A 56,788-nucleotide genomic window follows, 5' to 3' on the forward strand; every position below is an offset into this window, starting at 1 on the left:
ACAGCCTCCATTGGACAACAAACTAGGAGTTCCGACCATCGGATATCGCCCTAATATCCAGTGTTTATGCGGGCTGCGGGGATTATTCAGGGACGACCAAGTAACTCCGCCGCCCAACCCCGCTCCGGTTCCCGAAGCGCCACCCAGACAGGCCGAGGAAGCACCGTCTGCCTCAATTGTTCCACCGCCATCCAAATCAAAGAGCGACGGCTCATCAGACGCGGCCACCGGTAAATGGATGGTCGGTATCGGCTTGGGCATCGGGCTTCTGCTCATTGTCTTCGTCAACTCGACCAAGAACGAGCCCACCCGCTCGGCGACGGCACCAGTTGCTCAAGCCCCCGTCACCGCGGCCCCCTCCTATCCACCGCCAACTGTCGCGCCAGTCACGCAGAATCGGCAGGCTGCCCTGGAGACAGTTATCCAGCAACGCGCGGCTGCGGAGTCGGTGAACGTGCTTGGTCAGCAGGTCCTGTTCTCCAATCCAAGTGGCTATTGCACGCCGGGTAAGTCGGCGCGCGAAGTCGAGCTCATGGACTTGGCTAAGCGTTCCCTCGCAGAAGGTTCGCGCCTCGTGCACGCAGCAGTCCGTTGCTCCGAACTGGAGGACTACCGAGCGGGCCGCAGGGACATGCTGGATCACTGGCTGCAAATCCAACTTATCGGCCCGAAGGGGAATTTCCAGCGAATCGAGATGCCGCGAGAGGCGTTCCTTTCCGGCCTTTCCAAGTCGACTCCCCGGGTGAATTCCGCCGAGCTCAATCGACGGCTGAAAGCGTCGTTCGAGAATAGCGACGTCGCCCTAACAGACATGAAGTTTGAACCGATTGGGCGGGACGGGAACGCGGTCTATTTTTCCATGCGGATGAACATGAGCGTTGGGGAAAGCAGCCGACCAATTTCGGGAATCAGCGCAATAACGCTCCTGAACTCCCTGCCGCTCTCGATCAACGTTTATGAGGGAACCGGTTCACCACAGAGCCGTGGCCAACTGCAAGCTGTCCAGCAGGAGTTGCTGAACAGCCTCCTCACCGAGAACTGATGATGAACAATTCCAGAACAATATTCTTCGCCCTGTGCTTCTGCTTGTTGGCTGCGGTCGCCATGCCGGTGGCCGCGCAGTCAGCCGGTTACACCAAGCTCAACGTCAAAGGGCGGGTCCAGCTTGAAGTGCCGGGCGACTGGACGATCAGTGATGCCGAACAGCGCAGGCGTGTCAAGGAATTCAGCGAAAAGATGACTGGCGTGGCTATTGATCATGTGGCCTCGCTATCGGTGCAGTCCTATCCAGCACCCTCCCGGGTGTTTGTCCGGGTGTCGTTCATTCCAATGGAACCGCCACTTACTCAAGCAGACGTTAGGCAGGAGGTTCAGGCCAATAAGCAGCAGGTGTTGAGAGATTTGGCGGAAGTCTGGCGCGAAGAGTCTCCAACGATGTGGGCGGGGATGGCGAAGTATGGAATGAAGGAGGTCGGACGCCCCAGCTTTGCCGTTGAACCCATTGGAGGCCAGACCGCCCTGATCATTCGCTATGGACGCACATCATCCGTCAACTCGGCAGAGACGATGAGAGTAGCCCAGTACCACGTGCCGCTGGGCGCCGAAAAGGCATTGATCACTCTTTCGTACATTGAAGGTGATCAGCAGGCAATCGCTGCCCACAATCGATTGAAGAACAGCATCGTAATTCGATAAGAAGAACAGGAACAGCCAATGGCCTACGAAGACCCCAACGCACCGTCGCCTGTCTCCGCTAACTACGTCCAGGAATCAAGTTCACCCGTTGATCAAAGCAAGAGTTTTCTTGGAGGGAAGCATCACCCATGGAGAAGGCTGTTTGCTCGCACGGTTGACATCTGCACGGCTGGATTTGTGTTGTTTCTTCTCTTGATATTCGCTTTCAGCGCGGCGATGCCCGTACAGGCGGCGGGCTTCGCAAAGGCAGTAGAGAACCCAATTGTCGCCAGTATCGTGCTGTATCTGGTTTGGTTGCCTGCCGAGGCTTTGTTGCTATCGTTGTTTGGGACCACCCCGGCAAAGTGGCTGTTCGGCATCAAGATCGCACACCCAGGTGGCAACTTGCTGTCGTTTTCTGAGGCGCTGAATCGCTCATTTCTGGTCTTTGTTCAGGGCGTGGGCTTTGGCATTCCATTCGTCGCACTTTTCACCCAACTGTTCGCGTATCGGCGGCTCACGAAAACGGGCACGACGTTGTGGGATACATCTGCCGGCGCAGTGGTACTCCACAAAAAATGGGGGGTGGTTCGCGCGCTTGTGTGTACCGCCGCCGTCTTTGCTGTGCTGATTTTGATGAGCGCATTGAACGCCGTAGGAAATCGATAACCACAACAGGAGAAGACAATGGCTTACGAAGATCCGAACGCACCGTCATCTGCGCCGGCGTCCACAACGACGCCAGCGGCTACGCCAGCACCAGCTACGACCGAGAAGAAGTCTGGTTCATGGGACTGGCTTTGGCCGTCCATTCTGGCCGTTATCATCGTCAAGCTGTTTGGCCTTGTCGGCGGGTTGGTTGCCTTTGGCAGCTATTACTGGCTGAAACCAAAGCTGGGAACATGGGGGGCTGTTGCCGCTTCCGGTGTCATTGGCGTTGTTGTCGCAATTGGCCTCTTGGCGATGATTCGATGACCCCTGTCTTCCGTCCATGTGAGAAAGAGCGTTGCCCTGCCTCCCACCGAGCTGCCAGCCCCGGCAGCACTTTCCAGCCTCTATAGATCCATCGTCGCAGTTCCGGCCCAGCAGCGAGCCAGTCACGCTGGCTGATTGATATGTGCCCCTCCCTTGGGAAATGGGGCGCCGCGCGTTTCGGATTTTCGGCATCCCGCGCAGCACGTTTCTGCAAAGGTGAAGGCATCCCGTCACAGTGGGGTGCCACATGCTGCCGTCTCTGCCTCGTTTCCTCTGCATCTTCGCCGTGCTCAGCGGCCTACTGCCCGGTTGCACGACGACACCGGCCACCCCTGATCAGTTAGAAGCGCCACCCGACGAGATAGCTTCGGTGGTGGACCAGGGGCTGGTTCCGGTGGCCCGCTACGGCCGCTACACCCTGGTCGAGCTGGTACCGGAACCTGCGCAGCGTGATCTCTTGCAGCAGGCGGTGGAAGTCTCGATTCCGCCCATGCTCGATGCCAGCGTGGGCGATGCCATGCGCCACGTCTTGCTGCGCTCCGGCTATCGGCTCTGCGATGCGGCCGAGGCCGCCACCCTCTACGCGCTGCCGCTGCCTGCCGCACACCTGCGCCTGGGCCCGCTGATGCTGCGCGATGCCTTGCTGACCCTTGCCGGCCCCGCCTGGGAGCTCTCGGTCGATGACTTGACCCGCCAGGTCTGCTTCAGCCGGCACGGTGCTCCCACCTTCCTTTCCGCCAACCCGCCCGGCACCGCCACGCCCGTGCCGGACGCCGACCGGCCCGAGGAGCTGCAGCCATGACCTTTCCCCAAGCGCCATCCGAGCGCAATTCCCGCACGCGCTGGCTCAAGGTCGCCGCGGCCTTCTGGCTGCTGCTCATCAGTGCCGTGGCACTCATCAACAGCGTCGGCCTGTCGCGGCTCACCGAACAGACCCAGAGCAGCGCACAGGATGCGCAGGTCAACGCGCTGGGCCTGCGCGTGGCCGATCTCGAACGACAGGCCGATGCGGACAAGCGCCGGCCGGTGCCGATCAGCCAGGCAGAATTCGCCACCGCGCGGCAGGCGCTGGACGAGCGGATGGCGCGCCTCGAAGAGGCCGACGAGACGAGGGCCCTGGCCGTCGACCTGCAGACGCTGCAGGCGCGCGTGAACGGAATCGAGACCCGCCTGGAGAGGACCCGGCAGGTGGCATCCGCCGCTCGCCCGCGCGCTCCGGTTGCGACGAAGCCCAAGGTGCCGGAGCCGCCGTTCCGGGTGCTCGGCGTGGAGCTGCGTGGAGGCGAGCGCTTTCTGTCGATCACCTCCACCGCCGCGGCCTCGCTTGCGGGCGCCCGGCTGCTGCGCGAGGGCGATGCCGAGGGCGGCTGGCAACTGCAGTCCATCGAGGCGCAGGCGGGCGTGTTCCAGGTGAACGGCCAGACGCAGCGCGTCGCGGTGCCGTAGGAGGTCGCCATGATCCTGCGGTCGTTGCTCGCTGCCGTCGTCCTGTTCGCCGCTTTCGGCGCATCCGCCCAGCCGGCCCCGGTGACGAACTCGCGCATGGTGCCCGCCCAGGTGCAGCCGGGCACTGATGCCGCGCTCGACGAGAGGCAGGCGCGGGAATGGGGGCTTCAGCCCGAGGAGTGGGCGCGTTACCGGCAACTGATGCAGGGGCCGCTCGGGGTCTATTCGCCCCTGCTCGATCCGCTCACGGCGCTGGGCATCGAGGCCCGCAGCGAGGAGGAGCGCAGGCGCTACGCCGAGTTGCAGGTGCAGGCCGAGGCCCGGCGCGTCGGCAAGACGCTGGCCTACCAGCGGGCCTACGACGCGGCGTGGCAGCGCCTGTTTCCCGGCCAGCCGCGCGTGAGCCTGCCCGGCGCCAAGGCGCAGGGTGCCGGCAACACCGGCTCCGGGCGCCTGGCGGTCTTCGTCAAGGCCGACTGCGCACCGTGCGCGCAGCGCGTGCGGCAGTTGCAGGCGGCCGGCACGGCCTTCGATCTCTACATGGTCGGCAGCCGTCAGGACGACGCGCGCATCCGGCAGTGGGCCACCCAGGCGGGCATCGACCCGGCCAGGGTGCGCGCCCGCACCATCACGCTCAACCACGATGCCGGGCGCTGGCTGTCGCTCGGCCTGCCCGGCGAGCTGCCGGCCGTGGTGCGCGAGGTGAACGGCCAATGGCAGCGGCAATAGGCACTACGGGCCGGGAGCGTCGGCCATCCCGCGTCACCATCCGCTGCGCCTGCGCCGTGCTGCTGCTCGCCACCGGCACCGCGACCTTCGCAACGCCGGCGCGGGAAGTGCCGCCGCCGGCCTATCAACTGGCGGCGCATCGTGCAGACGTGCCGGCGGCGGTGCTGTACGCGGTGGCCTTGCAGGAGAGCGGCGCCATGCTGCGCGGGCGCCTGATCCCCTGGCCGTGGACGCTCAACGTCGCCGGCTCGCCGCAGCGCTATGCCACCCGCGCCGCGGCCTGCGCGGGGCTGCACCGTGCGCTCGCCCACACGCCGGCCAATCGCATCGACGCCGGCCTCGGCCAGGTCAATCTCGGCTACCACACGCATCGCTACACGCAGCCCTGCGAGCTGCTGGACCCGTACCGCAACCTCGCCATTGCTGCGGAAATCCTGCGCGAACAGCACACGCCGGGCGAGGACTGGCTGCTTGCCATCGGCCGCTACCACCGGCCCGCCGGCGGGGCACCCGCGGCGCGCTACCGGCGCAGCGTGCATCGGCACCTGACCCGCGTGCTCGACCCCGACGTTCCCGTTCCAACCCTCCAGGCTACCACGCCATGAACCACATCGTCCTCATCGCCGCCATCGGGCTGCTGTCCACGACCACCGTCTTCGCCCAGACCGCCTCCGCGCCCCTGATCGTCGTCGAAGACCGCGGCGGCACCTCCGCGCTGCCGTACTACCGGTCCCTGAATCCCCAGCCGGATCAGGCCACGCCGCCGGCCCCGATGCCGGCCCCGCGCGTGCGCAATGCGGCCGACGCCGAAGCCGCCATGCTGCCGGTGCGCTCGACGCAACTGTCGCCGGGCGAGGTGCAGCGCCGCGTCATCCGGGCGCCGGGCCTGACGGCACTGTTCCTGATCGGCGACGACGAGCGTTCGCGCGCCTGGCTGCGGCAGCGGCAGGCCGCGCTGCGCGAGCTGGGGGCCGTGGGCCTGGTGGTCAACGTGGAGTCGATGGCCGCACTGACGGCGCTGCGCAGGCTGGCTCCCGGCCTGACCCTCTCGCCGGCCTCCGGCGACGACCTGGCCCAGCGCCTGGGCCTGCGCCACTACCCGGTGCTCATCACGTCCACCGGTGTCGAGCAGTAGGTGCGCAAATGGCCCAACCGCATGCGGTCGAGGTCTTGCTGCGGCCAGCGGTGGAGCTTTATACCGTGGCGGTCTGCACCGGCGCCGCGATTCTGTGCCTGGTGGCACCGTGGTCGCTCGCGCTGAACCCGCTGCTCGGCCTGGGCTCGGCGCTGGCCTTCCTGACCTTCGGCGCGATTCGCCTGCGCGATGCCTGGGCGATCCTGCGCTATCGCCGCAACATCCGCCGCCTGCCGCGCTACGTGATGACCAGCCGCGACGTGCCGGTGAGTCAGCAACGGCTGTTCGTCGGCCAGGGCTTTCGCTGGGAACAGCGGCACACGCACCGGCTGATGCAGACCTATCGGCCGGAGTTCCGCCGCTACGTCGAGCCGACGGCGATCTACCGGGCCGCCCGGCGGCTGGAGGAGCGGCTTGAGTTCGCGCCGTTTCCCGTCTCGACGCTGGCGCGCGCGTTGGCCTGGGACAGCCCGCTCAACCCGGCGCGACCACTGCCGTCGGTCGGCGGACTGCCACGCCTGCATGGCATCGAACCTGCCGAGGTCGACGTCACCCTGCCGCTGGGCGAGCGCGTCGGCCACACCCTGGTGCTGGGCACCACGCGCGTGGGCAAGACGCGGCTGGCCGAGCTGTTCATCACCCAGGACATCCGCCGCAAGGTCCGCGGCGAGCACGAGGTGGTGATCGTCTTCGACCCCAAGGGCGATGCGGACCTGTTGAAGCGCATGTACGTCGAGGCCAAGCGCGCCGGGCGCGAAGGCGAGTTCTACGTCTTCCATCTGGGCTGGCCGGACATCTCGGCGCGCTACAACGCCGTGGGCCGGTTCGGGCGGATCTCCGAGGTGGCCACGCGGATCGCCGGGCAGCTCTCCGGCGAAGGCAACAGCGCCGCGTTCCGCGAATTCGCCTGGCGCTTCGTCAACATCATCGCGCGCGCCCTGGTCGAGCTGGGGCAGCGGCCGGACTACCTGCTGATCCAGCGCCACGTCATCAACATCGACGCGCTGTTCATCGAGTACGCCCAGCACTACTTCGCCAAGAACGAGCCGAAGGCCTGGGAGGTCATCGTCCAGCTCGAAGCGAAGCTGAACGAGAAGAACATCCCGCGCAACATGATCGGGCGCGAGAAGCGCGTGGTGGCCCTCGAACAGTACCTGTCCCAAGTGCGCATCTATGACCCGGTGCTCGACGGCCTGCGCAGCGCCGTGCGCTACGACCGGACCTACTTCGACAAGATCGTCGCTTCGCTGCTGCCGCTGCTGGAGAAGCTCACCACCGGCAAGATCGCGCAACTGCTCGCACCGAACTATTCCGACCTGTCCGACCCGCGGCCGATCTTCGACTGGATGCAGGTCATCCGCAAACGCGCGGTGGTCTACGTGGGGCTGGATGCGCTGTCCGACGCCGAAGTCGCGGCGGCGGTGGGCAACTCGATGTTCAGCGATCTGGTCTCGGTCGCCGGCCACATCTACAAGTTCGGCGTCGACGACGGGCTGCCCGGCGCCGCGGCGGGCGCCAAGATTCCGATCAACGTCCACGCCGACGAATTCAATGAACTCATGGGCGACGAGTTCATCCCGATGGTCAACAAGGGCGGCGGTGCCGGCGTGCAGGTGACGGCCTACACGCAGACCTTGAGCGACATCGAGGCGCGCATCGGCAATCGTGCCAAGGCCGGTCAGGTGGTCGGCAACTTCAACAACCTGTTCATGCTGCGCGTGCGCGAGACCGCCACCGCCGAGCTGCTGACGCGACAACTGCCCAAGGTCGAGGTGTACGCCACGGCACTGATGAGCGGCGCCACCGACAGCTCCGACCCGCACGGCAATACCGCGTTCACGTCCAACACGCAGGACCGCATCAGCACGACCAGCGTGCCGTTGATCGAGCCCGCGCATGTGGTGGCGCTACCGAAGGGGCAGTGCTTCGCGCTGATCGAGGGCGGCAACCTCTGGAAAGTCCGCATGCCGCTGCCGGCACCCGACCCCGACGAAGCCATGCCGAAGGATCTGCAGGAGCTGGCCGGCTACATGCGGCAGCACTACGTCGAGGCAGGAGACTGGTGGGAGAACCAAGGCATCCCCGGCCTGCAGGACAAGGCGCTGCCCGACGACCTGCTGGACGACTTCAGGCAGATGGCCGCCGCTGAAGAGGCCGAAGCATGAGCGATCCGGCCGTCGCTGCCCAGCGCCAGCAGCAACGACAGCAGGGGCTGATCGCCGGCCTGGTCACGCTGCCGTTCCGCTTCTTCGGCGTGCTGTGCGGCGCGCTGCTGCTGTGCATCCTGATCGAATGCGTCGGCATGCACTTCTTCTGGCCCGAGCAGGGCTGGCGCCACGCGCAGGGCATGCTGCACTACGAGCTGGATCAGCTCTCCACGCATTTCACGCGCAGCGCGCTGGTGCAGGAGCCGGGGCGCACCGCGCACCGGCTGGTCGAGCAAGGCTACGACTGGTTGTTCGTGAAGAGCGGCCTGCTGGACTGGATACGCGACGCCGCGGCGCAGGCCAGCGCCGGCAGCCATCGCCCGACCAAGGACTTCCGCTACTACATCGGCTTGGTCTACGTGAACGTGGAGAGCTACCTGATCGCGGCGGCCTACACGACGCTGGTCTTCCTCGTGCGGCTGCTGGTGCTGTGCCTGACCCTGCCGCTGTTCCTGATGGCCGCCTTCGTCGGATTGGTCGACGGCCTGGTACGCCGGGACATCCGCCGCTTCGGCGCGGGACGCGAATCGGGGTTCATCTATCACCGCGCCAGGGCCAGCCTGATCCCATTGGCCGTGCTGCCGTGGGTGACTTACCTGGCACTGCCGGTCAGCGTGAACCCGCTGCTGATCCTGCTGCCCAGTGCCGCATTGCTCGGCGTGGCGGTGTGCATTGCGGCGGCGACGTTCAAGAAGTATCTGTAGCTGCCCTGCACCAGGTCAGGTGAACGAAGCCATAGCAAATACGTTTCAAGCAATCTTCTTTTGCCTGTCTCGCAGAGACGCGGCCCAGTCCTTCAAAGCCTGAATGTCCTGAAAGAGATCAGTAGGTGGTGGCGGCGCGGCATTCCTACCGCTGGATGGATCGTGTGCGTCAACAATGTCGCAGCACTTCTTGAATCCGGCGGCGAAAGCATCGCAGTCAGCCTCGGTGAGCGCACTGACCTTCTTCAGGTCCTTGGCGTTGATGTAGTCCCTGTGGCGTTGAATAACGCGGACGAAAGCGATGTCCTCCAGGCCGCGCTCCCATGTGGCGCGCAGCGCGTTGTAGAGCTTTGCCACCTCAACGGCGTACTCGTCTTCCTGGTTGTTGTCATGCAGCAGCTTTGCCGCACGTGCCGCCTTCTCCAGCTTGTCGATGCGATCTTCGACGCTCTGGGCCTTCCAGGGCAGGCCGTCGGCCACCATACCGGCTCCCGCGGCGCCACGACTGAGCGTCGTGAGTCGCACTGCCCGCCCGGTCTTCGTCGCGTGGTCATTCAGATCGTTCACGAACACCAAATCATGCGTGAAGACGATGACCTGACGGTTTTCCGCTTCTTCCACGAGACGCTTGGCCACCTGCCTACGCCAGCGATGGTCCAACGAGGACACCGGGTCATCGAAGACCAGAGCAGAGCGGTGCATCGCGGTGGCAAGCTCGGTCATGAAGGCGGCCAGCGCCACGCAGGTCTTTTCCCCTTCGCTCAGGATTTCGTGGACCTTGGCATCCGGCTTGGCGAAGAGGCGCACCTGATACTGCGGTGAGCCGTACTTGCCGCCGGAGCGCACGATTTCGACGCGAACCTTCGACGCCGCAAGCCTGACAATCTCTTCCTGAAATCTGTCGCGCAGCCGAGGCGTAATCACGGTGTCGGCAATGTCATTGCCCATCTTGGTGATTGTGTTCGTCGCCGTGTCGCCCGCACACTCGGTCAGAAACCGGATGGTCTTCAGCCGCTGGATTTCGTCAGTGACGACCGGCAGCATGCCGGCGAGCAGCGCCCGGTCGCTCAGCTCGGCGAAATCGGCTTCGAGCTTCTTACGTTCATCCGCGTCAGCGGACTTGCGCAGCTCGGCGGCGTAGTTGCGGATCGTGGTCTGAAGCAGGCTGAGATCAGGCAGCGGCGACGGTGGAACGGACGGAAGCTGTACCTCGCCGTTTCCGCCCAGGGCTTTGAGCAGCACGTGGCGCCGCAGCCGGGCTGCGGCGATGAAGCGGCGCGTCTGCTGCTGCAGCACTTCATTCTGGAGGCCCAGCTCGTCAAGACTGGCCTTCACCGCCCGCGTGCCGATTGCCCCGCCAGCTATGGTCTGACGTGCGGCCTGAGCTGCCTTCTCTGCCTCGCGTGCCAGCTGTTCCGTGTCCTTCTGGATGAAATCCTCGAAGCGTGCCATCCGTGCACGTGCCTCAGCTTCCAATGGCTGCTGGCAAAGCATGCAATGCGCGTCTTCTGCCGACGGCGGAAACGGCTGTCCAGGGTATGCGATCTCCGTCGAGTAGCGTCGGGCGGATTCCCAAAGTGCCCGCCACGTCTCGCCGCCGACGCCGGCAAGGGGTTCGCCCGTGAAGGCCTTCTCCGCGGCAAGACGTGCAGCGTCCCGTTTCGACCGTGCGTCCCTGGCGAGGGCAGCGGCCGCCAGCAGTTCCTCATCGGTGGTTCTGGCTGCAACGCTGTTTACCGCGGTAATCAGCCGCATGACGTTGTCGGCTTTGACGGTCTGTTCCGCCGCTGCCTTGGCCGGATTCTTCGACAGGTCTTCACGCAGACGCTCAAGACGGGCGCTTTCGTCTGCCGAAAGCGCCGCCAGCGCTTCGATCTTCTTTGCGTCTGTGTTGGCATTCAGCGCGGCAAGCGCCTTCCCCACGGCCGTGGTGGCCTTCCAGGTCGGCGCCGCAAAGATCGGATTGCGGGCCTTCTCAAGCTGCTTCTGCTCAGCTGCGAGGGCATCCTTCACCGCCTGACAGGCTGCAGCAAGCTCATCCGGTACGTCCAGACCGAAGGGCCGGAATGCAACCTCGTTCTTCTCGCGGATATGCACTGAGGCGCAGTCGCTATCGAACACGCTCACTGCAGACAGCGTTGCATGCGGATTTGCGCCGTTCTGCCACTGTTCGACCGGCTGCGGCACACCGCCGACCCCGTACTCGATGTTCGCGCCGACGCGCTTCGGGGGCTGATCGGCATACACATTGGGTTCGATCTTTCCGGCATGCCTTGCACGACATGCGCGCTTCAGGATGCGTGCGTAGCCGGACTTGCCCGCACCGTTGTCGCCGTAGATGATCGTGATTCCATTCGGCTCCAAGCCGAGGGTCTGACCGGCGGCAAGGTTGTTCACGCCGGTCACGTCGGCGATCGACAGAAGCGATACCGCAGCGGTCTGACCGGGGTTGGCCGGGAGGTGGGCCTTCTCCAGCGGTACCGCTTTCAGCGCGCCTACGGGTGCACCTTTGCCCTGTTTGCAAAGGTCCACGAGTTCGCCGATATCGGCGTCCGTCAGACGGCCGTTTGCGATGATGCGGCGCAGGGCGTCACGCTGCCAGAGTGGACGATCCTTTGACCAGTCCAGAATCGTCTCCAGGACGGTCTTCTGCTGTGCGGCGGGTTTCTGCATTTCTTGTTCCTCTTCCCTGCCGGTTCATCATGCCCGCGAAGCGGCGAATCTCCGCCTCCTGGGTGCCGCGCCGGAATCGCTTTTGCTTACCGAACTTGATCGAGGGCAACTCAATTACGCCTTGACCTCAAAGCGCAGGTAATCCGCGAGCCGTTTCGACTCGCTGACTTCGTCATGGGGCACCAGCAGGTACTTCCAGGGCTTGGTGCCTACGCTCGCCGCATGATCGGAAGCGTGCTTGCACCAGCGCATGGCGGCTGCGGCCTTGGCCTGCACCTCCTGCGTGTTGATGTCGGCGCGTGCCTTTGTCTCCACCATGAAGATGGTCGCGTCCGTCTCGGCCACGAAGTCGGGGATGTATTCCGGCTGCTCGGTGCCGAGCTTGTAGTAGATCTGAAACTGCCCCTTCGCAGGCTTGAACCACTTCAGGGCATCGCGCTCCAGAATGATGGCGAAGCGCCGCTCGGTATCCGAGTCGAACTTCTGCAGCGGATACAAGCAGCGCGCGAATCCGCCGAACAGCATCTGCTTGATGCGGCTCGTCTCGGTCACGGTCTCCCGGAAGTGGTGGGCCGTCTGGCCTGCCGTGGCGGTGTAGTTGCAAGGCTTGAGTTCGGTGAAGCCGCGACTGACCTGCACCTCGTACTCCGTCGCCTCTTCCCAGAAGTGGGCCATCATCTGCGCGTGGATTTCGCGCGCGATCAGGCGGCGGTCACGATCGAGGACGCTGATGGCTTCGTCCTCGGACAGGTAGCCGCGCAGGTGTTGCACCATCTGGCCCGCGAGGTCGTAGAGCAGATCGGCGTGGGTGAAGTAGTCGATGTCGTCGAAGTCCACCAGCGCGTGGACGATGTAGTCCTCCGGGCGCTGCTCCTTGAGCCCGACTTCGGCGGCCAGGGTGAACTGCTCGTTCGTGCGCAGCATCTGACCGACGATCTCGCGCTGGCCAGGCTGGAGATGGAGCTGGCTCACATCCAGCTTGAAGGCGTGGAAGCCCGTTGTGATCTCGCCAGTCGGCACCACCGCAATGCGTGGGATGTCGATGGTCTGCTGCACCACGATCTCGGTGGTCTTCGCCACCACGGCGGACAAGTCGAGTGCGGGGACTGCTTCATCCGCGCCGGCCAGCAATTCGCCTTGCAGGGGCTTCAACCGCTCCGCTACTTCTGCAAGGATTTCCTTCTGCACTTCGGGTTTCAGCAGCGCGCTGCTGGTGGGCACCAGATCGCGCTTGACCTCGTACTTGCCGATGACGTCCATGACCACGCGCGCGGCCTGCTTCTCCGCCTCCGTGGTGAACACCGGTTTGGGCGCGGGGACTTCCGCTCCACTGTCAGTGGCTGAAACCCCTGTGATCACGACCGGTGCTTCCGTCAAACCGAGACGCGCCGCTGCCCCGGACTCGACCTGCACGCTGACCTTCTTGTCGTCGGCGCTCGGCGCATCGAGGATGACCTGCTTCAGGCGGATGGGCGAGTCGCCGCGGTTGGCCTCGTCGATGATTTCCTGGAACTTGTCGTGCGCGACGATGTTCAAGCGATCCACGGACGCGACGCCCGTGCGCTTGCCGTAGGGCAGACGCAGGCCGCGCCCGATGGACTGTTCGATCAACGTGCGGGCATTGGCGGCGCGCAGCGGCACGATGGTATAGAGGTTGGTCACGTCCCAGCCTTCCTTGAGCATGTTGACGTGAATCACGATCTCGGTCGGCTCGTCCACGCTCTCCACGGCTAGCAGGCGCGTGATCATCTCCTCTTCCTCCGCGCCGGTACGGCTGGAATCGACCTGGATCACCTTGCCCTGGTAGCGCCCCTCGTAGAAGGCTTCCGACTCCAGAAGCGCCAAGAGCTGCCCCGCGTGCGTGGTATCGCGCGCGATGACGAGCATGAAGGGCTTGACCGGCTTGACGCCGTTCTCGCGGGCATAGGTGAGCAGCTCGACCTTGGTCGTCTCGTGCAGGCGCACACCGTCTTCCAGCTTGGTCTTCTCGATCTCCTCGGGCGTGTGCGCCTTGGCGTCGAAGTTGCGCTGGGTGACCACAGCAGGCTCCTTGACGAAGCCATCCTCCATCGCCCGCGCCAGCGGGTAATCCATTACCACGTTCTTGAACGGCACCGGCCCCTTGCTGGACTCCACGAATGGTGTCGCCGTCACTTCCAAGCCAAACAGCGGTCTCAGCTCATTGATGGCACGCACACCCGCGCTGGCACGGTAGCGATGCGATTCGTCCATCAGCAGCACGAGATCAGGCAGGTTCGCAAGATGGTTGAAGTAGCTGTCTCCCAGCACTTCCTTCATCCGCTTGATGCGCGGCTCCTTGCCGCCGCGCACCTCGGAGTTGATTTTGGAGATGTTGAAGATGTTGATGCGCACGTCGTGGGCGAAGCCCTGCGGCTGATCATCCACCGCCGCGCCGGTCTGGTCGTAGTTGTCACCGGTGATGATCAGCGGCGGTTGCTGCGCGAACTCGGCAATCCCCTTGAACACGTACTTCGGCGTGTTGCGCGTGAAGTCCGTGATGAGTTTGCTGTAGATCGTCAGGTTGGGCGCGAGCACGAAGAAGTTGTTGATGCCGTGCGCCAGATGCAGGTAGGCGATGAAGGCTCCCATCAGGCGCGTCTTGCCCACGCCCGTGGCCAGCGCGAAGCACAGCGACGGAAATTCGCGCTCGAAGTCCTCCAGCGTGGGGAACTCCGCCTTCAGCGTGGAAAGAATGGCTCCCACCTCCCGATCGTGGCTCAACAGCTCGGGCGCGGCCCCAATGGCGTGCGCCAGCCGCTTCAGCGACTCCTCCTGCGGCGGCCGCAGCGACAGGCGGCCGGTCACGGCGTGCAGAACGCGGCTGTTCATCATTCATCCTCCCCAAACAACGCGCCTTGGCTCGCATCCTCAGCCGACGCTTTTCTACTTTTTTTTCTGCTCGTTTCAGCCTGAGCCGAAGGCTCAACGGGATCAGGCTTGGCCATCGGCAGGTTCGCCACGTTCAGGCTGTAGTCGTCACGCCCCCATTCGCAACGGGCCAGCACCATCTTCGGAATCTTCTTCAGCGTCAGGTTCGGCCAGCGCTCCGCCGCCTTGGTCGCGGTAACGCCATGGAAAGCCGCGCAGCACACCAGCAGGCTGCGCTCCGGACCGACTTCATCGGCCAGAGCCTGCAACTGTTCTGCGGAGAGGTTCTGCGTGGTGACGTAAATGAAGTCCCGCTCACTGGAATGGCCGTGCTGCCACCACAGCACCTCCGAAGGCGCATAGGTGAAGCCTTCCAGCTTGGCCAGCGCTTCGGCCAGCATCGCCGCGTTGTATTCGGGGTTGATGACCGGGTTGCCCCAGCGGTCGTTGACGATCAGGCTGGGGGCGAGGCGGTAATAGCGGAAACCGCCACCGCCCTGCCAGCCCACGGCTTGAGTGATGCCGCCCGGGTCCTCGCCGTCGATGACCTTCTTCAGGCGCGGGATGATGTGCGTATGGCAGTGCTCGCCCAACTCGACCATGATCCAGCGGCGGCCCATTTTGTGGGCAACCGCGCCGGTCGTGCCGGAACCGGCGAAGGAGTCGAGCACAATGTCACCCGGCAGAGAAGAAAGCTCGATGATGCGCTTCAAGAGTCGTTCGGGCTTTGGCGTGTCAAAAAGATTGCTTTCGAATAGCGACCTGATTTCTTTTTTCGCTTCGTCGTTATGGCCAACGTCCTTGTGCTCCCACCAAGTCGTCGCCGGCACACTGTCTGCCACCTCATCCAGAAATCGCTTCAAGCGCGGAACGTTATCTCCCTTAGTTCCAAACCATATTCGATTGTCCGCCACCAACTCGGCAAACTTTTCCTTTGTAAAACGCCAGCTCGTACCCTCGGGCGGCCAGTGCTTACGGCCTGATGGCCCCACAATTTCGTAAATGGCGTAATCCCGAGCTTCGTTGCGCAGCAGATCGCCTGACGTCCAGGGCCCTCTGGGATCATTATCTGGATTTTTGTAGCGCGAGTCCTGCTCGGCAGTTCGCGCAAGACGATGTACCGTCATCCGCTCCTTGCTCTTTGCATACGCTAGAACATAGTCATGAGATTCTGAAAGATATTTCGAGTCGCTCTTTGCGCCATATTTTTTTTGCCACACCGCGCTTCCTACGTAGTTCGCACGTCCAAAAACCTCATCACACAACACCTTGAGGTAATGGCACTCGTTGTCATCGATGGTGATCCACAACGATCCGTCCTCAGACAGTAGCCGCCGAATGATCTCCAGCCGATCCCGCATCAGCCCCAGCCAGATGGAGTGCTCCAGCCCGTCGTCGTAATGAGTGAATGCACTGCCAGTGTTGTACGGCGGATCAATAAATACACACTTCACCTTGCCGGAGAATTCCTGTTCCAAGGCCTTCAGCGCCAGCAGGTTGTCACCGAAGATCAGCCGGTTGTCGAAGATGTCGTTGTCCGTCACGCGATGCTTGGCGTGATACGACTTTTCCGGATCTTCCAGCAGGATACGCGGCTCCAGCTTGGGCCGCTTCTCCTTGCCGATCCAGGTGAGTTCGAGTTTTTGTTTGCTCATCAAGAGGTTCCTGTCTTTCAGATTCGGGCACGCGCACGTACTTGGGCGCGGGCTTGCAGCGCCGCCCGTACTTGCGCGTAGAGCTGGGCGTTGGCCTGCTCACGGTCGGCCAGCACCACGGCGATGGCATAGGGTTCCGCCTCGGCTTTGTGCTCGTCTTGCGACCATGCGCTGTCTTGTCGGGTCACCACGACGAACACCTTGTGGCCGTTGGCCAGCGCCTGCTTGAAGCGCCATCGGGAGACCTGCAAGGTGCCGTTCTTGCGGGTGTCGTTGGGTAGCCAGCGGCCGTTGGCACGTTCGCCCATGCCTTCTTCCCGATTGCGCCGGTAGGCTTGGGTGACCTCATCCAGGCTGCCAGCCGTCACCAGGTGGAACCACAGTTTGGCTCTGCGGTAGTCCAGTCGCGTGGTGCGCACGGCAGGGCTGTAGGCGAGCGCGACGGTCACCTCACGCGTGCGGCGGCCCCCATCCCAAAAGGCGTCTGGTAAAGGTAATTCGAAGAAGTGGTGCTGGTCGTTGCCGACGCGCTCTTCGGCCAGCAGGGTGACGGTGTGATCAAGCGAGCGGAAGAGCGCCGTATCGTCCACGCTCCCATACCCGACGAGGCGCAGGAGTTTGTCGCGGCCTTCGGCATTGTTGCCGGGGTTCAACAGCGCTTCGCAGGCTTGCGGCCAGCGGGCATGGGCGCCGATCAGTGCGCGCAGCAGGTTGGGCGAGGCGTCGGGCACTTCGGCCAGTAGCCGCGCGGCTTGGTGGGCGACTTGGGGTGCGGCGTAGCTGGTGCCAATGTCTTCCTTGAACGCCGGGCCCGAAGCAAAGCCGCCGTTGAGCGACACCACGCCCAGACCGGCATGGTCTGTGCCCCCTCCAGTGCGCCGCAAGGCGATGTTGCCGGCAGGCGCGACCACGTCGGGCTTGATGGCACCGCTGGCGGAAGGGCCGCTGCGAGTCAATGGAAACGGCTGCTCCGCCCGTGCCAATACGTGGTCTTCAATCGTGTTGGGATGGCGCTGTGCATTGCGTGTGGCCTCATTCAGACTCAAGCCGCCAACGGTCAAGGCGTTGAGCGATGTGGCGGGGTCCAGCAGGCGGGCGTGGCCGTCGAACAGGTAGTTCGGGTAACTCGCGCGCGCATCGGCTGGCAACTGGGATGACAGCAAATTGCCCACTGGCACTACGAACAGAACCCCCAGCTCGCGCGTCAGCCGATCCAGCGTGTAGGCGAGCCCGCGCACATGACGGCCGTCGTAGACCTTGTTCAGATCGCCATAGCTTAAGTTGAAGACCCGGCAGCCGTATTGCGCATGCAGCTCGCGCACGGCTTCCTCGACCGCCTTTTCGACGAACTCAGTTTGGTCTTGTCCGTCGTCTTCGAACACTTTGCCGGAGAGCAGGCGAAGCTGCGGGACGAACTGCCCTTGCTGAATAGCGCTATGGACATCGCCGTACAACGCAAGCCCGCCGACGAAGGTGCCGTGCCAGTGGGGATCGGTGTCATCCGCACTGCGATGCGGTGCGAGGTAGCCCTGCGCGTCGCCGACCGCTGCGCCGAGCAACGAATGTCCGCGCGTCAAGCCTGAATCCAGCACGGCAATGGACGGAGCATCGTCAGAAGGGGGATCGATCGGAGGAAATTGGTTGATGTCGGTATGAAGCAGTTGTACGGCCACACCCAAGCGGGGCGGCAGGTCGGCAGTGCGCACATCGCGATGGTGCAAGATCTGCTCGGCCTGCGCACCGTTGCAGCGCACACGGACCATGACGAGCGAGGGTTGCTGGATGTCGTCCAGCCGCTCAATGCCTTGTGCATGCAACCAGTCGAGAAAGGCACGCACCATTTGCTGGCGCTTGTCCTGTCGCTCCTGGGGCCATAGTTCGACATCGAGTATGAAGGTTGGCGCGGCTGGAAATCCTTGCTCAAGCAAGGCCGCGCCGGTACGGTCCTGGGGTGTCCAGTGGTCGAAGTCTTCGATGACGTAGAACAGTTCCTTGCGTGTAACAACGCCATCACGTGCAAGGGTGGCCAGGCGGCTCTCGAACTCGCTCAAGCCGTCATCAGTGGCGAATGCCAGCACGATGGATTCATCTTCCTGGCTGACAATCTCCACGCCAGGAATGGCATCGAAGGCGGGCACGCTCTTGTCGCCCGCGCGCAGCCGAATCTTGAGCAGCTTACGGTCGTCGAACCCGCCGACGTCCTCTGCCATCGCACGTTGCCGCGCTTGGTCGAGCCGCCCGGCTAACGCGGCACCATGCGCTCTCGGATCGGCAGGAGGGCGAATTCCCGGATGACGCCTCGGATGGCGCTCCGTTGAGGGCGCTTCTCGCTCCAAGCGCAAGTGTTCATAGGCCATGCCTCCCCCTCCATCCCTTAACTCTTATGACGATACTCACGGGCAAGCGCGGTATCGAGGTGGCTTTTCTCCAGGAACTCCCGGCCGGACAGGATCATTTCCTTGACGGAGCGCCGAAGAACCCGCTCGATGTCGGCGTGCGACATGCCCTTGAACACGGATGCCACCTGGCCATCGTCGGGCTCGAAATTGCGGCGGACACCGGAGAGTTTCAGAGCTAACAAGCGTTTGATCTGCTCCAGATTCGGCATCTCGAAGCGCACAACCTCATCGAAGCGTCGCCAAACCGCCTTGTCCAATAAGGTTTCGTAGTTGGTGGTGGCGATCAGGATGCTCTCGCCTCGATAACCGTCCATCATCTGCAAGACGGCATTTACGGAGCGTTTGAGCTCACCATGATCGGCGCTGTCGCCACGATCCTTGGTCAGGGCGTCGAATTCATCGAACAATGCGACCACGGGATGCGTTGCGACGTAATCGAACACTTTGCGCAAATTGGCGGCCGTCTCTCCCAGAAACGACGAGATGACCGAGTCCAGCCGAACGAGGATGAGCGGCATGGACAGGGAATGCGCGATGACTTCGGCGGCCAGCGTCTTGCCGCAGCCGGGAGGCCCGCAAAACAACAGCTTCTGCGCGGGTTGCAGGCCATAGGATCGGAGCACGTCCGTCCGGTTGTGCTCCATCAGGATTTCATCGAGTGCCGACTGGGAAGCATCCGAGAGAATGATGTCTTTCTCCTCTCGAATCACGGCACGCTCTTCTAGTAGCGCAAGGCCGTTGTCTTTATTTGTCGGCACGCTGGGCAAACTTTGCAGCTTCCGCGCACTCTTCCCGACCGTTGCCTGATCGCCGTAAAGTAAACGCTCAAGGTCATTTGCGAGCAGATGATGGTTCTTCTCGCGCTCCTCTTTGATCACTGCCTCGGACGCCGCGCGAAAGCCCGAAGCATCGCCTTGCGTTCCCGATTTGATGAGTTGCCGCAGTAATTTTCCGCTAGCCATATCTCGCTCTCCTCAATTCTTGGCACGCTTCAACCGCGGCCTGGTCATGCGCAGGTCTAACGGTGCTACTTGATTAGTCATTACACCAGCTCCCACTCGACAGTGAACAGCGTGCGCTCCTCGACCTGCTGTTGGAGTTGCACTTCAAGCTGGCTGATCAAGTCATTGCGCTGCGCTTCGACTTCGTCCTGCCGGGCAAACAACTCGCGGCGCAGCTTGCTGCGCTTGCTCTCCAGTTCGCGCTGCTTCTTCTGCCATGACAGCTTTTCTTCCAGCGTCGGCGAGGTCGCGGCGGTTCGGCGCACCTCCTTGATCTCGCGGTCGATCTCCTTGATCTCCTGCTCCAGACCGAGCTTCAGGTCGTCCGCCCAGGCATCCAGCTTCTGGACTTCCTGCTCGAAGTAGCCGAGGTTGCGCTCGTTGACGTCGCGCAGGAGTGCGGTCTTGCGGGCTTCCACGTCGGCCAGCAGGGTGGCGTCAGGAGCGTTGAACAGACTGGCCGCCTGCGTGGTCGCGGGCAGGCGCAGCAGCTTTTCCGGGTCTTCTTCCGCGAGCACGACGCCGTCGGTCGTGCCCGCGGCAACCAGCAGATGTTGCTCCTGGTTGCCGAGTGTCTCGACCGAGATCAGCTTCACGGTGAGCCATCCGGCTTTGCCGCGATAGGTTTCGAGGGTGCTGATCTTTGAACCGTAGGCGTTGTAGTCGAAGACGAGACGAGCCCCGTCGAGTGCCCGAGCCTTGGCCTGCTCGATGCCCCATCGCGCCAGCGGATGATTGATGCGGTATAGATGCGCGTCGCCGGAGCGGCGGGGCAATTCGTAGCGCCCCAGCTCGATGCCCGCGAGGCCGCTGTGCTCGATTCCAGTCGGTATGTGGCGAAGATCGAAGCCGTCGTCATCGAACGCGGCGCAATGGACCAGTTCGGCGCGGGTCAAGTCCATCAGCATCCGCTCGAAGCGATTGCGCGCGTTGCGGCTGTCGTCGGCCCGCATGCGCAGCTTCTCTTGCACTTCCTCATCAAAGTTCTCAAGCAATACCTGGCGCGTCTTGACCATCGCCTCGTTGATCTCGCCGGAGAGGTCGAGCTGGAGTTGCTCGAAGCTGGACTTGATTTCCTCGGGCTCTCGGCAGTTCTGGTAGATCTCGGCAATACGCCGCTCGAAATCGACGCCCGAACCGATGGCGCCCAGCACTTCGTCGCTGGCCCCGAATACGCCCTCGAAGAGTTGAAACTTCTGCGACAGCAGTTCGTACACCCGTGCATCGGCTTCATTGCTGCGGTCGACGAAGTTGACCACCACCACGTCGTGCTTCTGACCGTAGCGGTGGCAGCGCCCGATGCGCTGCTCAATGCGCTGCGGGTTCCACGGCAGGTCGTAGTTGATGACGAGCGAGCAGAACTGAAGGTTGATGCCTTCGGCTCCGGCCTCGGTGGCAATCATGACCTTGCCACGCTCCTTGAAGTGCTCGACCAGTGCCGCACGGGTGTCGGCGGTCTTGGAGCCGGTGATGCGGTCGGTGCCTTCGTGGCGCTTCAGCCAGTCCTTGTAGATCGCCTGCGCACGCTGGTCGCTATTGGTGCCGTTGAAGAGCACGATGCCGTCGCCGTATGGCGTGTCGGCCAGCAAGTTGAGGAGGTATTCCTGCGTGCGCTTGGACTCGGTGAAGATGATGGCCTTCCTGGGCGCGCCTAGCCGATCCAGTTCGGCGAAGGCTCGATCCAGCGCGGTGAACAGTGCCTTGCCCTTCGCGTTGTCCCGGATGTTGGTTGCCAGCGTTTTGAAGTGGCGAAGCTCGTCGATCTCCTGCGCGATGGCCTCGCGTTCCGTTCGGCTCGATGCTTCGACATCTGAGTCTTGGTCGCTCCACTCATCGGCGGTTTCGTCGAGCGACTCGTAATCCTCGTCGAGTTCATCGACCAGATCGGGAGCCTCGGTGACGTCGTCGAGCACACCCTGGAGACGCTTGGCCATCGTCTCCAACGCACCCGCAATCGCGTGCGTGCTGGAGGCGAGCAGCTTCCATAGTACGAGCGAAATCAGTTGGCGCTGCCCCTCGGGCAGGGCCTTGAGGTTGGGGCGGCGCAGGTAATCGGCGACGAGCCTGGAAAGTTCCTGCTCTTCGCTCGACGGCGTGAACTCCTCGACGATGGCCTTGCGCGCTGTGTACGACACGTAGGGCTGAACCTGTTTGCGCAGGGTGCGCTTGCAGATGGGGGCCAGCCGGTCACGCAGGCTGCTGAAGGATTGCTCTCTGCCAGTGAATTGCGAGCGGAAGCTATCAAGGTCTCCGAACACGCGGTCATCGATGAAGCTGACCAGCCCATAGAGTTCGAGCAGCGAGTTCTGCAACGGCGTCGCGGTCAGAAGCACCTTGGAGTGAACGCGCGACAACGCCTCCTTGAGGGTCTTGGCGATGACGTTGCTGGTTTTGTAGACGTTGCGCAGGCGATGCGCTTCGTCGAGGACGACCAAGTCCCAATCGATGCCCTTGACATCGTCAGCCTTGGCCTTCGCGAACTGGTAGGAACAGATGATCGGACCGGAGGCGAACAGGAACGGGTTCCGCTGCTCCTGTTTGCGGATCGCGTTGTAGCTTTTGGCTTCGAGGATCAGCCCTTGCAGGCCGAACTTGTCCTGCAGCTCTTGGTGCCATTGCTTGCGCAGGTTCGCTGGAACGATGATGAGCACCTTCCGCCGCCGTTCCGCCCAGCGTTGGGAGATGACCAAGCCGGCTTCGATGGTCTTGCCTAGACCAACCTCGTCGGCGAGGATCACGCCGCGTGAGAGGGGGTTGCGGCAAGCGAAGAGCGCGGCCTCGACCTGATGGGGATTCAGATCGACCTGCGAATCGACCAAAGTCGAAGCCAGCGACTCCACGGAGTCGCCTGCTGCACGCCTGGTCAGCAGCCAAGCAAAGTACTGGCTCTGGTGCGGCGTCAGAAGCTGCTGTGTCGTCAACGGCGATCCTCCCCTTAGTTCTTCCCCGAGCGTGATTCGGCGGCTGGCATGGTCCGCGCTCACTCGGCCTCCGGCTTCTTCTTGTTGATGCTTTCGGCGATCCACCGATCCAGCTCCGAGCGGCGAAAGCGCCAGGTTCCCCCAAGCTTGAACGCTGGAATCTCTCCTTTCTGGGCAAGGCGATAGACCGTCCGTTTGCCGGCTTTGAGGTAGGCCGCGACTTCCTCCAGCGTGAGGATCTCGCTCTCGACTTCACTCATCTGAAAACCATCTGGTTTGGTCTTTCGTGACTTTGGATTGCCAAGTTTGCTCAATTCTACCAAAGGGTGGTAGGCGCTAGCCAACAAGAAATCCACCAGGCATTGCGCGAATGTCGGCCAGCGCGACCAACAAATCCGGTCATGCCGTAGTTCCCATTCCCTGCGGCGCGAAGCGAGGGCGCGCCACAGCATCTGGCCATCCGCTTCAACGGGGAATGGCACGATGGGACAGACCAACCGCCGCACATCCGCATGGCCTGCGCTTGCCGTGGTGTTGGCTGTGTCGTTCTCGGCGCTGCAGCCTGCCGCCGCTGCCGACAGCCTCGCCTCGGAGCGTGAGCAGCTCGCCGCGCTTGCCCGCCAACTCGACCTGATCGACCGCCTCGCCGAGCACGCCGCCAATACCGCTCCGCAGGAGCGCGCCCGCTACCACTTCGACTACGCCCAACTGCGTGCCGACCTGAAGCGCGTTCGCGCCGGCCTGGAGGACTACCTCGTGCCCCAGCGCGCCCAGCCGCGCGATCCCGTCCCGATGGCCGGCGATTACGTCCGCCGCGACCGCGCCGACGACGAGGAGCCGTCGCCATGACGCCCTCTGCCGATCAGGTCGCCGCCTTCCAGGCCAACGGCGGCTTTGCGCCTTCGGCCGTCTCTGCCGTGGTGCTCGCTTTCGTGTTCGCCGTGTTGCTGCTGTGGGGCGTGTGGGCCATGCGCACCGCCTACGTCGGCTGGGCCGAGCACCGCATCACTGAACGTCAGTTCCTCGCCGTCGTCGTGCGCTTCGTGGCGATGTACCTGGTGCTGACCTTCTTCCTCCTCTCCTGAACGTCACGAAAGGCCAAACGCCATGAACACGTCATCGACATCCCATCGCATTCCGTCCCGCATCGCCGCACCGCTGCTGCCGCTGGCGCTCGCGGGCCTGCCGCTGTCGGCCTTCGCGCAGGGCCTGCCGACCATGGAGGACCCTTCGCGCGGCCAGGGCAGCGGCATCCTGCAGACCTTGCAGAACTACGGCTACGACATCGTGCTGCTGATCGCGCTGCTGGTGGTCGCCTCGATGTTCGTCGGTGTCTGCTATCACGCCTACACGCGCTACTCGGAGATCCACACCGGCCGCGCCACCTGGGGCCAGTTCGGCCTGACGGTCGCCGTGGGCGCGATCCTGCTGGTGGTCGGCATCTGGCTGCTCACCAAGGCCACCGGCGTGCTGTGAGGGCGGCAAGCGATGGCCGTCCCCTCGGAGACCCCGCAAGACACGCTGGTGAGCTTCCTGCCGCACCGGCTGAATCGCCAGCCGGTGGTCGTGCGCGGGCTGACCGCCGACGAGTTGTGGATCTGCGCCGGCCTGTCGGCCGCAGCCGGATTCGCACTCGGCCTGCCGCTGGCCTGGCTCACGCACAGCATCGCCATGGTGCCGACGCTGATCGTCGCCGGCATCGCGCTGGGCGTCTTCGTCGGCGGTGGTTTTCTGCGCGCACAGAAGCGCGGCCGGCCCGACACCTGGCTCTACCGACAGCTCCAGTGGCGGCTGGCATTGCGGCACCCGGCGCTGGCAGCGCTCCTGGGCGGGCAGCGCCTCATCACCCGCTCGGGCTACTGGACGACCCGGCGCAACGCCAATCGAGGTGCGCCATGAGCCGTTTCAGGAACGAGGTTGCGCACCTGCAGGCGCACGTGAAGACGCTGCGTCTGGGGGCCGGCGCGTTGTTCGCGGTGGCGCTGCTGCTCGGCTTCGGCTGGTGGAGTGCGCCGAAGAGTCTGACCATCCATGTGCCGCCGGACTTGCGCTCGGGCAGCACGCGCAAGTGGTGGGACGTGCCGCCCGAGAGCGTGTATGCCTTCTCGTTCTATATCTGGCAGCAGGTACAGCGCTGGCCCACGAACGGCGAAGAAGACTATCCGCGCAACCTGCGCGCGCTGTCGGCCTACCTCACGCCGAGCTGCCGGGCCTTCCTGCAACAGGACTACGAGTACCGGCGTGCCAGTGGCGAGCTGCGTCAGCGCGTGCGCGGCATCTACGAGATTCCCGGCCGCGGCTACGGCGATGATCCGGCCACGCGCGTCAAGGTGGTTTCCGACCGCGATTGGATCGTCACGCTCGACGTGAGCGCGGACGAATACTACGGCTCCGAGCAGGTCAAGCGCGCCCTGGTGCGCTACCCCATCAAGGTCGTCCGGCTGGACATCGACCCCGAGCACAACCCCTTCGGCCTGGCGCTGGACTGCTACGCCAGCGCACCCCAGCGCATCGAACCGTCGCCGACGCCGACCCAGGCCGGCGTGCCCGCCAATGCCTCCGGCCATCTGCAGGGAGACTCCCCATGAAGCCCGTTAACTGGTCGGCCCTGGCCGGCGTCCTGCTGATCCTCGGTTTCGTGCCGGCCAGCCAGGCCGTGGAAATCCTGCGTTGGGAGCGCCTGCCCCTGCCGGTGCCGCTGGTGGTCGGCCAGGAGCGCGTGGTCTTCATCGACCGCAATGTGCGCGTCGGCGTGCCGGCCAGCGTCGGCGACCACCTGCGCGTGCAGAGTGCGGGCGGCGCGATCTACCTGCGGGCGAGCGAGCCGATTCCGCCCACGCGGCTGCAACTGCAGGACGTGGAATCCGGCGCGCTGATCCTGCTCGACATCGCCGCCGAGCCGGCGAAGGACGGCCAGGCGCCGCTGGAGCCGGTGCGCATCGTGGAAGCGGAAGCCCTCGCGAAGCGCTACGGCGGCGGTGCAGCAAGCGGCGCGGACGAGCAGGCCGATGCGCCCGCGGACAAACCCCTTCTCCGGCGCGAAACGCCGGTACCGGTCGTGCTGACGCGCCATGCCGCGCAGAGCCTGTACGCGCCGCTGCGCACCGTCGAGCCTGTCGCCGGCATCGGGCGCGTGAACCTGCGCCGCGGCCTCGCGCTGGACACCTTGCTGCCGACGCTGCCGGTACGCGCGCGAGCACTGGCCGCGTGGCGCCTGGAAGACCAGTGGGTGACGGCCGTGCGACTCACCAACACCTCGGCGCGCTGGCTCGACCTCGACCCGCGCGCCCTGCAGGGGAACTTCGTGGCGGCGACCTTCCAGCATCCGAACCTGGGGCCGGTCGGTACCCCGTCCGACACCACGGTGCTCTACCTGGTCACGCGCGGCCACGGCCTGGCCGAGTCGCTGCTGCCGGCGCTGAGCCCGATCGACGCCACCGCGAACCTGCCGCCGGCCGCCGCGGCCGGCTCGACCGGAGGAGCGCGCGATGAAGAGTAATCCGCTGCTCAAGTGGCTGCTGATCCCGATGGCGCTGCTGCTGGTGTTCGTCGGCATCAAACTGTTCTCCGGCGCGCCCGGCGGCCAGCCCGCCCCCAAGGGCGCGGCCAGTACGCTCACGCCCGAGGAGATGAAAGCCCTGGGCATCGCAGGCGACACGCCGCGCGATACCGTCGCCACGCTGGTGGCCCAGGTGAAGCAGTTGCGCGCCGAGCTGCAGAGCGCGCTCGGCGACAACAAGCAGCACAAGGCCGAGAACGAGCGCCTGCGTGCGCGGGAAAGCGCGATCGACCAACGCATCCAGAGCGCGCTGGAAGGCGAGCGCAACCGCCTGGAGCAGGAGCGCACCCAGGTGGCCAGCGACAGGCAGCAGACCCAGGGGCTGCTGCAGGATCTGCAGCGGCAACTGGACGGCCTTGCCGGCAAGGGTGGCCCGTCCGACCTGCCCGTCGGGCTGGGGCTGGAAGAGGGTGACGGCAAGCGCTTCAACCGCGGCACCAGTGGCACGCAGTGGGTCGAGCCAGACGATGCCAAGGTCGACGCCAAGAACGGCAACAAGGAGCCGAGCTTTCCCCTGAGCTTCGGGCCGGCCCAGAAAAGCCTGTCGGCCGCAGTGGAATCCGTCGCCGACGTTGGCAGCCGCGCGGTGGGCGCATCCACGAAGGCGGTCTACACCGTGCCGTCGAACTCAACGCTCATGGGGTCGGTTGCCATGACGGCGCTGATCGGGCGCGTGCCCATCGATGGAACCGTCAACGACCCGTACCCGTTCAAGGTGCTGATCGGCCCGGACAACCTCACGGCCAACGGCATCGACATCCCCGACGTGGCCGGCGCCGTGGTCAGCGGCACGGCCTCGGGCGACTGGACGCTCTCGTGCGTGCGCGGGCAAATCCGCTCGGTCACGTTCGTGTTCCAGGACGGCACCATCCGCACGGTGCCGGAGGACAGCAGCAAGGGCGGCAGCAGCGACGGCAACGCGGGTCACAACGGCGCCAGCATCCAGGGCGGTCTGGGCTGGATCAGCGACCCCTACGGCATTCCCTGCGTCAGCGGCGAGCGGCGCAGCAACGCCCAGCAGTACCTGGGCAGCCAGGCGCTCATCACCGCGGCCGGCGCGGGCGCCGCTTCGCTCATCAAGTCCGACAACGGCAGCGTGGCCGTGGTCGCCAACAGCAACGGTTCGCTGGGCACCGTCGGCATCAGCGGCGTTGATGCGATGGGCCGCATCCTCGCGGGCGGCGTGCGCGACATGGCCGATTGGGTCAACAAGCTCTACGGCCAGGCCTTCGCGGCGGTCTACGTGCAGCCGGGCGCCAAAGTGGCCGTGCATCTGGAGCAGCCGCTCGACATCGACTACGACGCCAAGGGGCGTCGGGTCCACCACCGCACCGGAGAAGCCCATGCATCGGATCTGGATTGACGCGGCCGCCGTGCTGCTGGCGGCCACCCTGCTCGGCGGCTGCGCTACCAGCAAGGAGAAGCTGCTGCCGCACGGCGACAGCACCATGCTCGACATCTGGCATCAGGAGACCGGCGGCAGCGCGGGCGGCGGCCAGGCCGCCCGGCAACTGCTCGATGCGCGCCAGGGCCTGCGCCGGCCGCTGACCGAGGCCGATGTGCAGGCGGCGCCAGGCATGCAGGCGCGCTACACCCGTACCGCGCAGAACGAGATTCACCGCCAGTTCCACCGCCTGCCGAATCCCGACCTGGTGATGTACGTGTTCCCGCACCTGGCGGGCACCGACCCGGTGCCGGTGCCCGGCTACAGCACGGTGTTCCCGCTCTACCAGCGCGTGCAGTACGCGATGCCGGGCGAGCGCGTGGAGGACTACTGATGGCCTGGTCGCTGCCTTGGTCACGCAAGCCCGACGCATCGCCTGCTGATGCCATGGATGCGGCCGATGATGCCTGGGCACGGCACGTAACGGCGCTGGCGGCACAGGGTGTCGCCGAGCCGGGCAGCGCGTTCGGCCGGGGCCGGCGCCGGCCGGCCACCCAGGCCGACCACGATGCGCTCTATGGCGTTGCGCCGTCGTTCGCTGACTTGCTGCCCTGGGTCGAGTACCTGCCCGGCAGCAAGTGCATGTTGCTGGAAGATGGCCAGTCGGTGGCGGCCTTCTTCGAGCTGGCGCCGGTCGGCACCGAGGGCCGCGAGATGGCCTGGCTATGGCAGGCGCGCGATGCGCTGGAGAACGCCCTGCAGGACTCCTTCGACGAGTTGGACGACAACCCCTGGGTGGTGCAGCTCTACGCCCAGGATGAGGCCGACTGGGACAACTATCTGCGGTCCCTGGCGAACTATCTGCAGCCGCGTGCGCAGGGCAGCGCGTTCAGCGACTTCTACCTGCGCTTCTTCGCCCATCATCTGCGGGCCATCGCCAAGCCGGGTGGCTTGTTCGAGGACACCACGGTGACGCGCCTGCCGTGGCGCGGTCAGGTCCGGCGCGTGCGCATGGTGGTCTACCGCCGCACGTCCGCGGCGCCGACCCCGCGGCGCGGCCAGTCGCCCGAGCAGGCACTGACCACGATCTGCGACCGTCTCGCCGGCGGGCTGGCCAATGCCGGCGTGAAAGCCCGGCGTCTCGGCGCGGCGGACATCCACGCCTGGCTGCTGCGCTGGTTCAACCCGAATCCGACTTTGCTCGGCGCCACTGCCGAAGATCGGGAACGCTTCTACGCGCTGACCCGCTACCCGGAAGAGCGGGAGGAGGGCGAGATCGAACTCGCCAGCGGCACCGACTTCGCGCAGCGCCTGTTCTTCGGCCAGCCACGTTCGGACGTGCCCAACGGCCTGTGGTTCTTCGACGGCATGCCGCATCGGGTGATCGTGATGGATCGCCTGCGCACGCCACCCGTGACGGGCCATCTGACGGGCGAGACGCGCAAGGGCGGCGATGCCATGAACGCGCTGTTCGACCAGATGCCCGAGGACACGGTGATGTGCCTGACGCTGGTCGCCACACCCCAGGACGTGCTGGAGGCGCACCTCAACCACCTCGCCAGGAAGGCCGTCGGCGAGACCCTGGCCTCGGAGCAGACCCGGCAGGACGTGCAGCAGGCGCGCGGCCTGATCGGCAGTGCGCACAAGCTCTACCGCGGCGCGCTGGCGTTCTACCTGCGCGGCCGCGACCTGGCCCAGCTCGATGCGCGCGGCCTGCAGCTCGTCAACGTGATGCTCAACGCCGGCCTGCAGCCGGTGCGCGAGGAAGACGAGGTGGCGCCGCTGAACAGCTATCTGCGCTGGCTGCCGTGCGTGTTCGATCCGGCTGCCGACAAGCGCCAGTGGTACACCCAGCTCATGTTCGCGCAACATGCGGCGAACCTGGCGCCGGTCTGGGGCCGCAGTCAGGGCACGGGGCATCCGGGCATCACGTTCTTCAACCGCGGCGGCGGCCCGATCACCTTCGATCCGTTGAACCGCCTCGACCGGCAGATGAACGCGCATCTATTCCTGTTCGGCCCCACGGGTTCGGGCAAGAGCGCGACGCTCAACAACATCCTGAATCAGGTGACGGCGATCTATCGGCCGCGCTTGTTCATCGTCGAGGCTGGCAACAGCTTCGGCCTGTTCGGCGACTTCGCGGCGCGTTTGGGCCTCACCGTGCATCGCGTGAAGCTCGCGCCCGGCGCGGGCGTCAGTCTGGCTCCGTTCGCCGACGCCTGGCGCCTGGTCGATACGCCGAGCCAGGTACAGACGCTGGACGCCGATGCGCTCGACGAAGACCAGACCGATGCCGGCATGGCCGTGGAAGGCGACGAGCAGCGCGACGTGCTCGGCGAGCTGGAAATCACTGCACGACTGATGATCACCGGCGGCGAGGACAAGGAGGAAGCGCGCATGACCCGCGCCGACCGCAGCCTGATCCGCCAGTGCATTCTCGATGCGGCACAGCATTGCGTGGCGGACGAACGCACGGTGCTCACACGCGATGTGCGCGACGCGCTGCGCGAGCGCGCCCGCGACGCCACGCTGCCGGAGATGCGGCGCGCACGGCTGCTGGAGATGGCCGACGCCATGGATATGTTCTGCCAGGGCGTGGACGGCGAGATGTTCGACCGGTCCGGCACGCCGTGGCCCGAGGCGGACATCACCATCGTGGACCTGGCCACCTTCGCGCGCGAGGGCTACAACGCCCAACTCTCGATTGCCTACATCTCGCTCATCAACACGGTCAACAACATCGCCGAGCGCGACCAGTTCCTGGGCCGCCCGATCATCAACGTGACGGACGAAGGCCACATCATCACGAAGAACCCGCTGCTCGCGCCCTACGTGGTCAAGATCACCAAGATGTGGCGCAAGCTCGGCGCCTGGTTCTGGCTCGCCACGCAGAACCTGGACGACCTGCCGAAAGCGGCCGAGCCCATGCTCAACATGATCGAGTGGTGGATCTGCCTGTCGATGCCGCCCGATGAAGTCGAGAAGATCGCGCGCTTCCGCGAACTCAACGCTTCGCAGAAGGCGCTGATGCTCTCGGCACGCAAGGAGGCCGGCAAGTTCAGCGAGGGCGTCATCCTGTCCAAGTCGATGGAAGTGCTGTTCCGCGCCGTGCCGCCCAGCCTCTACCTGGCGATGGCGATGACCGAGCCCGAGGAGAAGGCCGAACGCTTCCAGTTGATGCAGCAGCACGGCATCAGCGAGCTGGATGCCGCCTTCCGCGTGGCCGAGAAGATCGACCGTGCGCGGGGCATCGAACCGCTGGCGCTGGATACGTTGGCCTGACGGGAGCAACACGATGCGCATGCCTTCATTCGCCCGCCGTCATCCCCGGATCGGTCTGCTGATCGTGGCGACGATTGCGGTGGCCTCGTGGATGCTGCTGCGCGCGCCGCATCCGGCAACCGAGTCCATGCCCCTGGCCGCCGCCGGGTCCGAAGCGCCGAAACCGGCCGGCCCGCCCTGGCTGTATGGCCGTGCCGATGCGAGCTTCACGGTGGTCGGGTACGCCGACCTGGAGTGTCCGTACTGCCGGGCCTACTTCCCCGCGCTCAAGCGCTGGATCGACGCCCATCCCGAGGTGAATTGGCAGTGGCACCACCTGCCGCTGTCCATGCACGAGCCGGCCGCGACTGCCGGGGCGCGCCTGGCCGAGTGCGCGGGCGAGACTGGCGGGCATGCCACGTTCTGGCAAGCCGTGGCGTGGCTCTACGCGCACACCCGTGGCGACGGCCAGGGCCTGCCGGAGGGCCTGCGCTATCCCGACCTCACGCCAGCCATGCAGGGTTGTCTCGACAGCGATCGCCCCGATGCGGTCATCCGTGCCCAGGCGGCGGAAGCAGCACAGCAGGGCATCGCGGCCACGCCGGCCCTGCAACTGCGCGACCGCGAGTCCGGCAAGACCCTCCTGCTGCACGGCCCCGTCGAAGGCGATGCCTTGCTGTCGGCCATCGACCTGCTTGCCGCCGGCAGCACGACTGCAGCCGAACCCGCCCATTCCCCAGACATGCCCGCCGGCGTCGCCGGTGACATGCCCAGGTAGCCATCGATCTTCAAGGCTGCGGCGCGGCTTGTCCGCGTTGATCGAAACCCGTTCGCATCGCATCCCTTGACGCGAACAGCCACCGCATCCGCGGTGGTGGATGCCCGCTCGTCACCTGTTCCATCCCCATCGTCCCCCGGAGGGTTTGCCCTCCTGGGGCAGGCGCCCTCCGATCTCATCCATTGGAGGTTCGCCATGTCTCTTGCCATCGCCGACTCCCGCCCGGAGTCGCTCACCCTGATCGCCGCCCAGCACGAAGACTGGATCATCCGGCAGGCCATCACCCTGCTGGAGAACCGCGTGTTCAAGGCCGGTCCAGCGCTGGGCAGTCCCGCCGCCGTGCGCGACTACCTGCGCCTGAAACTGGTCGCGGAGCCGAACGAAATCTTCGCCGTCGTGTTTCTCGACAACCAGCACCAGGTGCTCGCCTACGAGCCGCTGTTCAAGGGCACGGTCGACCAGACTTCGGTGTATCCGAGGGTGGTGGTCCAGCGTGCGCTGGCGCTCAACGCTTCGGCGCTGATCCTGGCGCATCAGCATCCCTCGGGGAACACCGAGCCCTCGGCCGCCGATCGTGTGATCACCGAGCGGCTGAAGAGCGCCCTGGCCACCGTCGATGTCCGGGTGCTGGATCACTTCATCGTCGGCAAGGGCAGCCCGTACTCGTTCGCCGAAGCCGGCTTGTTGTAGTCCGCACCGCAGGCGTCCCTTCCGGGGCGCCTGTGGAATTTCTAGCCGGCATGGACGCGGGGCCGTGGCGTCCCAATGACGGACCACTGGGGTCACCCAGCTACTCAGGCGGTATTGCCTGCACGATCGCCCGCGGTGAAGCGCAGGGCCTGCTGGTGGTGCCCGCGGGGTTCGAACGCGGGATCCTGCGCGGCGGGCAGGGGCAACTGGCGCTGTACGGCAGTGGTGCGTTCCTCGGTCGCGGCGGCGTGGTGCTGGAGGGCCTGGGCGAGGCCGCCGCCGCGTTCGCGCGCGAGGCCGCCGTGGTGCAGGCAGGTTTCGCAGGTGCGCCCGGCGCAGCGCCGCTGCAGGTGGTGGCGCGGCCGCTGTTCAACACCCGCGAGGGTTACGGCAGCGCCGTGGTGCCGGGCGTGGCACAGCTGATCGTGCAGCAGACACTGCTGATCGGCATGCTGGTCATGGCCGGCACGCGTCGCGAACGCCTGGGTCGGCTGGCGTTCTCGCGCCGCGGCCTGCTCGGCATCGCCGCCGCGTTCGCGCTGATCGGCGTGTGCAGCATGCTGTACTACAACGGTCTGGTGATGTGGCTCCAGGACTATCCGCGTGGCGGCAATCCGCCCGGTACGCTGGTGGGCGGAGCGCTGTACGTGGCCGCGGTGGTGGCGTTCGGGCTGTTCGCGGGCAGTTTCTTCCGCACCCGCGAACGGCCCTTCCAGCTGATGCTCGTCACCGCGCTGCCACTCTTCTTCCTGTCCGGGCTCTCATGGCCGGCCGTGGCGATGCCACAGCCCCTGGCGTGGCTGGCGAAGCTGGTTCCCTCCACGCCCGGCATCAACCTGATGGTGAAGTTCAACCAGATGGGCGCAAGCTTCGCCGAGGCGCTTCCCGAGTTGTGCAACCTCGCTTTTTTGACACTGCTGTATGGCGCGCTGGCGGTATGGCGCTACGCCCCGGCGCGGGACGGCGCCTGACGGGCCGATCACGGATCACGGGGCCGGGGCGGCTTCTGCGCGGGTATCGGAGATCGTCTGCGCGCTGGATGTGCTGGCCGACAATATCGATCCGGCCGAAAGCTGCAAGGCCTTCCGCGGCCGCATGCCGAGCGCCGATGCCCTGCTGCGCAACCGCGGCCTGAAGTGACTTCGGCGGGTGCGGTAACGAAAAGGCGACCCGGGCGACCGGGTCGCCTTTTTCATGCTGCGGACGACGCAACGGAGCCGCCGCGTCATCCGCCGCGCGGCCACGCACCGACGCTCAGTCGCCGGCGGTCTTCCGGGTGCCGGCGCCCGCGAACTCCGGAAACGCCTCCTCCAGCGAGCCTTCGTCCGGCAGCACGTAGAACACGCCGCCGCGCGCGAAGGTGGGCCTGACGACCTGCTCGTAGAACGCCGGAGACACGTTGATGCAGCCGTGGGTGACCCGGTTGTCATCCGGCGTTGGCGAGGCCAGACGCTCGGGGCGCTTTTCCTCCGGCACGCCGGTCGCGGTCGGGTGGATCGAGACCGCGGAGTCGTAGTCGACCCACAGCACGCGGCCGGCATCGATGGACGGACCGTAGCCGCCGACGAAGCGGCCGGCCGGGGTGGTGCGGTCGCGGCCGGGGATCTCGCGCAGGGCGAGGCCCGCGATGCCGGGGGCGGTGTGGTCGCCCACGGCGGAGCCGAACAGGCCGGGCGCGGCGCCGCGCAGGCGGCCATCGCCGCCGAACACGAGGATCTGGGCGGCGGCCTTGTCCATGATCGCGAAGGGATAGCCCTGACTGTCGCCGGAGGCGACGACCCAGCCGGCCAGTTCGATCACCGTGTCGGAGACGTCCTGGCCGCGGGGTAGTTCGTCCAGTGACGTCACCGGCGGGGTGCCGTCGTCGCGCGCGCTGGCGGGGGCGCCCACGCTGGCCAGCGCCAGCGCCAGGGCCAGCGCAACCGCGCGCCGGCCCGGGTGGGAGAGGGAGTGGGGGAAAGTACGGATGGGAAGCTCCTCGGGGGCGGAACACCATCCAACGCGGGGATCCGCGCCGCGCAGGCGACGGATCCCCGCGCCGGTCGGTCAAGCGGAGTGCGTGCTCACCCGCGCGGCACGCGGCGCGGCGACGACTCCAGCCGCTGCACGCGGCCTTCGATCTGGTCGAGGCGCTGGTTGGCGCGCTGGGCGCCCTGATTGGCGGATTCGGCGCTCTGGGCCGCGCCCTGCACCTGGGTGTCGAGGCGGTCGAGGCGGGAGTCGCCGCGGCAATGTCTGACGCGAAGATCAGAACGCACCGATACGAACGTGCGAACACAGGCGCAACACTGAGCAGCCGTCCCCGCACCGGAGCGCTGCGTGCCGCGCCTCGCCACATCCCGGCGGCAAGCCGCGGGATGCGCGCCACTGCCGTCCGCCCACACCGGTTCGCGGTACGCGCGCCACGCGCCCGAGCGCACGCTGCTGTACGCGCTAGTGCAGGCGCACTACCCGGACTTCATCGCGCGTCTTGAGGCCGAAGACCGCCCGCTGCCCGAGTATGTGCGCGAGGAGTTCGAGACCTACCTGCGCTGCGGCGTGCTCGAGCACGGCTTCCTGCGGGTGGTGTGCGAGCACTGCCGTGCAGAGAGGCTGGTGGCCTTCTCCTGCAAGAAGCGCGGGTTCTGCCCGAGTTGCGGCGCGCGACGCATGGCCGAGAGTGCGCGGCACCTGGTCGAGGAGGTGTTCGGCCCGCGGCCTGTGCGGCAATGGGTGCTGAGCTTTCCGTACCCCTTGCGCTTCCTGTTCGCCAGCAAGCCGGAGGCCATCAGCCCGGTGCTGGGCATCGTGCATCGTGTGATCGCCGGTTGGCTTGCCGATCAGGCCGGCGTGCCGCGGGATACGGCGCAATGCGGTGCGGTGACCCTGATCCAGCGCTTCGGCAGCGCGCTGAACCTGAATGTTCACTTCCACATGCTGTGGCTCGACGGCGTGTACGACGCGAACGTCGAGCCCCCGCGGCGCAAGCCGCGCCTGCGCCGCGCCCCCACCTCTGCGCAACTGACGCAGCTCGCCAACACCATCGCGCATCGCGTGTGCCGGCACCTGTCGCGCCGCGGCTGGCTCGAAGGCGAAGACGAATCCGTGTTCCTGTCCGACAGCGCGGGTAGCGACGACGGCATGGATGGGCTGCGGATGAGTTCGATGACCTACCGCATCGCCACCGGTCGCGACGCTGGCCGCAAGGTCGTCACGCTGCAAACATTGCCCGGTGACGCAGGCTCGCTGGAGGGCGATGCCGGCAAGGTCGGCGGCTTCTCGCTGCATGCCGGCGTGGCCGCGGAAGCACACGAGAGCCACAAGCTCGAAAAGCTGTGCCGCTACATCACGCGCCCGGCGATCAGCGAGCAGCGGCTGTCGATCTCACCGCAGGGTAGGGTGCGGTATCAGCTCAAGACGCCGTGGCGAAATGGGACCACGCATGTCGAATGGGATGCGGTGGACTTCATCGCCAAGCTGGCGGCACTGGTCCCGCCACCTCGCGCGCATCTCACCCGCTTCCACGGCGTATTCGCCCCGAATGCAAACCTGCGCGCGCAGCTGACGCCCTCGGGGCGCGGCAGGCGGCCTGCGGGCGATGCGGCGCCGGTTGACGCAAGCGCCCACGACGAGCCGCGCAGCCCCGAGCAGAAGCGCCGTGCGATGAGCTGGGCGCAACGGCTCAAGCGGGTCTTTTCCATCGACATCACCACCTGCGCCCACTGCGGCGGCGCGGTGCGGATCGTCGCCAGCATCGAGGAACCCACCGCCATCCGCGCCATCCTCGCCCACTTCGAGAAGCACGGCGCGCTGGAGCAAGCGCACTACAGGCCCGCAGCGCGCGCACCGCCAGTGCAAGCCGCGTGACGATCTGCCGGCTGCACAGCCGACGGCGAAACCGGAATCCGAGCCGATGCGGCCACGATCCGCAGGGCGGCGCTCGGCCCGCTGTCGGGAATCAGCGAAGCATGGCTGCTGACAACGCCGCTGCGTGGCCCCGCGATGCCGAAATCCCACTCACAGACGTCCGATCCGTGCCCAAAACGGGGCTTGCGCGACCACCGCCTACCCAGCAGACTGCCCGAAAAGGGCGTTTGAACTTCCTATACGCAGTGGTATGGCCTCTACAAGCAGGTCGATTCAGACCCCTCGGTCGTGGACAGCCACAAGAACTATCTGCTGTTCCGCGACATTGCCGCTATGTCGCTGCTGCTCGTGCCCATAGTACCCGCGGTGATGTATTTCAGCGGGTTGGATACGCCTCGCATTCTGATCTCGACCGCTTGGTTCCTGGGTCAGTATCTGGTCGCGGCATTCGCTGCGCGCACGACAGGCATCCGCTTCGTGCAGAACGTGCTGGCCGTGCATGCCAGCCGGAAAGTGACGAACTCGCGGAAGAAGGAGGCTGATGGATAGGTTCTGGCGCAGACTCGTACACAAGGTCCTCCAGATGGCAGCGTATTGATCTTGACGGGAGCTTCCAGCTTCCCCGTTTTTTTGCATCCTGAGCAGCCCATAACGCTCGCTGCTGTTGTCGCATCAAACCGGAGAGTGCCGATTCCGGTTTGACAGTCGCTTCCATCCCCCCCCCTGGAGTCGACTACCCACCCTGATCGTTTTCACGGTGGCTCGACATGCCAGCTCCCATATCCAACCCATCTGTAGCGCAGTGGCGCCTGCTTGCGGCCGGACTCTTGGCTGTGCTGCTCGGCCCCTCCGCCTGGGCCGCCGATGTGCTCGTCGTCACCGACAGCCGTCATCCGGTGCAGGCCCCGGCCGGCGTGCGGATCATCGAGCTGGACCAGGCCACACGCATCGAGGTCGAACTCGCCGCGCACCTGCCGGCCGACCCGCAACAGGCCGCAGCCGTGGTGCGGCAGCGGTTGCATGACGGTGGCGAGGCCCTTCAACGCCGCATCGGCCATGCCTACCAAGGTGTCGCGGATGCCTGGGGACTGGGCATCGCCAAGATTCCCGCCGTGGTGGTCGATCGACGTTATGTGGTCTACGGCGAGCCCGACGTGTCCCGCGCAGTCGCGCGCATCAACGCCTACCGGAGCACACAGCCATGAGCCTCCTGCTGGCATCCCGGCGCCTGCGCGCCACCGTCGCCTCGCTGCTGTTGGGCACGGCCACGTCGACGTTCGCCCTGGACACCGCCACCATCGTCTCGTCGGCGCTGTCCCCCGACTGCCTCGAATACCGCGTGGTCGGAATCTGCTACTGGCTGTACTGCACGCCCTTCGGCTGCTCGGTGCGCACTTCCGTCAAGGTGCGCCACTACGTCCCCGATGCGGTGGTGTCGAGCTACTCGAACACCGGCGAAAACCCGTGGCTGGAAGTCAGGGCGATGAGCATGCCCAACCCGACCGCCAAGGCTGGCGGTGACGGCACGACCAATCACGACAACGAGAACAACCTCGCCAAGTTCAAGAACGCCGATGTCATCGGCCATCCGGCCGGGATGGTGTTCAGCCAGTTCGCCAGCGCCTCCGGCTACACCTGCGAAGGCGCTGGCACGGCCTTCATGCCGTATCTGCTGAGCACGCTCGACACGATCGCCTGGCGCTACAACATCCCGGAAGCGTTCTACCCCGAAGCGCTCATCCCCGGCCGGCGCGAAATCGGTACGCGCACCGGCCTGAACCTCTGGGGCAACGTGTATCCCCGCGGTGGCTTCCTGCACCAGACCGACGATCACAAGAGCGGCGCCGTGGTCGCGCAGCGCGCGGGCGACATCGTGACGCGCCGCAACCAGATTCACGTGTACCAGCCACTGCTGGCCAACGCCCGCGACGGGTACTGGCCGGCCGGCGCGTTGACGGAGACCGACGCCTCGACGGGCAAGTGGCAGGAGCTGACGCCCACGCTCTCGAACAGTTGCGTGGTCTTCCCGCACAGCCGCACCCGCGTGCAGGCCCAGCAAGGCGACTACGCCTGGGCCCTGTGGCGGCCGTACTCCTGCTGCCGGCGCCGTGGCCAGGTCTTCCTCGGCAGCGTCGATTTCATGTGAGGAACCCACGATGAACGCCTCCCTCCCTGACTTGCTGCGCCGCGCGAAATCGCACCTGCGGGCCACGCTGCTCGTGGCGGCCATCACGCTGGTCGTCGGCGTCGCCTGGGCGCAGACCCGCATCGACCCCAATGGCGTGAACGTCAGCGGCAGCGTGATCGGCGACGACGTGCTCTACAGCATCGGCGGCGGCCGGGCCGTGTCGATGGGTGGTGCCGGCAACATGCAGAGCATCGGCGTGGGGATCGGCTGGAACAGCAACCTGATCTGCGGCGACATGAGCATCACCACGACGCTGCAGAACCAGCTCAACGGCATCACCAACGGCTTCCAGACGATCATGAGCAACGTGATCCAGAATGCCACCAGCGCCGTGGCCTCGCTGCCGGCCCTGATCATCCAGCGCGCCGACCCGGGCCTGTACAACCTGCTGACCAACGGCATCCTCCAGGCGCGCCTGGATTTCGACCGCTCGAAGATGACCTGCCGGGCCATCGCCAATCGCATGGCGGACATGGCCGGCGGCCAGGCCGGCTGGGACCAGCTCGCCGAAGGGATGGCGCTGCGGGATGCGGTCAGCAGCACCGATGCCGTCTCCGCCATCGAGCAGGCCGAGTCCAACAAAGGAAACAACGGCGTGCCATGGGTCGGCGGCGGCAACGCGGGCGGCTCCGGTCAGAGTTCGATCAAGGTGGTCGGCGACGTGACGCGCGCGGGCTACAACCTGCTCAACGGGCGCAGCGCCACCGATACCTCGTCGATCGCGCGCAGCGCCTGTGGCAACCGCCTGACCTGCCAGACCTGGTCCTCGCCCCAGGCGGCCGCGGAATGGGCGACCCGCGTGTTGGGCGAACGCGAGCAGCGCACCTGCGAAAACTGCACGAAGACCCAGACCACGCCTGGCGTCGGACTGACGCCAATGATCCAGGAAGAGTACGAGACCAAGCTGCAGGCGCTGCAGGAACTGGTGACGGGCGCCCGGCCGACGACGCTGGCCAATCTCGACGCGGCCGGCAGCAGCTCGCTGCCGATCACCCGCGGCGTGATCGAGGCCCTGCGTGACGAACCCGACCAGGACGTGCTGGGCCGGCGCCTCGCGTCCGAGGCTGCGCTGTCCAGCGTGCTGGAGAAGGCCCTGCTGCTGCAACGCACGTTGCTGACCGGCAAGAAGGAGCCGAACGTCGCCGCCAACGAGCTCGCCGTGCAGGCGGTCGACCAGGAGAACAGCGCGCTGGAGCAGGAGATCAACAACCTCAAGACCGAGCTGGAGTTGCGCCGCACGCTGGCCGGCAACTCGGCGATGGCGATCATCCAGCGCCACAGCACCCGCGCTGCCGGCTCGCGCGGCGTCTTCGAGGGCGACACCACGCGCGACCGTCTGCGGGAAGTCCAGAAGCCGCGGAGCGGTACGCCATGAGCCGACTCGCCTGGCTGCGGCTGCCATGGCTGTTCAACCGCCGCGTCGGCGTGGCGCTGCTGTGGACCTTGCTGGTGGTCGCCGCCGCGGTGGCGGTGAACATCGCCGGCATCCACGTGGTCGGCGGCATCGAGGGCTGGCAGCACTGGCTGCAGGCGCACGCCGGCCACTTCTTCGTGTGGCGTCTGTGCCTCTACGGAGCGACGGCTTACGGCTGGTGGTGGATGCGTCGGCGCCTGTTGCGGCGGGAGCCGTCCCGCGAGACGCATCAGCGCCTGCTGCGCACGGAGATCGCGGCCGTGATCGCCGTGGTCGCGCTGGAAGCCAGCCAACTGTTGCGGCACGGCTGAGACCGGGAGGCAGGCATGACGCTCTACACCACGGACTACCTGGAGTATTACCTGACCCTGGTGGCTTGGGTGGTCAACAACGGCATCTGGAGCATCCTCGTGGCCAGCGGCGTGTTCGCGCTGCCGTTCGTGGCCATCGTGATCCAGGAATGGCTCAAGGCCCGCAGCGAAGGTGCGGACGAAGGCAACAAGGGCGTGCTGTCGTCGATGCGCATCGAGAACCGGGTGTGGGTGGCGATCGTGGTCATCATGTTCGCGGGCATCCCGTTCATCCCGGTGGATCTCGCCACGATCAGGTTCGACACCACGCGCTCCGCGCAATGCCAGGTCAACGTCCCGCTGCCCAACGACACGGGCTGGTCCAACGTCTACACGGCGCTCAACGACCAGAGCGCGCTGGTGCCGGTGTGGTGGTTCTTCATGCACGCGCTGTCGAAAGCCGTGACGGGCTCCGCGGTGGCGGCGATTCCCTGCGGCACGGACCTGCGTCAGATTCGCATGGATGTGGATGCCACGCGCATCGACGATCCGGTGCTGGCACAGGAGGTCGCCGACTTCACGCACGACTGCTACGGGCCGTCGCGCGCCAAGCTGTTCATGAACCGGCCGACGCTCTCCGACGAGCAGATGAACGACGTCACCTGGATCGGGTCGAGTTACTTCCTCGACACGCCCGGCTTCTATGACACCTATCGCGCCAAGACCCCACGCACGGCCTGGCCCTACGACGCGACCCGCGATGCGGGGCTGGCACAGGTGGACAGCGGCGGCGGCTATCCGTCCTGCCAGCAGTGGTGGGCCGATGGCGGCCAGGGACTGCGTAGCCGGCTGCTGGCACAGGTCGACCCGGACCTGCTGACCCGCATCGGGCGCTGGGCGGGCTTCCTGTCGCAGAGCGAGGTCAATGACTCGGTGATCCGCGCCGTCGTCTCACCGCGGCAGCAGAAGATGAACCAGGGCGCCGTCTACACCGACTACGGCGGCCAGATCGACAAGACGCTGCCGAACATCGTCACGCGCGGCGCGAGCGACCTGGCGCTGACCGTCGGCTCGCTGGGCTTCTTTCCGGCGATGGACGTGGTGCGCCAGGCGCTGCCGATGGTGCTGACCATGCTCAAGATGGCGCTCGTCATCTGCATCCCGTTGGTGCTGCTGATCGGCACCTACGACCTGAAGACGGTGGTGACGGTGAGCTGCGTCCAGTTCGCGCTGTTCTTCGTGGACTTCTGGTTCCAGCTCGCGCGCTGGATCGACAGCACGATCCTGGATGCGCTCTACGGCTGGGGGTTTGGCGCGGACAGGCCGCACACGAACTTCGATCCGTTGATCGGTTTGAACAACGCCTTTGGCGACATGCTCCTTAACTTCGTCATGGCGATGATGTTCATCGTGCTGCCGACGTTTTGGGTCATGGCATTGGCTTGGGCAGGCGTTCGCACGGGAAATATCGTGCAGGGGTTGTCCACCGCCACCTCGGACGCCAAGGGCGCTGGGGGGCGTGGCGCTGGTATGGCAATGAGCGCTGTATCGAAGAAGTGACCGCCGTTCAGTCGTCGTCGGTCACATGCGGGTCGATGCGCCAGTCGCTCTTGTCATAAAGCCCGAAGCCGTTGGGGCCTTCCCTCCACTCGGGTTGCGGTTCCTCTTGATCAGGGTCGTCGTGCTGCACGAGCCATGCAGCAGTCACCGCAAAGGCAAGCAGCAGGGCCAGCCAGAACGCGGAGTAGAGCAGCGCACCGAGCACGGCGAGCTTGACGATCCAGAGCACCGCCGTCGCCGCGCCCGCAGGCACCCCGCGCGTCACCAGCCAGCCGGCGACACGCTGCTCGCGGCGCAGGTATCCACGCCAGGCACGGCCAGCCCCCCGGCCCAGCCGGTGGCTCCAGCGCCTGTTGTGCGTGTTGGTGGTCATGCTCATGTGCCTCGGTTTCAGTGGTGCCTCACCTCGCGGAGCGGCCGGTCGTGGCCTGTCCTCCAGCATAGACCGCGATCAGGAGGGCGGGTTGCGGCCGGCAGAGCCGGGTTGGCTCGGGCCGAAGGTCGATTAGATGCTGCACGATAAATCAAGCCTTATGTTACTTTCCCTGCACGTTTTTGAAATGGCTCTAGGGGTCGATTGGATTCTGTGTTATTTTTATAACATGGATGGAAATTCTCGGCACCAGGTAATCAAGCGGCTGCAGGCGGGACTCCCCCGCGGGGCGCCGTTCGACCTTGCCACCCTGAGCCAGTTCGGGGTGTCGCCCCAGCTCGCCGCCCACTATGCCGACGGCGGGTGGCTCGTGCGCCTGGCCCATGGCGTCTATGCCTTCCCGAACGATGAGTTCGGGGTCTACGGTGCGCTGAAGTTCCTGCAACAGCGCGTGCCCGGCCTGCACGTCGGCGGCAAGAGCGCCCTGGCCCTGCAGGGCGTGCGGCACAACCTGGGCAGCCGGGAGACGCTGGTGCTGTGGGGCGACGGTCGTTTCGCGTTGCCAGCCTGGTTCACCTCGCGCTTTCCGGCCCGCTACGTCCACGCCCGCCTGTTCGACTGGCCGGACACGGCGCTGGCCAGCAAGACCCTGACCACGCCGCCTGGCCTGCCCGAGGATCTGCGGGTGGCTGCCTCCGAGCGTGCCGTTCTGGAACTGCTGTACGAAGCCGGCGTCAAGCAGAGCCTCGAAGAGGCCCGCAACCTCTTTGATGGACTGCGTTCCCCCCGCAAGGACTTGCTCGGACAACTGCTGTCCTGCTGCACCAGCGTGAAGGCCGTGCGCCTGTTCCTCACCTGGGCGCGCGAGACCAGCCTCGTGGATGTCGATGCCCTGCTGGAGCAGTACCCGGTTCGCACCGGCAGCAACACGCGCTGGATGAGCCGGCTCGATGACGGCACCTTGCTGAGCCTGAGACCTCATGGATAAGACCTACGCGGACACCGTTCGCCTGCTGCTGGCCGTCGCGCCCGACGTGTTCGCCAACGACATCTTCGCTATGAAGGGCGGCACGGCCATCAACCTCTTCGTGCGGGACATGCCGCGCCTGTCGGTGGACATCGACGTGGTGTACCTCCCGTGGCAGACGCCGCGCGACGAAGCGCTGCAAGCCATCAACCAGGAGCTGGCCGCCATCGCCACGCGCGTTGCACCACTGGGCGTGCAGACACGCCTGGTTCGCGCCAAGGATCTGGGGGACACCAAGCTGATCGTCGAGAACGACGCCAACCAGGTGAAGATCGAGGTCAACGTCGTGTTCCGAGGCAGCGTGCTGCCCGTGGAGCGGCGGCCGCTGAGTGCCAAGACCAGCGATCTGTTCGGCGTCGAGTTCGAGCTGCCGGTTCTGGCACCGGACGAGCTGTACGCCAGCAAGCTGGTGGCTGCGCTGGATCGGCAGCACCCCCGCGACCTGTTCGACGTGTGGCAGCTCTTTGAGTCGGGCGACATCAGCGACGGCATGGTCGAGTGCTTCGTGATCTATCTGGCGGGCCACAACCGGCCGCCCCACGAAGTGCTGTTCGGCAACGACAAGGACATCGCCGGCGAGTACGAGCGGGCCTTTGTCGGCATGACCGAAGTGGACTGCTCCCTGGAGGCACTGCTCGACGCTCGCGCCAGGCTGCGGCGCGAGCTGCCACAGCGACTGAGCACCGCGCACAGGCAGTTTCTGAGCGGGCTGGCGCGCGCAGAACCGGACTGGTCGCTGGTGCAGTGCCGGCACGCCGCGCAACTGCCGGCACTGCGCTGGAAGCTCGCCAATCTCGAAACCTTCCGCAAGCGCCGTCCCGACGACTTCGCAGCGCAATCCGCCGCCCTCGACACCGGCTTGGGCCAGAGCTGACGAACGTCCCGCAGCGCCCCACTTGCCGGGGTTGCCCCATGCCGCATTCATCGTGGCAGCCGCGAAGCAGCGGCCCTATACCCAAAGGCTTCCGACAAAGGCCAAAGGGCTGGGAAGGGGCAAAGGAAGGGCGCCAAGGGGAAAGGCCCTATCCTGAAAAGGCCAAAAGGCGCCCCGAGCAGCCCGTCATCCGGGGTTCGCCATGCTCTCGCTGTTCCAGCGCAAACGGGTGCCACCCACCGCCGGCACACCGCCCACATCCGCCATCGAAACTCCGAAAGGGTCGATGCGGCCGGAGTCGGCCGCATCGCTGCTGGCCACGCCGCGCCGGCAGAAACTGCTGGAACACATCTGGCAGCGCACATCGCTCTCGCGCCGGCAGTTCGCCACGCTCTACCTCGCCCCACTGGAGCGCTACGCCGAGCTGGTCCAGCAGTTCCCGGCCTCCGAGAACCACCACCACGCCTATCCGGGCGGCATGCTGGACCACGGCCTGGAGATCGTCGCCTATGCGCTGAAATTGCGGCAGTCATACCTGCTGCCTGCGGGCGTCACGCCGGAGGCACAGGCAGCCCAGGCCGAAGCCTGGACCGCAGGCACGGCCTACGCGGCCCTGCTGCACGACATCGGCAAGATTGCGGTCGATCTGCACGTCGAGCATGCCGACGGCAGCGTCTGGCATCCCTGGCACGGCCCGCTGCGAAAGCCCTACCGCTTCCGTTACCGAAAGGAGCGCGAGTACCGCCTGCACAGCGCCGCCACCGGGCTGCTCTACGCGCGCCTTCTCGATCGGGACATCTTCGACTGGCTCAGCGGCTATCCCGACCTCTGGGCCGCGCTGCTGTACGTGCTGGCCGGCCAGTACGAGCATGCCGGCACGCTCGGCGAGCTGGTCGTGCAGGCCGACCAGGCATCGGTCGCCCAAGAACTCGGCGGCGATCCCAGCAAGGCGCTGGCGGCGCCCAAGCATGCGCTGCAACGCAAATTGCTCGACGGCTTGCGCTACCTGCTCAAGGAAGAATTCAAGTTGAACCAGGCCGGCCCGGCGGACGGTTGGCTGACCCAAGACGCCCTGTGGCTGGTGAGCAAGACCGTCTCCGACAAGCTGCGCGCACATCTGCTGTCGCAGGGCATCGACGGCATCCCGGCGAGCAACACGGCGGTGTTCAACGTGCTGCAGGATCACGGCATCGTGCAACCGACGCCGGATGGCAAGGCGATCTGGAAGGCTACCGTCACCAGCGACGCCGGCTGGTCGCACGCCTTTACCTTCCTGAAACTCTCGCCGGCGATGATCTGGGATGCCGTCGACCGGCCGGCGCCGTTCGCAGGCCGTGTGCAGGTCGAAGAGGAACAGGCGGAGCCGCCGCCGCTGGCGCCGGCGGTGGCCGATGGGCCGCGCGTGGAAGGCACCGAAGCTGCATCCGCGAGCACGGCGCCGATCGCATCCACAGCCACGGACACCGGCGTGGCCGCGCTGCTCGACCTGCTGGGCGACACTGCTCCACCCACAGCGCCGGAGATCGCCGAGGCCGAGCCGGCCCCTTCGACCGTGCCCCCGCCGCAGATGAGCCTCGCGCCTTCCCAGGATCGCGCGGCGCCCTCCGGAGCGCACTTCATGGCCTGGCTGCGTCAGAGCATCCAGACGCGCAAGCTCATCATCAACGACGCCAAGGCCCTGGTGCATACCGTCGCCGGTACGACCTACCTCGTCAGCCCCGGCGTGTTCCAGCGCTACGCGCAGGAGTGCCTTCAAGTCGCCGCGCTGGCCAAGCAGGAGAAGCTGGAGGGTTGGCAGTGGGTGCAGAAGCGCTTCGAGAAGCTGGGACAGCACCGCAAGCAGCCCAGCGGGCTGAACATCTGGACCTGCGAAGTCACGGGGCCGCGCAAGTCGCGCCGGCTGCACGGCTACCTGCTCGCCAGCCCGGAGGCGCTGTTCCGGGAGACGCCGCCAGACAACCCATACCTGCGGCTCCTCAACGAGGCCGCAAAGCGCGAAGATTCAGCCCTTGGGGGCAAGGACAACGACGATCAGGGGTAGGCATGCGGCCGCCGCGCGGGCCGGCTTCAATCCGAGGATGGGGCCGACTCTGCCAGCTTGGCTTCGGTCAGAGTCATCAAGTGGGCGGAACTGCATTTCAGCGCACGGGCAATCTTGAGGATGAGAGGGAGCGTGGGGACATGCTCGCCGCGCTCGATCTTGCCCATGTGCGACCGTTCGATGCCGGCCATGTGGGCCAGCGTTTCCTGAGCGATGCCCTGGTTGGTTCTTTCTTCCCGCACGGCAGCCCCAAACGCGATGGCTGGTTCCGCTTCGTAGGTAGTGGTGCCGGTGGGGCGGCCCCTTTGGATCGAACGCTTTGGCATTGCCAAGAGCGTCGAACACGGTCACGATTTAAACCACGTTAAACTTAACTCATTCAACGGCTTCGAGATCAGTTGCCACGAGTTCACCGCCTGGGGGGAGCTGGACGTGGAATCGAGTGACATCACCGCCGAAATTCGCATGGCCGTCCTCGGCGAATGGGTGCCTCCCCAGCTCGCCGACGTGCTCGCCCTGCAGCGTGCCGAAGAGCCGGAGACCCATGCCGTCCTGGCCGGCTGGACAGATCCCGGTCGAGGCGCGGAGATGCCGGACGACGGCTTCGACTTCGCCTTGTCTGCGGTTGCCCGGCAGTGGCCTGGCTGGGTATGCGAACCGCTGTGGTATGACACGCTGGCGGTCGCCGTGGCCAAGCGCTCCCACTTGCTGGCCTACCGTGAAGTGCCGTGCCAGGAAGTGCTCAAGCAGCCCTTGATCTGCTCGCAGTCCACGGCCGATGAACCATGGCGCATGACCGTGCAGCGTGTGTTCGAAAACGCGCTGCAAGAGCGAGAGCAAACGGTGGAGACATTCGATGTGGCGATGACGCTGGTTGCCGCCGGGTACGGGATCGCCATTGCGCCTGCCGCGAGACTGGCGAGCTACCTACGCCGAGGCATCGCCGTGCGGCCGCTGGCCGGCGCACCAACGATCGTGATGGCTTACCTGCTCCGCCGCGATGCTTCCTTGTCGGACACCCAGGCAAGATTCGCCCGCCGCGCGCGCCTGGTGTCCTGACAGACGCGCGGGAATCGCGGTTTCGCCACGATCCCGCATTCCTGCTGCTAGGCGACCCCGACTCGCGGCGGGGTCCATTCGCTTTCCTTCACGGCTGTGCTCACTGCCATGACGAGCTTGTCGAGATTGCTGGCCGTCACGCCCTCCAGTGCCGAACGCCCCCGCAGCATCGAGCGCGGCTGCAGCAGTGCATGGTAGATCTGCCAAGGGTCGGCACCCCTGGTCAGCTTGAGGACGGACTGGATCAGCTCGTGCTTGAGTGGGTCGAGGTGCCAGTCCGGCACGCGCTGGCCGCGGTTGCCCACGTTCAACGCCAGCAAGTTGCCCGCCTTGATCTCGTAGCTGATCCACCTGCGGGACTTGCCCGCCATCTTCGCAAACGCAGCGACGGGAAGGTTGTGCGGCGCCTCGAAGACATCGAACAGCTCCATCCTCTCGCGCTGAATGTCCGAAGGCACCAGCGGCGCGGCCGATCGAGGGGGCGGAACCGCCGGCAGCCGATGTGCGGCGGCAGAAACCAACGGCATGGCGTCACCCGGCTTCGTCACGAGCAGGATTGGCGAAGCGGCAACCGGCGTGGAGGGCGCGCTTGCGGTTTGCTCACACGGGAACGCGGGCACGCCTTCCAGATGCACGGTGAGCGGCATGCTGGCTGCCTCGACCTGGTTCTGCTCGAAGAGGTCGAGCCGATCGGCCCAGTCCTGCATCATGCGGCGACGCTGCTCCACGTACTCGGCATGGTTGTAGGTCGCGCTGACCTTGTTGGGATCGACATGCGAGAGCTGTGCATCCACCCAGACTTTCGGGTAGCCGATCTCGTTGAGCGCGGTGGACATCGTGCCGCGAATACCGTGTCCGGTCAGGCGTTCCTGATAGCCCATGCGCTTGAGCGCACCATTGAGCGTGTTCTCGCTGATGCGCTTCTTCAAGTCGCTGTCGTGCCGGAACAGGTGGCGCTGGGCCGGCTTGAACTCATCCAGCAGGTGCCGGACGATCTCCATGGCCTGAATCGACAGCGGCACGATGTAGGGCGGGATGTCCTTCGCCTGCTGCCGCTTCTTGCGCATATCCAACTGGAGTTGCTTCACGACGTCGGGCGGGATGATCCACAACCCACGGTCCAGATCGAATTGATCCGGCGTCGCCTGTCGCAGCTCTCCGGTTCGCACGCCGGTCAGCAGCAATAGCCGCAGCCCGAGCTGGGTCTGCCGCCTGCCGCGATAGCTGCGCAGCCGCTGCAACAGCTTCGGCAGCTCGGCCATGCGCAGGAACGGGTTGTGGTTGACGGGTGGCAGCGGCAGCGCCACCACATCGAGATCGGAGGCAGGGTTCTGCTCCAGGCCCGGCACGATCACCAGCGCGTAGCGGAACAGTTGGTTGAACCACGTCCTGACTTTCTCGGCGACGGAGAGCGCCCTGCGCTTCTCGATCTTGGCGATCACCTCCAAGAGGTCGGGACGCTTGATCTCATAGACCGACCGCTTGCCCAAGGCGGGCAGCACATCCTTGTCGAAGATGCGCGGAAGTATCGAGAGGGTCGTCTGCCGGCCTTCCTTGAGGCTGAGCCCGCGATGCTTGAGCCACTTGCGATACACCGCCTCGAAGGTGTTTTCGTCGGCGAGCCGGACAGCGGTGCGCTTCTGCTTGCGGTGAACGCGAGGATTGGTGCCTTTGGCCAGCAGGGCGCGCGCTTCGTCGCGCAGGCTGCGGGCCTCGCGAAGCGTCACCTCCGGGTAGGTGCCGAGCGACATCCGCTTCTGCTTGCCCGCCCAGTAGTAGCGGAAGTGCCAAGTCCTGCCCCCTGCAGCCGTGACGGCCAGGGAGAGGCCATCCAAGTCAGGGAGGGTGTATGCCTTGCCAGTTGCCTTGGCCTGTCGAACGGCCAGGTCTGAGAGTGCCATGCTCTTGCTCCTGAACATGAGTCAGGAACCAGATGCTGGTCACGTCGACCTCGCCCCTCCATCAACAATCCGGAATCAGCCGCGCCCGCAAAAATGGACTTGTTTGTGGACTTAAAAGTCCCGGCTGTAGATGGATCGCAGTGGACCGCGGCAGAACGTCAAAGAGAGGAAAAGTCCTTGTGTGGCAACGACTTGCAGACTCTCTTGGACTTCTGCGGAAGTCCGCAGAATGATGCAGTGGAGCGGGTGAAGGGAATCGAACCCTCGTATGAAGCTTGGGAAGCTGCCGTTCTACCATTGAACTACACCCGCCTTGGATGCCCGGGCTGACCGCCTGGACGGAAGGCACTACCGCCAGACGCGGCAGGACTGCAATTCTAAGCCCGAATTCGAAGGCCGGCAAATAAGGGGCAAGCCCTCATATTGTAGATTGTAGTTATTCTCACTTGCCTGGACGCCCCACCACGCGGCATCCCCTGCCTGCGCCCTATCCATCCCGATGACCGCCCCGCCCTCCCCCGTCAACACCTCCACCGGCGTCCTGCTCAACGTCGCCTCCTCGGCGCTGTTCGCGCTGATGTCCGCGTACACCACCTTGCTGCGCCCCCTGGACGGTGCGGCCATCTACGGCTGGCGCATGTTGCTGACCGTTCCGGCGCTGACGCTGCTCGTCCTGGCCATGGGGCGCTGGCATGAGATCCGCCAGCTTGCCGCGCGCGTGCGCCGCGAGCGGTTCTTCTGGGCGCAGCGCGTGCTGTCGGCGACCCTGCTCGGCGCGCAGCTCTGGCTGTTCATGTGGGCGCCGGTCAACGGCCACGGGCTCGACGTGTCGCTGGGGTATTTCCTGCTGCCGATCGCGATGGTCGCGCTGGGACGGCTTGTCTTCAAGGAGCGCATCAGCCGGATGCAACTGCTGGCCGGGGGACTGGCGCTCGCGGGCATCGTCTATCAGTTGGCGATCGTCGGTACCGTTTCCTGGCCCGCGCTGCTGGTGTGCCTGGGCTACCCGGGCTATCTCTGGCTGCGCCGCGCCACCCATACCAATACCCTGGGGTCGCTGTGGCTGGACATGACGCTGGGCCTTCCCGTCAGCGTGTTCTTCGTCCTGCAGGGCGGCTATGCGCTGCCGGCGGACGCGCCGCCCGGCCTGCCATGGCTCATCCTGGGCCTGGGCATCATCAGTGCCTCGGCGCTGGGATTGCAGGCGCTGTCGGCGCCCAAGCTGAACGTGACGCTGTTCGGCCTGTTGATCTATGTGGAGCCGGTCCTGCTGGTCGTCGTCGCCGCGGGAGTGCTGGGCGAATCCATTGCTCCCGCGCAGTGGCCGACCTATCTGGCTATCTGGATGGCGGTGCTGGTCCTGGTGGCCGAGGGAGGGATCGCCTTGGCACGTCATCGTCCGTCGTCTCGACTGTCCTGAACAATCGATCAATTCATGTAAATTTTCGGATTCCCAAATGAAATCTCCTGGCATAGAGTGCGGCGGACAAGAAGGCTCCGCACCATTTCGCCGCACGCACAAGATCGACAACGAGCGCGGCGCCACACCAAAGGAGAAGTCATGGGATACCCCCTTCCCACACGCGCCGCATTGCCTCTCGCGCTTGCCCTGGCCGCCTCGCTCGCGGCCTGCGGTGGCGGCGACGGTGACAGCGGCGGCGGCGGAACGCCGCCCGCCCCGCCGGGGCCCGCTGCCCGCGCCTGCCAGCTGGAAAGCTTCGCCGATGTCAGGATCCCCGCGGCGCGCATCACGGCGGTATCGCCCGTTCCCGCCGGCACCTATCGCCCCTCCGACAGTCGCCAGGACCTGAATGATGTTCCCGCGTTCTGCCGCATCGACGCCGTGGCCACGCCCACGGCCAGTTCGCGGATCAATTTCCAGCTCTGGGTGCCCGAAGGCGCATCCTGGAACGGCAAGCTGGTCGCGACCGGCAATGGCGGCTACAGCCCGGCGCTGAGCTACGGCGACATGGCCTACGCCATGCGGCAAGGCTATGCCGTCCTGGGCGGCGATACCGGCCATCAGACCGAAGACATGCTGTGGGGTGTGAGCAATCCCGAGAAAATCATCGATTGGGGCTCACGGTCGATCAACGCGATCACGGTCGCCGGCAAGCAGTTGCTGACCGAGCTGCGCGGCACGGCGGCCCGTCGGGCCTATTACCTGGGATGCTCCACGGGCGGCCACCAGGGATTCGCCGAGGCGCAGCGCTACCCGAGGATTTCGACGGCATCATCGCCGGCGCGCCGGGCAATAACCGCACGGCCCTGAACATCGAGTTCATGTGGCGCTTCCGCTCCAACCGTCCGGCCAACGACAACCTCACGCAGTTCCTGACGCCGGCCAAACTGCGGCTCATCACGGATCGCGCCGTCGCGGCGTGCGACACGCTGGATGGCGTGGCGGACGGCGTCATCGACGATCCTCGCGCGTGCACCGCGGACAAGTTCGACGTCGCCAGCCTGCTGTGCACCGCCGGCGATGCCGCGGACTGCCTGACGTCCGACCAGCTTGGCGCCGCTCGGAATATCTACCAGGGTCCGCGCAACCCCCGTACGAAGGCCCAGCTCTATCCCGGCTGGCCGGTAGGCAGCGAGTCGGGCTGGTCGGGCTACATGGGATCGACCGAACCGGTGCGGGCCGATTTCTGGCGTTACTGGGTTTTCGACGATCCGCAGTGGAACTGGTGGACGTTCGATTTCGACCGCGACGTTTCGTACGCGTATGCGAAGATCGCGCCACTGGTCGACCAGACCAGCGCCGACCTGTCGGCATTCAAGTCCAGGGGCGGCAAGCTGATGGTCTACCACGGCTGGAGCGACCCGGTGGTCAGTGCCTACGACAGCATCGGCTACTACGATCGCGTACTCGCCGCGCAAGGAACCCAGGCCGCGCTCGATGAGTTCTACCGGCTCTTCCTGGTTCCCGGCATGGGCCACTGCAGCGGCGGCCCCGGCGCCACCACCTTGCGCGCGGATGGAGATGCGGCTCCGGATCCGAGCCGCGACATTCTGGCTCTCATGGACCGGTGGGTGGAACAAGGCAAGCCGCCGGACGACTTCGTCGCCTCGCGCATGGCGGAAGGATCGGTACGAAGAACCCGTCCGCTGTGCGCCTATCCCAAACAGGCGGCCTATCGGGGAACGGGCGACCCGGATGATGCGGCGAGCTACATCTGCCGCTAAGGGCCGCGCGGGGCCGCGGCCCCGGCCCCGGCCTTCGGAGCCCGCTAGGCGGGAACGGGTTCCGCCCGCTCCCGCCGGCGCATGAACAACACGGCCAATCCGAAGCTCAGCGCCAGCGTGGGAAGGGCCGACCCCAGCGCGGTGCTGGCGAGCGGCAGCAGATGATAGAACGCAATGCCGCCGATCCAGATCAGCACGGCCTTGACCCTTACCGCGGGCGCCTGCCGCAGCAGCCGGTTGGCGTCGGCGCCCAGGCCCAGGGTGCCCAGCATGACGCCGAACAAGGGCACGAAGCAGGAACTTAGCAGGAGCAGGAACGGCTCCAGGCTGTGCATGGGCAGCACCATCCCCAACAGGCAGCAGGCTGAAGCGATCAGCAGCCCCCAGCGGCGGATGCTCCAGCGAGGCGCGATGCCGTGCGCCGACACGGAAGCCGAATAGGTGTCGCCATAGGCGTTGTCGACTTCGTCGATCAGCACCAGGGACAGCGCGATCAGGCCGCCCTGGGCCTGCAGCAGGGCCATGATCAGGTCCTGGCTGGGCAGCGTCAGCGCGACCAGCACGCCCAGCCCGTAGCACCAGATGTTGGCCACGGCATAGCCGGACCAGGCGCCCGTCATCGCCGAACGGCCGCTCTTGCCGTGGCGCGCGTAGTCGGCCACCAGGGGCAGCCAGCTGATGGGCATGGCGATCACGAGATCCAGGGCGGACAGCGCGCTCATGCCGCCCGAACCGCTTCGGTTCCACAAGGCAGCCAGGCCCTGGCCGTGCGCCATGGACAGGAACTGCCAGCTCAGCCACAGCAGCGAAAGCACCACCAGCGGCAGGGCCACCCGCGAGACGATGCGGCGCACCAGGCGCACCATGGAGCCGCCGATGAGCAGCAGGATCACCGCGCCCCAGAGCAGCGTGGCCAGGTAGGGCCAGTAACCGGCGGTCATGGCGCCGCCATGGCGGCCCACGGCGACCGTGGCATCGCGCATCACCACCAGCTCGAACGCACCCCAGCCCAGCAGTTGCACGATATTCAGAAGGATGGGCAGGCGCGCGAAGCTGCGCCCGTACACAGCCACCATCAGCCCGGCGCTGGACAGGCCGCTGCGGCAGCCGATCTGCGCAACCCAGCCAAGCAGTCCCGCGCCCAGCACGGAGCCCAGCACGATGGCCAGCAAGGCTTGCGAAGGGCTCAGGGCCGGCAGCAGGTACGAGCCCATCTGCATGACCAGCAGCCCCACGCCCAGGCTGAACCAGAGGGAGGCATGGTCATGCCATTGGAAGACACGCAGTTCGCCGGGCACGGCGGCAAGCGCTTCGTTGCCGTTGCCGGCGGAGGAGGGTGACGCGTCAGTCATGAATGTTCGCTCGAATCCAGGCCACTCCGGCCATGATAGCGAACAAGCCGCTTTCCCCCCTACCTGCGGCTGCGCACAGTGCTCGGGGCAGGCAACTTCTCCTTCCGGCAGGCGCTATAGCCGCGCCACCGGCATCGACGGCGGCGCGGCTGGCGCCGGCCGCCGCGCCCAAGACGCCGGGGCGTGCGGCTGGCCGTCTCCCGCCACCACCTTCCCCGGATTCATGATCCCCAGCGGATCCAGCGCGGCCTTGATCGTGCGCATCAGCGCGATTTCGGTGGCGGAGCGGGAATAATGCAGGAACGGCCGCTTGTGCAGCCCGACCCCGTGCTCGGCAGCGATGGAACCGCCTCTTGCCTGCACGCAACCGTAGACCGTTTCCTCGATCTCATGCACCGGCAGCGGCCGGTCGTCCACCTGCACGATGAAGTGGACGTTGCCGTCGCCGGCATGGCCGAAGGCGATGGTGCGCAGAGATGGCCAGCGCGCGCGCAGCCGCTCGCGGCAGGTCTGGACGAAGTCGCCGATCTGCCCGGTGGGCACGCTGATGTCGAACCCCACGCGCGGCCCGAGCGCGGGCAGGAAGTCGCTGCCGGATTCACGCAGCTCCCAGAAGGCCTGGGTGTCGCGCAGCGACCGGGCCAGCGCGGCATCCTCGACCAGTCCTTCCTCGACGGCCGCCTCGATCAGGGCGGTGAACTGGTCGGCGTCCTTGTCCGGCTCGAAGCCCGAGGACTCGATCAGCAGGTACAGCCCATGGCCCGGGGACAAGGGCACGGCCCCGCGCCCCTGGCGCGCGGCATGCGCCAGCGCCAGTTCGTAGAACTCCGGCCACATGACCTCGAACGCCGACAGCGCCGGACCAAGCCGCTCGCGGGCCAGGCGCAGCAGGCGGCTGGCCGCGGCGTAATCGGCCAGCGCGCACAGCGCGGTGTTCTGGCTGGCGGGCCGGGGCGCCAGGCGCAGCACCAGGCGGGTAATGACGCCCAGGGCGCCCTCGCTGCCGATGAACAGCTGCTTCAGGTCGAAGCCGGCATTGTTCTTCTGCATCTTGTTGAGCGAGGACACGACGCTACCGTCGGGCAGCACCGCCTCCAGCCCCAGGACCAGGTCGCGCATCATGCCGTAGCGCAGCACGCGGTTGCCGCCCGCGTTGGTGGCGGCGTTGCCGCCTATGCTGCACGAACCCCGCGCGCCGATGTCCAGCGGGAACAGCCAGCCGGCCGCATCGGCCGCTTCCTGCACGCGCTGCAATGGGGTGCCGGCCAGCACGGTCAGCGTGCCGGCCTGCGCATCGGTTTCCTCGATGCCCTGCATGCGCTGCAACGACAACAGCACGCAGCCGCGCACCGGCGTGGCGCCGCCGGACAGCCCGGTCAGGCCGCCCTGCGGCACGACGGGCACGCGCAGGCGGGAGCAGCAGGCCAGCAGGCGCGAGACCTCGTCGGTCGTACGCGGCAGGGCCAGCGCCAGCGGCTCGTCGCCGGCTCCCGCCGCCACGACCCAGTCGCGCAGATGGCGTTCGGGAATGTCGGCCGCGGCGCGGACGACTTCGTCGCCCAGCGCCGCCCGCAGTTCGTCCAGGGCCCGCATCAGTGGCGATGTCCGGACATCAGATGGCGACCTTGTTGGCGGACTCGTGCCAGGGGATCATCATCTTGCGCAGCGAACCGACGGCGAAATACAGCGAGAAGCCGATGGCCGCCAGCAGCAGCACCACCGCGAACAGCGTATCGACCTCCAGTTCCTGCAGCTTGATGGTGGCCAGGTAGCCCAGACCGCGCGTGCCGGCCACGAACTCGCCCACCACCGCGCCGATGATGGCCAGCACGATGGCCATTTCCATCCCGGTCAGGATATAGGGCAGCGAACTGGGAATGACCAGCAGGCGAAAGCGCCGCGATTGCCTGGCGCGGCCCACGGTGAACACCTCGGACAGCCCGCGGTCCACCGATTTCGCGCCCAGGTAGCTGTTGGCGAACACGGGGAAGAAGGCCAGCACCGCCGAGACGATGATCTTGGACTCCAGCCCGAAGCCGAACCACAGGATGAACAGCGGGATTAGCGCGACCTTGGGCGTGACCTGCAAGGCGATCACGAAGGGCTTGAACACGGTGTCGAGAATGGCGACGCGGCCCAGGAGCTGTCCGACGATGGTGCCGAACACGATGGCGAACAGGAAGCCCCCCAGGCACTCGGTCAGCGTGATGCCCAGGTGGTAATAGGTGTCGGTGGAACCGAGCAGGCGGAACAGGGCCACCACCACCAGCTCGGGCGCCGGCAGCACCAGCGGCGAGACGTCGAAGAAATGCACGTATCCCTTCCAGATCAGGAAGAAGGCCACGACGGCGGATACTTGTAGCGCGAGTCGTTTCATGTCGGGTCAGAGCTCCAGCTTTTTCCGGATGTCGCTGCACAGCTTGCCGAACTCGGGCGAGCCCAGGGCTTCGGTGCGGGGACGCGGCAGGTCGATCTTGAATTCGGCCACCACGCGGCCGGGACGGGCCGACATCACGATCACCCGGTCGGCCAGGTGCACCGCTTCGCTGATCGAATGGGTGATCAGCAGCGCGGCGAATCCCTGCTCGGTCCAGATGCGTTCGGTATCGGCGGTGATCTGCTCGCGCGTGAGCGCATCCAGCGCACCGAACGGCTCGTCCAGCAACAGCAGTTCGGGATCGGTGAACAGCGCGCGCGCCACCGAGGCACGCTGCTTCATGCCGCCCGACAGCTCGGAAGGACGGCGCTTCTCGAAACCGGTCAGGCCGACCAGCTTGCACAGCGCCAGCGCGCGATCGACGTCGGCGGCCGAGGCCCGGCCCTGCATGAGCCGCGGCAGCATGATGTTCTGCTCGATGCTGAGCCAGGGCAGCAGGCGATGGTCCTGGAACGCCACGCCCATGCGCGGCGCCTGGCCGTCCCGGCCCCAGTCGATCCGGCCCTCGGTGGGCTCTTCCAGGCCGCACAGGATGCGCAGCAGGGTCGACTTGCCGCAGCCCGAAGGCCCGACGATGGCGACGAACTCGCCCGCGCCGATGGATTGGCGGATGCCCTCCAGGGCCTGGACGGTACCCGACTTGGTGTCGAAGCGCTTGGACACGCCGTCCACGCGGACCACCGGTCCGCGGCCGGCGTTCAGCGCGTGCACGTTACCGGCCGGCGGTACCGCGCGCACGATGTTGTCAGCCATTGGCGGCCTCCCAGATGTCGTTGGTGTACAGCGGCTTGGTGGTCGGCTGCTTGAGCAGGCCGGCCTGGCGCAGCAGCGACTCGCCCTCGGTCCACTGCGCCTCGTTGCAGCGCAGGACCTGCTTGGGGTTCGCGGTCGCCCACAGCTCGCGGTTGGCGCGCATGTCGGCCAGCGCGATCGGCGTGTTGTCCGATCCGGGAATGTCGTACTTGCCGCGCATCAGGGCGACGGCCTTCTGCAGCGCCGCGTCGTCCATCGCGATCAGTTCCTGGGCCGAGCGATAGGCGGCGCGCAGGAAGGCGACGTAGGCGTCCTTGTTGGCGGCCAGTTCGGCTTCCTCGGCCACGTAGACTTGCCCCGGCACGCCGTCGTCCATCTGCATGGTCGAGACCGGGAAGTTCTGAGCG

General features: G+C 65.9%; 51 protein-coding genes, 1 tRNA gene and 2 pseudogenes (1 of these 54 cut by a window edge). 36 read left to right on the top strand and 18 right to left on the bottom strand.

Going from position 1 to position 56,788, the window contains the following annotated elements:
• The 11 genes and pseudogenes from ABD104_RS18090 to ABD104_RS18145 form a co-directional block, all read left to right on the top strand.
• A pseudogene (locus tag ABD104_RS18090) lies at positions 1-1,042 on the top strand (hypothetical protein); the annotation flags it as partial.
• Complete coding sequence (locus ABD104_RS18095; RefSeq protein ID WP_019751257.1) at positions 1,042-1,695, top strand: hypothetical protein; 654 nt, start codon at positions 1,042-1,044, stop codon at positions 1,693-1,695. The pseudogene ABD104_RS18090 and the gene ABD104_RS18095, both read left to right, overlap by 1 nt.
• Positions 1,696-1,713: 18 nt before the next feature.
• Complete coding sequence (locus ABD104_RS18100) at positions 1,714-2,343, top strand: RDD family protein (RefSeq protein ID WP_019751256.1); 630 nt, start codon at positions 1,714-1,716, stop codon at positions 2,341-2,343.
• Positions 2,344-2,361: 18 nt separating this feature from the next.
• Positions 2,362-2,649 carry a hypothetical protein gene (locus ABD104_RS18105; RefSeq protein ID WP_019751255.1) on the top strand — a complete coding sequence of 96 codons (288 nt, stop codon included), beginning with the start codon at positions 2,362-2,364 and terminating at the stop codon, positions 2,647-2,649.
• A 247-nt stretch (positions 2,650-2,896) separates the two neighbouring features.
• Positions 2,897-3,451, top strand: coding sequence for a PFGI-1 class ICE element type IV pilus protein PilL2 (gene pilL2 / locus ABD104_RS18115; RefSeq protein WP_019751254.1), 555 nt, complete (start codon positions 2,897-2,899; stop codon positions 3,449-3,451).
• A complete protein-coding gene (locus ABD104_RS18120) occupies positions 3,448-4,095 on the top strand; it encodes a hypothetical protein (RefSeq protein ID WP_019751253.1) in 648 nt (215 codons plus the stop codon). Before pilL2 ends, ABD104_RS18120 begins: the two co-directional genes overlap by 4 nt.
• Positions 4,096-4,104: 9 nt before the next feature.
• Positions 4,105-4,824, top strand: a complete 720-nt coding sequence (locus ABD104_RS18125) for a TIGR03759 family integrating conjugative element protein (protein WP_019751252.1) — start codon at positions 4,105-4,107, stop codon at positions 4,822-4,824.
• A complete protein-coding gene (locus ABD104_RS18130) occupies positions 4,809-5,429 on the top strand; it encodes a lysozyme family protein (protein WP_019751251.1) in 621 nt (206 codons plus the stop codon). Before ABD104_RS18125 ends, ABD104_RS18130 begins: the two co-directional genes overlap by 16 nt.
• Positions 5,426-5,959, top strand: a complete 534-nt coding sequence (locus tag ABD104_RS18135) for an integrating conjugative element protein (RefSeq protein ID WP_019751250.1) — start codon at positions 5,426-5,428, stop codon at positions 5,957-5,959. The genes ABD104_RS18130 and ABD104_RS18135 overlap by 4 nt, the downstream gene beginning before the upstream one ends.
• A gap of 8 nt (positions 5,960-5,967) precedes the next feature.
• Positions 5,968-8,124: a type IV conjugative transfer system coupling protein TraD gene (gene traD / locus ABD104_RS18140; protein ID WP_343927989.1), complete on the top strand. Its 2,157-nt coding sequence runs from the start codon at positions 5,968-5,970 to the stop codon at positions 8,122-8,124.
• Entirely contained in the window at positions 8,121-8,870 is a 750-nt protein-coding gene (locus tag ABD104_RS18145) for a TIGR03747 family integrating conjugative element membrane protein (protein WP_343927990.1), read from the top strand. Before traD ends, ABD104_RS18145 begins: the two co-directional genes overlap by 4 nt.
• A gap of 45 nt (positions 8,871-8,915) precedes the next feature.
• Here ABD104_RS18145 and ABD104_RS18150 read toward each other — a convergent pair whose 3' ends face one another.
• The 7 genes from ABD104_RS18150 to ABD104_RS30340 form a co-directional block, all read right to left on the bottom strand.
• On the bottom strand, positions 8,916-11,543 hold the full coding sequence (locus ABD104_RS18150; protein WP_343927991.1) for an AAA family ATPase: 2,628 nt from the start codon (positions 11,541-11,543) through the stop codon (positions 8,916-8,918).
• 114 nt (positions 11,544-11,657) lie between these two features.
• The gene (locus ABD104_RS18155) at positions 11,658-14,393 is read right to left on the bottom strand and encodes a DEAD/DEAH box helicase (RefSeq protein ID WP_343927992.1); all 2,736 of its coding nucleotides are present in this window, start codon (positions 14,391-14,393) and stop codon (positions 11,658-11,660) included.
• The gene (locus ABD104_RS18160) at positions 14,393-16,087 is read right to left on the bottom strand and encodes a site-specific DNA-methyltransferase (protein ID WP_062842688.1); all 1,695 of its coding nucleotides are present in this window, start codon (positions 16,085-16,087) and stop codon (positions 14,393-14,395) included. The genes ABD104_RS18155 and ABD104_RS18160 overlap by 1 nt, the downstream gene beginning before the upstream one ends.
• A gap of 17 nt (positions 16,088-16,104) precedes the next feature.
• Complete coding sequence (locus ABD104_RS18165) at positions 16,105-18,297, bottom strand: S8 family peptidase (protein WP_343927993.1); 2,193 nt, start codon at positions 18,295-18,297, stop codon at positions 16,105-16,107.
• A 164-nt stretch (positions 18,298-18,461) separates the two neighbouring features.
• Positions 18,462-19,448, bottom strand: a complete 987-nt coding sequence (locus tag ABD104_RS18170; RefSeq protein WP_003141003.1) for an AAA family ATPase — start codon at positions 19,446-19,448, stop codon at positions 18,462-18,464.
• An 80-nt stretch (positions 19,449-19,528) separates the two neighbouring features.
• Entirely contained in the window at positions 19,529-22,408 is a 2,880-nt protein-coding gene (locus tag ABD104_RS18175; RefSeq protein ID WP_216562176.1) for an SNF2-related protein, read from the bottom strand.
• A 59-nt stretch (positions 22,409-22,467) separates the two neighbouring features.
• Positions 22,468-22,860 carry a helix-turn-helix domain-containing protein gene (locus ABD104_RS30340; RefSeq protein ID WP_425444919.1) on the bottom strand — a complete coding sequence of 131 codons (393 nt, stop codon included), beginning with the start codon at positions 22,858-22,860 and terminating at the stop codon, positions 22,468-22,470.
• A 31-nt stretch (positions 22,861-22,891) separates the two neighbouring features.
• Between ABD104_RS30340 and ABD104_RS18185 the strand changes: the two genes are divergently transcribed.
• From ABD104_RS18185 to ABD104_RS18240, 12 genes are all read left to right on the top strand, one after another.
• Positions 22,892-23,257, top strand: a complete 366-nt coding sequence (locus ABD104_RS18185) for an integrative conjugative element protein, RAQPRD family (protein ID WP_312537949.1) — start codon at positions 22,892-22,894, stop codon at positions 23,255-23,257.
• Positions 23,254-23,493 (top strand): TIGR03758 family integrating conjugative element protein, encoded by a 240-nt coding sequence (locus ABD104_RS18190; RefSeq protein ID WP_003140997.1) that lies wholly within the window; start codon positions 23,254-23,256, stop codon positions 23,491-23,493. Before ABD104_RS18185 ends, ABD104_RS18190 begins: the two co-directional genes overlap by 4 nt.
• Before the next feature lie 22 nt (positions 23,494-23,515).
• Positions 23,516-23,884, top strand: a complete 369-nt coding sequence (locus ABD104_RS18195) for a TIGR03745 family integrating conjugative element membrane protein (protein ID WP_003140995.1) — start codon at positions 23,516-23,518, stop codon at positions 23,882-23,884.
• A 12-nt stretch (positions 23,885-23,896) separates the two neighbouring features.
• On the top strand, positions 23,897-24,307 hold the full coding sequence (locus ABD104_RS18200; RefSeq protein WP_003140993.1) for a TIGR03750 family conjugal transfer protein: 411 nt from the start codon (positions 23,897-23,899) through the stop codon (positions 24,305-24,307).
• The gene (locus ABD104_RS18205) at positions 24,304-24,996 is read left to right on the top strand and encodes a PFL_4703 family integrating conjugative element protein (RefSeq protein ID WP_003140991.1); all 693 of its coding nucleotides are present in this window, start codon (positions 24,304-24,306) and stop codon (positions 24,994-24,996) included. Before ABD104_RS18200 ends, ABD104_RS18205 begins: the two co-directional genes overlap by 4 nt.
• The gene (locus ABD104_RS18210) at positions 24,993-25,907 is read left to right on the top strand and encodes a TIGR03749 family integrating conjugative element protein (RefSeq protein ID WP_003140989.1); all 915 of its coding nucleotides are present in this window, start codon (positions 24,993-24,995) and stop codon (positions 25,905-25,907) included. Before ABD104_RS18205 ends, ABD104_RS18210 begins: the two co-directional genes overlap by 4 nt.
• The gene (locus tag ABD104_RS18215) at positions 25,897-27,330 is read left to right on the top strand and encodes a TIGR03752 family integrating conjugative element protein (RefSeq protein WP_003140988.1); all 1,434 of its coding nucleotides are present in this window, start codon (positions 25,897-25,899) and stop codon (positions 27,328-27,330) included. Before ABD104_RS18210 ends, ABD104_RS18215 begins: the two co-directional genes overlap by 11 nt.
• Positions 27,311-27,745 (top strand): TIGR03751 family conjugal transfer lipoprotein, encoded by a 435-nt coding sequence (locus ABD104_RS18220; protein ID WP_003294221.1) that lies wholly within the window; start codon positions 27,311-27,313, stop codon positions 27,743-27,745. The genes ABD104_RS18215 and ABD104_RS18220 overlap by 20 nt, the downstream gene beginning before the upstream one ends.
• Positions 27,745-30,633, top strand: a complete 2,889-nt coding sequence (locus tag ABD104_RS18225; RefSeq protein ID WP_343927994.1) for a conjugative transfer ATPase — start codon at positions 27,745-27,747, stop codon at positions 30,631-30,633. The genes ABD104_RS18220 and ABD104_RS18225 overlap by 1 nt, the downstream gene beginning before the upstream one ends.
• Before the next feature lie 13 nt (positions 30,634-30,646).
• Entirely contained in the window at positions 30,647-31,390 is a 744-nt protein-coding gene (locus ABD104_RS18230; RefSeq protein WP_009397200.1) for a DsbA family protein, read from the top strand.
• 195 nt (positions 31,391-31,585) lie between these two features.
• Entirely contained in the window at positions 31,586-32,080 is a 495-nt protein-coding gene (radC, locus tag ABD104_RS18235; protein ID WP_013982142.1) for a RadC family protein, read from the top strand.
• Positions 32,081-32,112: 32 nt separating this feature from the next.
• On the top strand, positions 32,113-33,051 hold the full coding sequence (locus tag ABD104_RS18240; RefSeq protein ID WP_206667012.1) for an ABC transporter permease: 939 nt from the start codon (positions 32,113-32,115) through the stop codon (positions 33,049-33,051).
• Between the two features lie 283 nt (positions 33,052-33,334).
• Here ABD104_RS18240 and ABD104_RS18245 read toward each other — a convergent pair whose 3' ends face one another.
• The gene (locus ABD104_RS18245; RefSeq protein WP_201265984.1) at positions 33,335-33,928 is read right to left on the bottom strand and encodes a L,D-transpeptidase; all 594 of its coding nucleotides are present in this window, start codon (positions 33,926-33,928) and stop codon (positions 33,335-33,337) included.
• Positions 33,929-34,143: 215 nt separating this feature from the next.
• Complete coding sequence (locus tag ABD104_RS18250; protein WP_052156759.1) at positions 34,144-34,338, bottom strand: hypothetical protein; 195 nt, start codon at positions 34,336-34,338, stop codon at positions 34,144-34,146.
• Between the two features lie 61 nt (positions 34,339-34,399).
• Here ABD104_RS18250 and ABD104_RS18255 point away from each other — a divergent pair, with 61 nt between their 5' ends.
• The 7 genes from ABD104_RS18255 to ABD104_RS18285 all read left to right on the top strand — a co-directional run bounded on the left by ABD104_RS18255 (position 34,400) and on the right by ABD104_RS18285 (position 41,378).
• Positions 34,400-35,926: an ISCR element clade Ia family transposase gene (locus ABD104_RS18255; RefSeq protein WP_486352024.1), complete on the top strand. Its 1,527-nt coding sequence runs from the start codon at positions 34,400-34,402 to the stop codon at positions 35,924-35,926.
• A 288-nt stretch (positions 35,927-36,214) separates the two neighbouring features.
• Positions 36,215-36,475 (top strand): hypothetical protein, encoded by a 261-nt coding sequence (locus ABD104_RS18260; protein WP_025297651.1) that lies wholly within the window; start codon positions 36,215-36,217, stop codon positions 36,473-36,475.
• Positions 36,476-36,693: 218 nt separating this feature from the next.
• The gene (locus ABD104_RS18265) at positions 36,694-37,131 is read left to right on the top strand and encodes a TIGR03757 family integrating conjugative element protein (RefSeq protein ID WP_033990624.1); all 438 of its coding nucleotides are present in this window, start codon (positions 36,694-36,696) and stop codon (positions 37,129-37,131) included.
• Entirely contained in the window at positions 37,128-38,072 is a 945-nt protein-coding gene (locus ABD104_RS18270; RefSeq protein WP_043105004.1) for a TIGR03756 family integrating conjugative element protein, read from the top strand. The genes ABD104_RS18265 and ABD104_RS18270 overlap by 4 nt, the downstream gene beginning before the upstream one ends.
• A 10-nt stretch (positions 38,073-38,082) precedes the next feature.
• Positions 38,083-39,489 carry an integrating conjugative element protein gene (locus tag ABD104_RS18275; RefSeq protein ID WP_043105003.1) on the top strand — a complete coding sequence of 469 codons (1,407 nt, stop codon included), beginning with the start codon at positions 38,083-38,085 and terminating at the stop codon, positions 39,487-39,489.
• The gene (locus tag ABD104_RS18280) at positions 39,486-39,839 is read left to right on the top strand and encodes a hypothetical protein (protein WP_043105001.1); all 354 of its coding nucleotides are present in this window, start codon (positions 39,486-39,488) and stop codon (positions 39,837-39,839) included. Before ABD104_RS18275 ends, ABD104_RS18280 begins: the two co-directional genes overlap by 4 nt.
• A gap of 15 nt (positions 39,840-39,854) precedes the next feature.
• Complete coding sequence (locus tag ABD104_RS18285; RefSeq protein ID WP_013982147.1) at positions 39,855-41,378, top strand: conjugal transfer protein TraG N-terminal domain-containing protein; 1,524 nt, start codon at positions 39,855-39,857, stop codon at positions 41,376-41,378.
• A 7-nt stretch (positions 41,379-41,385) separates the two neighbouring features.
• On the opposite strand, the gene ABD104_RS18290 is transcribed toward ABD104_RS18285, so the two are convergent.
• Positions 41,386-41,751 (bottom strand): DUF3742 family protein, encoded by a 366-nt coding sequence (locus ABD104_RS18290; RefSeq protein WP_425543347.1) that lies wholly within the window; start codon positions 41,749-41,751, stop codon positions 41,386-41,388.
• A 229-nt stretch (positions 41,752-41,980) separates the two neighbouring features.
• On the opposite strand from ABD104_RS18290, the gene ABD104_RS18295 reads away from it, so the two are divergent.
• The 3 genes from ABD104_RS18295 (at position 41,981) to mobH (ending at position 45,693) form a co-directional block, all read left to right on the top strand.
• A complete protein-coding gene (locus ABD104_RS18295; RefSeq protein ID WP_031754973.1) occupies positions 41,981-42,739 on the top strand; it encodes a type IV toxin-antitoxin system AbiEi family antitoxin domain-containing protein in 759 nt (252 codons plus the stop codon).
• Positions 42,732-43,652: a nucleotidyl transferase AbiEii/AbiGii toxin family protein gene (locus tag ABD104_RS18300; protein WP_343927995.1), complete on the top strand. Its 921-nt coding sequence runs from the start codon at positions 42,732-42,734 to the stop codon at positions 43,650-43,652. The genes ABD104_RS18295 and ABD104_RS18300 overlap by 8 nt, the downstream gene beginning before the upstream one ends.
• Positions 43,653-43,854: 202 nt before the next feature.
• Entirely contained in the window at positions 43,855-45,693 is a 1,839-nt protein-coding gene (mobH, locus tag ABD104_RS18305; RefSeq protein ID WP_058130875.1) for a MobH family relaxase, read from the top strand.
• A 26-nt stretch (positions 45,694-45,719) separates the two neighbouring features.
• Here the strand turns inward: mobH and ABD104_RS18310 are convergent, their stop codons facing one another.
• The gene (locus ABD104_RS18310; protein ID WP_025297657.1) at positions 45,720-46,019 is read right to left on the bottom strand and encodes a helix-turn-helix domain-containing protein; all 300 of its coding nucleotides are present in this window, start codon (positions 46,017-46,019) and stop codon (positions 45,720-45,722) included.
• A gap of 106 nt (positions 46,020-46,125) precedes the next feature.
• Between ABD104_RS18310 and ABD104_RS18315 the strand changes: the two genes are divergently transcribed.
• The gene (locus ABD104_RS18315) at positions 46,126-46,752 is read left to right on the top strand and encodes a LysR substrate-binding domain-containing protein (RefSeq protein WP_058130876.1); all 627 of its coding nucleotides are present in this window, start codon (positions 46,126-46,128) and stop codon (positions 46,750-46,752) included.
• A gap of 47 nt (positions 46,753-46,799) precedes the next feature.
• On the opposite strand, the gene ABD104_RS18320 is transcribed toward ABD104_RS18315, so the two are convergent.
• Positions 46,800-48,653 carry a tyrosine-type recombinase/integrase gene (locus ABD104_RS18320; RefSeq protein WP_058130874.1) on the bottom strand — a complete coding sequence of 618 codons (1,854 nt, stop codon included), beginning with the start codon at positions 48,651-48,653 and terminating at the stop codon, positions 46,800-46,802.
• Positions 48,654-48,891: 238 nt separating this feature from the next.
• Positions 48,892-48,965 (bottom strand) — tRNA-Gly (locus ABD104_RS18325).
• A gap of 187 nt (positions 48,966-49,152) precedes the next feature.
• Here ABD104_RS18325 and rarD point away from each other — a divergent pair.
• The gene (gene rarD / locus ABD104_RS18330; RefSeq protein WP_343927996.1) at positions 49,153-50,073 is read left to right on the top strand and encodes an EamA family transporter RarD; all 921 of its coding nucleotides are present in this window, start codon (positions 49,153-49,155) and stop codon (positions 50,071-50,073) included.
• A 141-nt stretch (positions 50,074-50,214) separates the two neighbouring features.
• Positions 50,215-51,839 (top strand): annotated as a pseudogene (locus tag ABD104_RS18335) (tannase/feruloyl esterase family alpha/beta hydrolase).
• A 44-nt stretch (positions 51,840-51,883) separates the two neighbouring features.
• Here ABD104_RS18335 and ABD104_RS18340 read toward each other — a convergent pair.
• The 5 genes from ABD104_RS18340 to ABD104_RS18360 form a co-directional block, all read right to left on the bottom strand.
• Entirely contained in the window at positions 51,884-53,191 is a 1,308-nt protein-coding gene (locus ABD104_RS18340) for a purine-cytosine permease family protein (protein WP_132979854.1), read from the bottom strand.
• A gap of 114 nt (positions 53,192-53,305) precedes the next feature.
• Positions 53,306-54,784: an FAD-binding oxidoreductase gene (locus tag ABD104_RS18345; protein ID WP_343927997.1), complete on the bottom strand. Its 1,479-nt coding sequence runs from the start codon at positions 54,782-54,784 to the stop codon at positions 53,306-53,308.
• A gap of 19 nt (positions 54,785-54,803) precedes the next feature.
• Positions 54,804-55,568, bottom strand: a complete 765-nt coding sequence (locus ABD104_RS18350) for an ABC transporter permease (RefSeq protein ID WP_087837884.1) — start codon at positions 55,566-55,568, stop codon at positions 54,804-54,806.
• 6 nt (positions 55,569-55,574) lie between these two features.
• Complete coding sequence (locus ABD104_RS18355) at positions 55,575-56,381, bottom strand: ABC transporter ATP-binding protein (protein WP_087837885.1); 807 nt, start codon at positions 56,379-56,381, stop codon at positions 55,575-55,577.
• A protein-coding gene (locus tag ABD104_RS18360) for an ABC transporter substrate-binding protein (protein WP_279818586.1) crosses the window boundary here: on the bottom strand, positions 56,374-56,788 show its final stretch. Its footprint extends 602 nt past the window's final position; only the last 415 of its 1,017 coding nucleotides appear in the window; the start codon falls outside the window, past its right edge; it ends in the stop codon at positions 56,374-56,376. The genes ABD104_RS18355 and ABD104_RS18360 overlap by 8 nt, the downstream gene beginning before the upstream one ends.

Source organism: Pigmentiphaga daeguensis (genome assembly GCF_039523035.1).
Taxonomy (GTDB): domain Bacteria; phylum Pseudomonadota; class Gammaproteobacteria; order Burkholderiales; family Burkholderiaceae_B; genus Pigmentiphaga; species Pigmentiphaga daeguensis.

Excerpts from the sequence above, each read along its gene's own strand:
- ABD104_RS18095 (WP_019751257.1), top strand. The coding sequence starts at position 1,042 with ATGATGAACAATTCCAGAACAATATTCTTCGCCCTGTGCTTCTGCTTG.
- ABD104_RS18100 (WP_019751256.1), top strand. The coding sequence starts at position 1,714 with ATGGCCTACGAAGACCCCAACGCACCGTCGCCTGTCTCCGCTAACTAC.
- ABD104_RS18105 (WP_019751255.1), top strand. The coding sequence starts at position 2,362 with ATGGCTTACGAAGATCCGAACGCACCGTCATCTGCGCCGGCGTCCACA.
- pilL2 (WP_019751254.1), top strand. The coding sequence starts at position 2,897 with ATGCTGCCGTCTCTGCCTCGTTTCCTCTGCATCTTCGCCGTGCTCAGC.
- ABD104_RS18120 (WP_019751253.1), top strand. The coding sequence starts at position 3,448 with ATGACCTTTCCCCAAGCGCCATCCGAGCGCAATTCCCGCACGCGCTGG.
- ABD104_RS18125 (WP_019751252.1), top strand. The coding sequence starts at position 4,105 with ATGATCCTGCGGTCGTTGCTCGCTGCCGTCGTCCTGTTCGCCGCTTTC.
- ABD104_RS18130 (WP_019751251.1), top strand. The coding sequence starts at position 4,809 with ATGGCAGCGGCAATAGGCACTACGGGCCGGGAGCGTCGGCCATCCCGC.
- ABD104_RS18135 (WP_019751250.1), top strand. The coding sequence starts at position 5,426 with ATGAACCACATCGTCCTCATCGCCGCCATCGGGCTGCTGTCCACGACC.
- traD (WP_343927989.1), top strand. The coding sequence starts at position 5,968 with ATGGCCCAACCGCATGCGGTCGAGGTCTTGCTGCGGCCAGCGGTGGAG.
- ABD104_RS18145 (WP_343927990.1), top strand. The coding sequence starts at position 8,121 with ATGAGCGATCCGGCCGTCGCTGCCCAGCGCCAGCAGCAACGACAGCAG.
- ABD104_RS18150 (WP_343927991.1), bottom strand. The coding sequence starts at position 11,543 with ATGCAGAAACCCGCCGCACAGCAGAAGACCGTCCTGGAGACGATTCTG.
- ABD104_RS18155 (WP_343927992.1), bottom strand. The coding sequence starts at position 14,393 with ATGAACAGCCGCGTTCTGCACGCCGTGACCGGCCGCCTGTCGCTGCGG.
- ABD104_RS18160 (WP_062842688.1), bottom strand. The coding sequence starts at position 16,087 with ATGAGCAAACAAAAACTCGAACTCACCTGGATCGGCAAGGAGAAGCGG.
- ABD104_RS18165 (WP_343927993.1), bottom strand. The coding sequence starts at position 18,297 with ATGGCAGAGGACGTCGGCGGGTTCGACGACCGTAAGCTGCTCAAGATT.
- ABD104_RS18170 (WP_003141003.1), bottom strand. The coding sequence starts at position 19,448 with ATGGCTAGCGGAAAATTACTGCGGCAACTCATCAAATCGGGAACGCAA.
- ABD104_RS30340 (WP_425444919.1), bottom strand. The coding sequence starts at position 22,860 with ATGCTGTGGCGCGCCCTCGCTTCGCGCCGCAGGGAATGGGAACTACGG.
- ABD104_RS18185 (WP_312537949.1), top strand. The coding sequence starts at position 22,892 with ATGGGACAGACCAACCGCCGCACATCCGCATGGCCTGCGCTTGCCGTG.
- ABD104_RS18190 (WP_003140997.1), top strand. The coding sequence starts at position 23,254 with ATGACGCCCTCTGCCGATCAGGTCGCCGCCTTCCAGGCCAACGGCGGC.
- ABD104_RS18195 (WP_003140995.1), top strand. The coding sequence starts at position 23,516 with ATGAACACGTCATCGACATCCCATCGCATTCCGTCCCGCATCGCCGCA.
- ABD104_RS18200 (WP_003140993.1), top strand. The coding sequence starts at position 23,897 with ATGGCCGTCCCCTCGGAGACCCCGCAAGACACGCTGGTGAGCTTCCTG.
- ABD104_RS18205 (WP_003140991.1), top strand. The coding sequence starts at position 24,304 with ATGAGCCGTTTCAGGAACGAGGTTGCGCACCTGCAGGCGCACGTGAAG.
- ABD104_RS18210 (WP_003140989.1), top strand. The coding sequence starts at position 24,993 with ATGAAGCCCGTTAACTGGTCGGCCCTGGCCGGCGTCCTGCTGATCCTC.
- ABD104_RS18215 (WP_003140988.1), top strand. The coding sequence starts at position 25,897 with ATGAAGAGTAATCCGCTGCTCAAGTGGCTGCTGATCCCGATGGCGCTG.
- ABD104_RS18220 (WP_003294221.1), top strand. The coding sequence starts at position 27,311 with ATGCATCGGATCTGGATTGACGCGGCCGCCGTGCTGCTGGCGGCCACC.
- ABD104_RS18225 (WP_343927994.1), top strand. The coding sequence starts at position 27,745 with ATGGCCTGGTCGCTGCCTTGGTCACGCAAGCCCGACGCATCGCCTGCT.
- ABD104_RS18230 (WP_009397200.1), top strand. The coding sequence starts at position 30,647 with ATGCGCATGCCTTCATTCGCCCGCCGTCATCCCCGGATCGGTCTGCTG.
- radC (WP_013982142.1), top strand. The coding sequence starts at position 31,586 with ATGTCTCTTGCCATCGCCGACTCCCGCCCGGAGTCGCTCACCCTGATC.
- ABD104_RS18265 (WP_033990624.1), top strand. The coding sequence starts at position 36,694 with ATGCCAGCTCCCATATCCAACCCATCTGTAGCGCAGTGGCGCCTGCTT.
- ABD104_RS18270 (WP_043105004.1), top strand. The coding sequence starts at position 37,128 with ATGAGCCTCCTGCTGGCATCCCGGCGCCTGCGCGCCACCGTCGCCTCG.
- ABD104_RS18275 (WP_043105003.1), top strand. The coding sequence starts at position 38,083 with ATGAACGCCTCCCTCCCTGACTTGCTGCGCCGCGCGAAATCGCACCTG.
- ABD104_RS18280 (WP_043105001.1), top strand. The coding sequence starts at position 39,486 with ATGAGCCGACTCGCCTGGCTGCGGCTGCCATGGCTGTTCAACCGCCGC.
- ABD104_RS18285 (WP_013982147.1), top strand. The coding sequence starts at position 39,855 with ATGACGCTCTACACCACGGACTACCTGGAGTATTACCTGACCCTGGTG.
- ABD104_RS18290 (WP_425543347.1), bottom strand. The coding sequence starts at position 41,751 with ATGACCACCAACACGCACAACAGGCGCTGGAGCCACCGGCTGGGCCGG.
- ABD104_RS18295 (WP_031754973.1), top strand. The coding sequence starts at position 41,981 with ATGGATGGAAATTCTCGGCACCAGGTAATCAAGCGGCTGCAGGCGGGA.
- ABD104_RS18300 (WP_343927995.1), top strand. The coding sequence starts at position 42,732 with ATGGATAAGACCTACGCGGACACCGTTCGCCTGCTGCTGGCCGTCGCG.
- mobH (WP_058130875.1), top strand. The coding sequence starts at position 43,855 with ATGCTCTCGCTGTTCCAGCGCAAACGGGTGCCACCCACCGCCGGCACA.
- ABD104_RS18310 (WP_025297657.1), bottom strand. The coding sequence starts at position 46,019 with ATGCCAAAGCGTTCGATCCAAAGGGGCCGCCCCACCGGCACCACTACC.
- ABD104_RS18320 (WP_058130874.1), bottom strand. The coding sequence starts at position 48,653 with ATGGCACTCTCAGACCTGGCCGTTCGACAGGCCAAGGCAACTGGCAAG.
- rarD (WP_343927996.1), top strand. The coding sequence starts at position 49,153 with ATGACCGCCCCGCCCTCCCCCGTCAACACCTCCACCGGCGTCCTGCTC.
- ABD104_RS18340 (WP_132979854.1), bottom strand. The coding sequence starts at position 53,191 with ATGACTGACGCGTCACCCTCCTCCGCCGGCAACGGCAACGAAGCGCTT.
- ABD104_RS18345 (WP_343927997.1), bottom strand. The coding sequence starts at position 54,784 with ATGCGGGCCCTGGACGAACTGCGGGCGGCGCTGGGCGACGAAGTCGTC.
- ABD104_RS18350 (WP_087837884.1), bottom strand. The coding sequence starts at position 55,568 with ATGAAACGACTCGCGCTACAAGTATCCGCCGTCGTGGCCTTCTTCCTG.
- ABD104_RS18355 (WP_087837885.1), bottom strand. The coding sequence starts at position 56,381 with ATGGCTGACAACATCGTGCGCGCGGTACCGCCGGCCGGTAACGTGCAC.